The sequence below is a fragment of the Rouxiella sp. S1S-2 genome (assembly GCF_009208105.1).
Classification (GTDB): domain Bacteria; phylum Pseudomonadota; class Gammaproteobacteria; order Enterobacterales; family Enterobacteriaceae; genus Rouxiella.
This window is the reverse complement of sequence record NZ_WFKL01000001.1, coordinates 4204132-4261802: the sequence shown is the minus strand read 5'-3', so window position 1 is coordinate 4261802 and position 57671 is coordinate 4204132. Positions and strand designations below refer to the sequence as shown.

The following is a 57671-nucleotide window of genomic DNA, read 5'->3' as shown; positions in this document are numbered from 1 at the left end:
GTTTGAACATCAACCTGAAACCGTCGACCAGTAATACCGTTGAGCTGGGCAGTAAAACGCGCATTGGCTATGGCCTGCTGACGGCGGCTATTTTCCAGACTGACACCGATAATGACTTGGCGGTTGCGACCAGCGGCAGCGGACGTAGCAGTTACGCCAACGTCGGCAAAACGCGCCGTCGCGGTCTTGAGTTGTCATTCGACCAGCAGTTTGCCTCTGACTGGCGTTTGCGCATGGCCTGGACGCTGCTTGATGCCACCTATCGAGACAACGTGAATACCTCGGTCAGCAACATTCCCGCAGGCAACAAGCTGCCGGGCATTGCGCGTAACTCGGCCTATGCTTCATTGGGTTGGGCGCCGCCTGAGGGCTTCCACGCCGGAGCCGAGCTGCGTTACATGAGCGATATTCAGGCCAACGATGCCAACACGGCGCAGGCTCCGGCCTACACCCTCACCAGCCTCAATGCCGGTTACCGACTTAACTGGCGCAGCAACTGGTCACTGGACCTGTTTACCCGCGTCGACAACCTGTTTAACCGCCACTACGTCGGCTCGGTTATCGTGAATGAAACCAATAGCCGTTATTTTGAACCGGCACCTGGAAGAAATTGGGGCGGCGGCGCAACGCTTACCTATACTTTCGAATAATTGCTGAAGAAAACTACATTGGCTCCCGCCAGGGAACAGGACAGGGCCTTTACAGAACCTAGAGCAAGCTGGCTCTTAACGCCGATTTAACCGGGTGTTAAAGAGGGCTTGCCCGAGGAAGGACATTCCGCACTACGCCGAATGTTTTTAAGATCTCCTTTCACGGCGAGATCGAAGACAATGAAAATCTTGTAAGGTTAATAATATGCAAACTAAAGCTCCGTTATCGCGCATAGTCGTCATAATCACCGCTTTGTTCGCCGCGTTAAGCGGATTATATTTATTGGTCGGCGGAATATGGCTGACGGCAATAGGGGGCTCCCTCTATTACATTATCGCCGGTGTTGTTTATCTGGCAACGGCATGGTTGCTCCTGCGCCGCCGTGCTTCAGTTTTGCTGCTTTATGCCGTGTTCCTTTTGGCAACCACTATTTGGGGCCTGTGGGAAGTGGGGTCCGACTTCTGGGCACTGACGCCGCGTTTAGACGTGACGTTCTTCCTGGGTTTGTGGATCCTGCTGCCCATCGTTTACAACACCATGAGCAAAAAAAATGCCTTCGCACGCGGTGCGCTGGCAACCTCTCTGGTGTTCACCGTGGTGGTACTGGTTTACTCAGTATTTAACGATCCGCAGGAAATCAACGGCACCATCCCAGCGGCAGACAATGCGCCGGTGCAGTCTACTTCGGGCGTTGCCGATGCAGACTGGCCTGCCTATGGACGCACCCAGGCGGGCACCCGTTACTCCCCGCTGAGCCAGATCAACGATAAAAACGTCGGTCAATTGAAAGAGGCCTGGACCTTCCAGACGGGCGACGTGAAAACGGCGCACGATCCGGGTGAATTCACCGATGAAGTTACGCCAATTAAAATTCGCGATACGCTTTATCTGTGTACGCCGCACCAGAAGCTGTTTGCTCTGGATGCCGCAACCGGTAAGCAGAAGTGGGTCTTTGATCCCCAGCTGAAAACCGACCCAACCTTCCAGCACGTGACCTGTCGTGGTGTGTCTTACCATGAAGCGCCAGACGTTGCCCAAGGCAATGCTTCAGGTTCAGCCGCGCCAGCCATCTGTGCTCGCCGCGTTCTGCTGCCGGTGAACGACGGCCGTATGTTTGCTCTTGATGCTGAAACAGGCGCGCGCTGCCCTGATTTTGGTAACAACGGCGAACTGAATCTGCAGAGCAACATGCCTTACGCTTCTGCGGGTCGTTATGAGCCAACTTCACCGCCGATTGTCACTGATAAAGTGATCGTGGTTGCCGGTGCGGTTACCGATAACTACTCAACCAAAGAGCCTTCAGGCGTTATCCGTGGTTTCGACGTGAACACCGGTAAACTGCTGTGGGCCTTTGATCCAGGCGCTGCTGATCCGAACAAGATCCCTGGTCCGGGCGAAAACTATACGCCTAACTCACCTAACTCTTGGGCACCTGCTGCCTACGATGCGAAGCTGGACCTGGTTTATCTGCCAATCGGTGTGGAAACCCCTGATATCTGGGGCGGTAACCGTACTCCAGACATGGAGCGTTACGCGAGCAGCCTGCTGGCGCTGAATGCTTCTACCGGTAAACTGGCCTGGGTTTATCAGACTGTGCACCACGACCTGTGGGATATGGACGTACCGGCTCAGCCCACTCTGGCAGACATTACTGACAAGAACGGTAACAAAGTTCCGGTTATCTATGTTCCTACCAAAGTGGGTAACATCTTTGTTCTGGACCGTCGTGACGGCAAGCTGGTTGTGCCTGCAACGGAAAGACCTGTTCCACAGGGTGCAGCCAAAGGCGACCACACGTCTCCTACTCAGCCGTTCTCTGACCTGACTTTCCGTCCAGAAGCCAAACTGACCGGCAAAGACATGTGGGGCGCAACTATCTACGACCAACTGATGTGTCGTGTGATGTTCCACCGCCTGCGTTATGAAGGCACGTTCACCCCGCCTTCAGAGCAGGGTACGCTGGTGTTCCCGGGTAACCTGGGGATGTTCGAGTGGGGCGGTATCTCCGTTGATACCGATCGTCAGCTGGCTATCGCTAACCCGATCGCGCTGCCGTTCACCTCTAAACTGATCCCACGTGGACCGGGTAACCCAATTGAGCCGCCTGCAGGCTCTACCGGTGGCAGCGGTACCGAGTCTGGTATTCAGACCCAGTACGGCGTGCCTTACGGCGTAGAACTGAATGCGTTCCTGTCTCCGCTGGGCTTCCCATGTAAGCAACCTTCATGGGGTTACATCTCTGGTGTTGACCTGAAAACTAACGATATCGTTTGGAAAAAACGTATCGGTACCGTGCGTGACAGCTCACCTGTGCCATTGCCGTTTAAAATGGGTATGCCAATGCTCGGTGCGCCAACCTCAACGGCGGGTAACGTATTCTTCATCGCAGCAACCGCAGACAACTACCTGCGCGCGTTCAACATGAGCAACGGCGACCAACTGTGGCAGGCACGTCTGCCAGCGGGCGGTCAGGCTACTCCGATGACTTATGAAGTGAACGGCAAGCAGTATGTGGTGATTGCAGCCGGTGGTCATGGTTCATTCGGCACCAAGCTGGGTGACTACATTATCGCCTACGCACTGCCGGACGATGCTAAAAAATAATTAACTTAATGGCGGCGGAAGCTGTCAGCGGTTAACTCGATATCAAGGGCCACTCAGCAATGGGTGGCCCTTTTTTTTCCCTTTTATGAAATTTACTTAGTTGAAACGTTAGAGTTTTATATTGGCCGGCTCGGTAATGTGTTTACCCTTTCAAACACCAACAGGTGTTCGCCTTCAGGACACTTTCACCGAGATCGATTAATGAATAATCAGCCCGTTTCACAACATTATCTTGTATCGCCCGCGTTAATCACGGCGGTTAAGGTGATAACCCTTCCACAAAATATTGTCGTTGTTCCGACCGTGCTTATGGTGGTGAACAATTCTGCTCAGCCCGCGTCAACAAGCGGGGAAAGTGGCTTCAGTACCGCCGTAAACCTCCCTGGCAATAATACGTTTAATCGTGCGGAATTTTTTTCCAGGGCGGAATGTATATCAAGACAACAGATCGAGGCGGCAAAATTAGCCACACCAAGACTCCCCCTTCAGACCGGGAGTGAGTATGTGACTGCGCTGGTAAATGCACCGGGAGGAGACAGACTTAGTGCAAAACAGTTGGCGGATGCGGCGGATGTTTCACGCAATACGGTGGGCCACATCATAGGAATTAGAGGCGAAACGATAGGGACGACGTCCTTACGAGAGATTAAACGTGATGAAGGGGAAACCGATTTAAAGTACGGAAGAAGATTAAAATTACTTAGGCCTAACTACTCTAATGATGATTATGTCGCGGTATCGGGTGCGGCTAGAACGACGTTATTAGACTACCCCGAATTTCAGCCAGAAACACCTAAGGTAGCATCGTTAAGAACCAAACCAGAGGCTGAGCAACGTGAACATGAGTCAGTCAAGGACTGGGGGTTACGTTTAATGACTGAGTATAAACTGGCTCCAGCCGAATGTGCCCGTTACTGCGATCAAAAAGTCGGAATTTTCCGGTCATTGAGTCTCAAACGCACTGCTGGGCAGGCCAGTGACCCAAAAAAAGCGGTAAAGGCGCAACAGGCGGCTCATGTGTTCACTAAGCCTGAGATTCCCCTTCTACCTGCGCCCGTTCTCATCAATATTGCCACTGCACCCAATTTGACAATGGCCATGAAAGTGCCAAATAATTTTCCAGCTGCGGACGTACCGCAGGCGACAATTGATCTTTCTGATATTGAATATGCCAATTTCACACCGATAGGTTCACCGGCGCCAGTGCAGAGTCCTCTCTCGCCACCGCCGCTTGCCTCCTCATCCCATGAGCGTGCATATCTATTGCAAGAAGCTAACCAAATCAATTCGCTGCTTAACGCTGCTGATTTCCCGCCGACACGCTTCATTACCGTCCGAGGTAATGACGCAACCATTAATACTTACCGAAGAGTAAATATGCCGATTTCGTCAAGTGCTAATCCTCACAACGAAATCCGACTGATGCGGACTAATCCGCCTACGGGCAGTGCGACACAAGCATATTATGAGCTGTGTGACGGTGCCTACCGTGTTCCTAATCGTCACGATGCAGAGTCGTTGTATCGCGCATTGGCGCAGTACGAAGTATTGCAAGTCTCTGCGATGCCTATCGCCCAATTAGATCCTGATACCGTCACGCCGGGTGAAAATAACAGTAAGAATGAAGAAGAAAATAACAGAGAGCATGAAGCTGCCCAGCTGGGAGCAGATGCCAGAATGAGTGTTGTCGAGACAATAAGGCGTTATCAGGAAATGGCGGGAAATGCGTTAATGGCTCAGCCAGCCATGACGACCCACATTACGCGTGTCGATGACTCACCGGAAGGCATCGCGTCGTTATCGAGTTCGATAAGTTCGCTCTCAGTGGAAGAGAGGGCACCCGCGGCGAAAAAGGCCAAGTTACGGCAGATGATATGGAAAGCAGAACCAGAAAAATTACCGGGTTTATTAATCGAACTAGAAAAGGTTACGGCGAAAAGTCCTGCGGAGATTTTAAATTGGATCAGCAGTGAACAGTTAATGGAGCATGCGGTTCTCGCAGTCTTAAGCGGAAAGGCTCATCATACGGGATCAAGGGTGATGCGAGATACGGCGAAGGCGCTATTCAATATTCTAGCAACCCATTCTGAATTACAACATCAAGTTTACAATACGCTATTTCCAAATAATCATGAGCTTGGCCTTCGCTTTGTTAATACAATACCTTTGGTTATCCACTCGACGACGGGCGTAGTTATCACCCAATTGCTTAAAAAATTATGCGAAAATTCTGAAGTCAGGAGAGAGATAAAAGAGTTTTTCAAAGAAAAATATGTCGCTGACAGAGCGATGAGCGAAGAATATTCGCTTGATAGTAATTTTTACGGACGCCTTGGAATAATGTCCCGTGAAATGGCCCCAGCAAATAATAGTCTGGAGGGACGTAAAAGGAAAAATAAAGAAGACAGTCATGAAGGGGGTGTTCAACAAGCAGATAATTGGAAGTCAAATCTGTCAATATCACTACAAACTTTGCGCGAAAGTGGATTATCTAGGCGCACATCATTCTGGCGCACACTAACACACAAAAAACTTTTAAATAAGCCAACGGCAGAAGAGCAAGAACGCCAGCGCAATAACCTTGCCAGGATTATGTATGAGCATGTGCTGCCGATGTCTGAGGATAGGATACAAAGGTTACTGCAACTAGATTTAGAGAAATATTCTCGCTGGGAAACGAATACCAACGCATTTCGTGCCTCAGGACGAAAACTTCATGATGAACAACAGACGGTTAGGGCGCAAAAACGGCTGGAGTCGCTTGCCGCGACGGCGCTAGCTTCGGCTTCTTTGGCTATTCATGGGCAGAGACGCGCGGCTGCACGTAATGCCGAAAAATACCTGGAACAGGATGCTCTAAAAAATAGGCAGTGGCAGGAAGACCGGACAGTCCGCGATGTTGCCAACGAGACTCTGCGCCTGCGGTCGCCTAATTTTCTTGCGGCGGCGGCAGGTGCGGCAATCAATGCGTCCATGGGCGAGCTGCAGAGGATGGTCAGGCCTTCGGCAGCCAATATTCATTCGTTAATTCGTGAAGGCTACCCTCTGCAAGAAAATGAAAAAATGAAATCGAAAGTCAGTAGCCCTCAAAGTATGGCTTTGAATAAAGAAGCCACAATAGACCTGCCTAATACACCATTAACACATCCCGGCAGCGTGAGTTCGCAGATTGAAGGTCATATTAATGAAATAGTGGATAGGAAAGCATTTCTTACGGAGGAAAGTATTCCTTCCATTCATTTAAGCGACTTTGATTCTGATATCGATAATTCCCTATGGACGCCTGACAGCGAAGCAACAGAGTTATATGACCAGGCAGATCTTATGTCAGCTGATACCATAATTTATTCGCTGGATGATTCAATGAAAAGTAGAGAATCGATAAACGAATTTAATCTCGGATTAAATGAAATCTTAGACAGAACGATGGGCCCGTTGGACAGATTTAATCATGCTCTCGATGCACTATTGCCAGCCGTAGAAGTCGATCAGCAAGAAGTCGATGCTCTTTTAACGAGATATATCGAAGAGGATGATTTGAATTTGCGGATTTCTTTACCAAACACGCCTTTACATGAACCCGGAGTAGATGAACTTTCCCTCGAAAATATAGAGCTTCAGACTATTGAAAAATGAATATAGTAGAGGAGGGCAATCAATAACCCCATTCCCATCAAGCGACTCGACCTGCTGACCCGTCGCCGCAGCATGAACAAACCGCCTTGTTGGCGGACTAAGCTCGACGTTTACGGCGTTTAATTAAGGGACATATTTTTGTCCTTTCTTTTGTCCGTTTCATTAATGGCAGACACTGACTGTTTCAAGCAGTGTTTACCGATTGAACCTTCGTTAATGGGGTGTCTACTTTTTTTTTCGCCCTTTTTCATCATGAAAAATTATTCAAATGATTGAAAACTAGCAGTGATTTATTAGCCGAACACGTAGTCTCTCTTCTCCTTCTATTGGTAAGTAACGCGTTATTGCAACGCCTCTTCATAGAGAGTGACACCCGATGTCTGATAAAATCACACCGTCGTCAACTCCCCCCTTTATTCCTCTTCCTGATACTCGCGCTATGTCGCAGCCGGTCAGTCCGTGGATTTCCAGTCTGCAAGGCGTGGCTAATCCAGCCTCTTTTATCCCGTTACCTCAGGTAAGACCTTATAAATTGCGTGGTAATGAAGCTAAAAATAAAGAGATGTTTGCAGCGAAGGATAAAACGCCAAGGGAAAAGCACGAAACCTCACTTCAGTATGCCTACAGGCTGGGAATTGCCGCACCCCACTTAACGCATGCTCAATTGGCCGATGCGGCAGGGGTGACGCCGATTACGCTGCATCACTCACCTCTATTTCGAAAGCCTAATGAAGCTATCGATAAAATGCGTTCCGAAACGCACTGTCAACCGGACGAAACGCCTTTAGAGTACGGGATCCGTCTAAAGAAAGAATATCCAAACTACATTCTTAGAGACTATGCGACGGTGGCTGGGGTTAGCGCCAACACACTGGGGACGCGACCCCTATTTCAAAAAGTTACCGAAGGGGTAATACGCGCGCAAACTGAGTCTCCAAGATTACCGGGTGAAACTCAAATTGAGTGGGGGTTACGGCTGAAAGAATTACATGGCTTAAACGCCAGTGAGTGCTCTGCTGCAACCGGCGCTTTATTGAATAATTTTAGAAGAACCAAAGTGTTTGATGCACAGCAGCTCATTGATACATCAGCGTGTGACGCACAGGGGGTCACTGCCCCAGCAAACCTGCTCGACCTCGCCGGGATTGAATATCGCGATACCACGCCGAGTGCCTCACCGGCGCCTTCTACCTCATGCTGCTTACCCGAACCTGGAGTCGCACAACATGACTCCACCAGTGATATTTACAATCTTCCGCTCTCGCCAATGCCCTTATTTGGTCTTGAGGACATTAAAAATATGGCAGAGTTGATGCTGCGAGAAGCCGGTAGTTTCAATAATCAGCTGGGCGATCAGGTGGTACAGCTGTTGCTGAATTCGCGGAGGTTGCCCGCTGATATTGTCATCTCCGTTGTTCAAGAGGGTGAACAGCAACCGCTTTATTTTCGTGGAGTTACCGATATTCCATTTAATCGAGCGCCGTCAATGGATGAGGCTACTATTGCGCTGGTTAGGTCGGGGAAAGAAGACTGCGGCCATTATAATTTGTTTCAGCACGGTGTGAAGATGCCCAATCAACCCGATGGAGACTGCCTGTACCGTGCGATAGCCCAGGGGCTGGGACGTGAAGATACAGCAGCGGCCATCGCAGAATTAAGAGGCCATGCCGCTCAGGAATTCATCAATAACCACCATCAATATCTTCAAGCCGTGGACCTCGACACTTTTGAAATGGAGTATTTACAACTGCTTCATCAAAATAAGGTAGTTAACATTAGTCCTTCACAATACTCAACTTCTACATTCGAGGTGAACAATGTATCAATAGCCAGCTCCGCCAGTACAATTTCATTCGACGATCCAGTGATCGGTTCTAATAAAAGAAAACAAAAATCCACCGTAAGGCCGGGGCAATCAGAAAAATTACCCGATCTGCTAAGCCGTTTTATTCAAACAAGGAACGTTTATCCTGAAACTCTATTAAATTGGATCAGCGATGAACAGATAATAAGCTGGGCTGCGATGGGGATTGAAAGTGCCGAAGGAGAAAAAGTCGGGGCTTATGTTATTCATGAAGTGACCAGTACGTTGTTAAACCTATTGAATCGGCACAGAGTATCGGTTGATGACGTTGCTGCGGCTTTTTTACCGACAACCCGTGATTTACAACTGTCTCTAGTCAATACCTTGCCACTGATCATGAATCAACGGTCGGGGTTAAGGGTCGCTCAGCTAATAAGACTGTTGAGCAGTAATGTAGCCACCAGGCAAAAAATTCATAGTGTCATGCGAGAGAAATATACTTCGGACAGCCCGCTAACGCTGGAATTTATAAAAAACCAATCATTCTATGCACGCATAAAAAATATGTCACAAAGGCTTACAGCAGTGCAAGCCTCCAGGGCTTTCAAAGAAGGTCAGCAGAAAGGAATAAAAGCATTGTTGGATAGCGCAAAGGAAACGTTTGACCAATCGGTTAAAGAACTCCATGACGCGGGTCTGATAACAGAGCCATCACTACTCCAAAAGTTTTTCTCTTTTGAGAAAAGTCAATTAAAACACCCGACTCTCGAGAGAAAACACAGTCTGGACTCTTTATTGCCGGAAAATAACATCTTTAATGCTGCATTAGTCGATGATTTACAACAACGGGATCGGCAAAATTTCGAACGCTTTCAGAATAGGACGTTGGCGTTACGGGAGCAGACGCGTCAAATCAGAACTCAACAGGATGCCAAAGCCTCGCAGAGTTTACGACTGTCGTCATTAGTGACTGATGCCGCCATGGTGACCGCCGCGGCGCGAGGCGCTTACTCTGCCACAGCGCGTAATGCGGAAAAAGAGCAGCAGTGGGAGGCTGATAAAGAGATGCAGTGGCAGGAGTCTCGTGCTGTCCGGGACGAGCGCAGTGAACAGCTGCGTCATCAGGTGCTGGATACTGTTCAGGTTGATGCGCTAATGCCTACCTACGGCAACAATCATGAATGGGCAACCTTGCCTTTGGCACCCACTTTACCCGTTCCCCCGGAACAAGATCTTACGCTGGAAATCATGCGAAGTGCACGTTTTCCGTCGATACCCAGCGGATTACCTGAACGGGATCTTGTACTGCCCGACGTTCCAGACGTTGAACCGAATGAAAGGCACGGTATAGCAACGGCGATGCTTGACCCTATTTATTACCGTAAACCCAATCAATGATCTTCAATATCACTCACGGCAGTCTACAGTTAGATTATGACTGGCTAACCAAGAACTGCTGAAAAATGAACTTATTGCATCCGCTCAAACACTACTATCGTACTCGCCCCAGGTTGCTGGTTGCACTTTTGCTTGCCGTCATCAGCTTTTTCTTTTTACCGGCCAATCAGCCGCTCACCCAGCGGCTGCTGATTAGCTGGAACGTTCTGGCGTGGCTGTACCTGCTTTTTTTGTGGGTGTTGATGTTGAAAACGCCGGCCAAGGGAATCGCTCGCATTGCTCGCGCGCAAGACGAAAGTGCGGCCACGGTGCTGGCGCTGGTTTGCATAACCTGTCTGGTGAGCATTTTAGCGATATTGTTTGAATTGGGGGCAGTAAAAAATCTCAGCGGGGCTGACAAGGTGCAGCATATTGCCCTGACCGCCGCAACGCTGGTGGTATCGTGGTCTCTGTTGCCAACCGCCTTTACCATGCACTATGCGCACATGCATTATTTAAATAATGATGACGAGAATAAAGTCCTGCTGTTCCCCGATAAAATTCCGCTGCCCGGATATTGGGATTTTGCCTATTACTCCTTCACGATTGCCGTGGCGGCGCAAACGGCGGATGTCGGTACCGGTAATACCTCAGTGAGGAAAATCTCTCTGTTGCAGGCGGTATTATCCTTTATTTTTAATCTGGCTATTTTGGGGCTTTCGATTAACGTTGGGGCGGGCCTGATGAGTTAGTTTTTTTGCTCTGAAAAAATATCGACATCGAGATTCGACTTGAAATTCATTGCTTAAAGAAGGTATTTCTATTCTTCTTTATTTTTTGCAGTTTATTTCAGAGCAGGGTACTCATGAATAAATGGATTAAAAATACTACCGCAATCTTGTGTTTGGGTTTCGCTACGCAGGCAATGGCAAAAAATTGTACCGAGGTGCGTGCGGGTATTGATATGGGGTCTGGCACCACCAAAATTCTGGTCAGCGAAGTCAACGTTTGCACCAAAACACTGGGTAAAGTGCTGTTCGCTCAGGAAAAGCCGATTGGTTTTAATGAAGACTTGGCCAAGTCTGCCAACAATCAGCTTAGCCCGGAAATTCAACAGCAGGGCGTGACCACCCTTAAGGCGCTGGTCGGACAGGCACAGAAATTTCATCCGGTGCGTATTACCGGCGTAGCGACCGCTGTTTTCAGAACGGCAGCCAACGGGCCGCAGGTTATTAAGCAGTTTAACCATCAGGCGCACGTATCGCTGCGCGTTATTTCGCAAAAGCAGGAGGCTGAGCAAGGTTTTCTGTCGGCCAAGGCCGCGCTGAACGACCCCACAGTGAAAGACACTGATCTGCTGGTGTGGGACATTGGCGGCGGTTCAATGCAGATGACCACCTATAACCGGATAAACGGCATCAAAACGCCTGAAATTTATCAGGGTAAATTGGCGTCGGTCAGTCTGAAAGACATGGTTATTGAAGTGATGATGAACAAAGACCTCAAACAGGTCAGTTCACCTAATCCGGTTGGGCCACTGGCGGGAGAAATTTTACGTTGGGTGAAATTTTATGCCCGAACGCACGTAAATCCGCAAATTATGCAAGCGGCCGGCAGCAAAAAAGTGGTGGGTATTGGAGGAGTGCACGGTTATTCCATTAAAGATCAGCTACATCCGATCAACAACCAGTACAGTGCTGCCGATCTTGAACGCGTCGCTCTGGTGAAAACTACCCAGTCTGATGCTCAGTTATCCGGTGATTATCGCGCAACGGATGTGACAAATCTGCTGTTAGTCGAAGGTTTTATGCAGGCGTTGAATATTTCGGACGTCACCATAGTGAAGGCCAGCCTGATTCAAGGTATCTTGCTGCAATAAAGACAACTCAGGACGGTAAACGTTTTACCGTCCGATTTCCCCGGTTTTCGCCGAGGCATTAACAACAGGCACAACATTAGTGATAACAAGATATTGCGCAATGAAGATTTTTTTGTTGTGCCTGATGGTTTGCGTAAGCAGCGGCTGTAGTACTTTATCCAAAATGAAAACTGACCCTACTCGCGAACAGGGCCTACGGCTGGCGAGAACCGGTGATATTGGCGCCGAGGTCAACCGTCTTGCACTGCCTCTCATTTTACAGAAACAAACTCCGGGACTGGTGGTCGGCGTATTGCTTCCCGACGGTCAAACCCGCGTTTACAGCTACGGCGTAACTGGTGAGCCCGACGGCGGCAAGGTTAACGGCTCAACACTGTTTGCCGTTGCCTCGGTCAGCAAGGGTTTTTTGGCCGAGATAACCACGCTGATGGTGCAAAAGGGCGTTTTCCAATGGAATGAAACGCTTGAGACGCTGCTGCCGCCGAATACCCCGCTGAGTCCTGATGCCCGTAAAATTACTCTACTGCAGTTGGTGACGCATACTTCTGGTCTGCCGAGGCAAATGATGACCACTGAGATGCTCGGCGGCGTAGTGCAGTACCTTTTTACCGGGGACAACTTCTATCAGGCGCTCGACCGGCACAGTCTGGTCGACTACCTGGCCGACTTCTCTGCGCCACAGGACATCTCCCCGCGCTATTCCAATATTGGCTATGGGTTGCTTGACTACATCCTTGAGTTGCGCACCGAGAAAAAGGTTGAAACACTTCTGGCAGAACACATCACTGGCCCTTTAAAGCTGACGCACACCGGCTATCAGGCTCAGATGCTACCGGGCTATGTGCAGCGCGCGCTTGGGCATGCCGGTGACCAGCCGAAATTTATCCGCCGTGGCAGTCAGGTTCCCGACTGGCATTTTTCATCGCTGATGATTGGCGCCGCCGGACTTTATACCAACGCAGACGATCTGCTGACCTATGCAAGAGCTCATCTTTATCCCACCGGTGACCGCGCCCTTGATAATGCCCTACGTGACTCCCTGCGCGTGCGCTATGCCCGCAGCAGCGAGGCGGCGGCCAATGGCTGGATTGTTGATGAAATAGGCAAACAGACCATTACCTATCAGGTTGGGTTTATCGGCGGTTTCTCCAGTTATATCGGGCTGGACACGCGGCACAAAACGGCGGTAGTGGTGTTGCAAAACAGCTTTAACTGGACCAACAACATCGGTCATAAAGTTTTGCAACGAATGGGCGAGGCGATAGACAGCAAAAATGACTATGATAAAAATAGCGATGATGTAACGCATAAGGGTTTGAATCATGAGGCGTTACATTTTCATTAATTGCGGAACCTCAGTATTGCCGCCCCATTTTTGCCATAAACGTACGCAGGAGCAGTTTTATGTCATCAGGCACCACGCATCTCCAGAATACTCCCGACGATTTTATCTGGCTTGAAGAGATAAAAGGCGAAACTGCCGTTGATTGGGCTATTCAGCAAAGTAAGCAAACTCGTCGAGAATTTGCCGAAAGCGAACGTTTTGAAGCCATTCGCGACGACGTCTTTGATTGCCTAAATGCGTCAACGCAAATCCCCGGCGTGCGCAAGTGCGGCAACCTTTTTTATAACTTTTGGCAGGATGAGAAAAATCCTCGCGGTCTGCTGCGTCGTACCACCTTCGAGTCTTACCGCCGCGATGCCCCGGAGTGGGAAACCGTACTCGACATCGACGCATTGGGCGAAGCAGAAGGCCAGTCATGGGTCTATTACGGCATTCAGGTTTTAGCGCCGGACTATCAGCACGCCCTGCTGCACCTCTCTCCCGACGGCGGAGACGCTTCGGCTATTCGCGAGTTTGATCTCACCGCGCTGACTTTTGTTGAAGACGGATTTAACCTTCCTGCTGCCAAAAGCCGCGTTTCATGGATTGACCGCGACCGGCTGTTTGTTGCGACAGATTTCGGCCAAGATTCGATGACCACATCGGGTTACCCGCGCATCGCCAAAATTTGGCAGCGCGGCACGCCGCTTGAGCAGGCAGAGACGCAGTTTGTGGTGGAGCCAAACGACATGTCGGTGATGGTATTCCATGACGATACGCAGGGCTTTGAGCGAAAATTTGTGGGTAGAGTCATCGATTTCTATCATCGCGAAGTGTTTTTACTCGATGAGGAACAGGGACTGCTGGCGATTGACGTGCCGCAGGACGCCAAGTTCAGCACCTGGCGTGACTGGTTGCTGGTTTCCCCGGCAAGCGACTGGCAGGTTAACGGTGAAACGTATCCTTCAGGTAGCCTGTTGGTCACTGATTTTTCAGACTTTATGGCCGGTGGGCGCCAATTCAAATCGCTGTTTACGCCGGGTGCAACGACCACGCTCGACAACTATTCAATGACGCGTGATTACCTGATCCTGAGTGTTATGGACAACGTGGTGAATCGGCTTGAAGTGCTAAAGCCCGAAGGGGGACTGTGGACCCGCGAGGGGCTGGGGGATGCGCCAGACTTGAGTAAGATCAGTGCATCGGGTATCGACGACGAGACCAATGAATTCTTTATGACGGTGACGGGTTTTCTGCAACCCACCTCGCTGTATTACGGTGTATTGGGTGAGGAAAACGGTCGCACGGCAGAAATTATCAAACAGGCTCCGGCATATTTTGACGCCTCGGCCTATCAGGTTACGCAGAATTTTGTCACCTCCGACGACGGTACACAGGTGCCTTACTTCGTTATTTTGGCGAAAGATATTCCACTCGACGGCACTAATCCAACCATTCTCTACGGCTACGGCGGCTTTGAGATCTCTCTCGACCCCTATTATCTGGGGGTAACCGGTCCTGCGTGGCTCGAACGTGGCGGCGTATTTGTCATCGCCAACATTCGCGGCGGGGGTGAATATGGACCACGCTGGCATCAATCGGCACTGAAGGAAAAACGCCTGCGTGCCTATGAGGATTTCTCTTCGGTTGCCAAAGACCTGATTGCCCGAAAAATCACCTCACCAGCGCACCTCGCGGCCCAGGGCGGCAGCAACGGTGGCCTGCTGGTAGGCAATATGCTCACCCGTTATCCTGAACTTTTTGGTGCCATTATCTGTGAAGTTCCGCTACTCGACATGCAGCGCTACACGCAAATTTCTGCTGGCGCCTCGTGGATAGCCGAATACGGGGACCCGCAAAAACCTGAGGAGTGGGCCTATATTCAGGCGTTTTCGCCTTATCATAATATCGACCCGTTAAAAATTTATCCGCCGGTGTTGTTTAGTACCGCGACCAGCGATGACCGCGTTGGTCCTGGGCATGCGCGTAAAATGGCCGCCAAAATGCAGCAGTTGGGCATCGAAAACGTCTATTTTTATGAGAACACCGAAGGTGGTCACAGTGCAGCGGCAGACAAAGCCCAAAACGCCTTTAAACGTGCATTGGTCAGTGAGTTTTTGTGGCGATACCTTGCTGACAAGTAACGGGCTTTAAAATAATGCCCGGTGCGCAAGCTCGGGCATTTCATCCGCCACGTTTCCGCTTTAAATCCTTTCATTAATATTTTGAAATAGTTAAATCACTTTCCCTTAGGTAAAAGCGTTGCCCGCTAATCCGTTAACTGTTTATTATTCCGGCATCATTTGATAATGGTTCTTATAATCATTTCTATTTTACAATCAATTGTTCGGGTACAACCATGTTGAAAAATACTGCGCGCGTGCTGTCCGTAGCGGGCCTGATGGCCGCCTCTTTTGCGAGTTTTGCTACCACTTATCCACTGACCGTAACCGATATTTCAGGCCAAAAAATCACTCTCAATAAAGAGCCTGAGCGTATTATCGTTCAGGACGGCCGCGATATTTTATCGCTGGCGGTGCTGGATAAAAGCAACCCATTCAAGCGCGTCGTCGCCTGGAACAACCTGCTTAAAAATACCGATGCCGGTACCTGGGATATGCTGAAGAGCAAATGGCCAGCCTCGGCGAAAATTCTTGATATGGGCTTTAGCGATCAGGGTCAGGTGGATCTGGAAACGGTAATTTCAAAAAATCCCGACTTAATGATTGCCCAACTGAGGGCTAAAAAATCGCTGCAGCAGGGCGGCGTTATCGACAAGCTGAATGCGTTGCACATTCCGATAGTGTTCGTAGATTACGACATCAATCCTGCAACAGACACTGCCCCTAGCATCGAACTACTGGGTAAAGTATTGAACCAGGAGAAAAATGCCGCTGCCTACACAAAATTCTACAATGAACACTATCAGCGTATTCAAGACGCGATTGCTTCAATAAAGAATCGTCCAAATGTATTTATTGAACCGCTGGCTGGCCGTTCTGACTCATGCTGCTTTACTCACGGAGAAACGGGCTGGGGTAAACTGATTGAGGCCGTAGGGGCGAAAAATATCGGTTCCGCACTGCTGCCAGGCGCAACCGGTGAAGTGGCGCTGGAAAAAGTGATTGCAATGAAACCAGACGTCTACCTGTTTACCGGTTCTATTCATCCGGGCAAAGGCCAGACAACAATGATGCCGTTTGGTTATGGCGCATCGCAGGCTGAGGTAGATAAAGAAGCGAAGGTGCTTATCTCGCGCACGGGTGTTGCTCAGGTGCCCGCGGTGGCCGACAAAAATGTTTATGCTGTCTACCATCAGTTTTATAACCACCCTTACAACATCGTGGGGATGGAATATCTGGCAAAATTCATTTATCCGCAGCAGTTTAAAGAATTGGACCCGGCGCATACCTACCACGAAATTATTCGTAACTTCACACAGTTACCGGATCAGAATTTCATTTTCAGCTGGCAGCCTAAGAAGTAGTCGTACAGAACTTTACGCAGATCACATCTGTTGACACTCAGTTAATACATAGAAGAAACTATTTGTATTAGTGTGAGTGTCAGACTCGGCCATGCTTTCGCATGGCCAGTAATAAACAGTGAAAGGTGATCCCATGCAATCCGAAGAACAGCGTTTAATTGAAGGTCTTTTCAGCCGTTTGCAACAGGCAGAGTCCAATACCGCACCGCGTGACGCTGAGGCTGAACGCCTAATCCAGTCTTTTGTGAGCAAGCAACCGGGTGCGCCTTACTACATGGCTCAGGCCATGATCATTCAAGAAGCCGCGCTTAAGCGTATGAATGCACAGGTTCAGGAGCTGCAGCAGCAGGTTGCTCAACTGCAGAGTCAGGCGCAAAACAATAAACCGCAAAGTACAGGTTTCCTGGCCGGTCTGTTTGGTGGTGGCGGCAGTCAGCCACAGAACACTCCGTCTTCCTCAGGCAGTGGCCCAATTCCCGGCACTCAAAATAATGCCTGGGGCAACAATGCCGCGCCTTCACAGCCCGCCTATCAACAAGCTGCTCCAGCGGCATCAGCGCCAATCGGCTCAGGATTTATTGGTGGCGCGCTTAAAACTGCCGCAGGCGTTGCGGGCGGTGTGATGCTGGCCGACATGCTGACCGGCATGTTCCACCAAAGTCAGCCTTCTGAGATTGTTAACATCGTTGAAGACAATCAGGTGACTAATAATAACTTTGATTCAGCCACTGACCCGCTGCTGAGTGGTAACAACAGTTGGGACAATCCGGCGTTTAACGACAACAACAGCAATTTTAACAACGATAACAACGTCGGCAACGACAATGACAACACCTATTCTGGCTTCCTGGATAACTCGGACGACAGCTTCTTTGGCGGTAGTAATGACGACGACGACGACTCATTCTTCTAAGTCCAGGCGATAGGGGCTCCAAAAAAGCCCCTTTTTGCAGAACGAACGTTTGACGAAAAGCGAAGAGTGAGAGCTTTATCGCTTATTGCAATCGGAATTGTGGACAAAACGTGAATCTGTTGCTGTACTGTCATTGACACACGTTTTGTGTCTTACATTCACGTTAAGGTAAGTTTGATGTCTAAGATTAAAGGTAGCGTTAAGTGGTTCAATGAATCAAAAGGTTTTGGTTTCATTACCCCTGAAGATGGCAGCAAAGATGTTTTCGTTCATTTCTCTGCTATTTCAAGCAACGGTTTCAAAACTCTTGCTGAAGGCCAACGTGTAGAGTTCGAAATCACCAATGGTGCCAAAGGCCCGTCGGCTGCTAACGTTATCGCTATCTAACTTTAGCCGAATTCTGAAAAACCCGCTGATGCGGGTTTTTTTTTGTCTGTTATCAAGTATTGTCGTTAAATAGTGGCGGTCTTTTTAGCAAACGTTGGACGCGCCACAAATACGAAAATGAGAATGGCGATGGCGAAGCAGCCGCAAATGGTCAGCGCCATGGACAGCGCCGACGTGCCGCCAATGCCGGTAAGCGGCACGCTGGTAGCGCCAAGCGCGAACATGCAAACGCCAAGCAACGCCGAAGCACTTCCAGCATTTCGACCCTGACTCTGCATCGCCAATGAACCGGCATTGGGGCCGATAATTCCGATGTTAATAATAGAGAAGAACAGCGGGACCAGCAGTGTCACCAGCGGTGCCTGCATTGCACCGGCAATCACCAGAATGACAGATGCAATAGCGGCAATGATCAGCCCGACTTTTACCATCATCAGTTCACCCCAAACCGCCGCCAAACGTGTGGAAACCTGCGCAGCAATTACCAGTCCCATCCCATTAATCGCAAAGCACAGGCTGAAGGTGACGGGACTGAGGTGATAAATCTGCTGCAATACAAACGGTGACGCGCCGATATAGGCAAACATGCCGGCCATGATAAAGCCCTGCGTCAGGCAAAGCCCCATAAATTGGCGTTCGCGCAGTAGCATGCCGAGCGACTTGATCATTGCACCTGCGCCGCCCTGCGAGCGCCGTTCTACCGGCAGCGTTTCGTGCAGCTTGGTTGCAGAGAATATAAACAGCAGGATAGAAATCGTGGCCAATGCGCCAAAAATTCCGCGCCAGCTCAGGAATGTCAGCAGTCCGCCGCCGAGTACCGGAGCAATAATCGGTGCAAGCCCGTTTACCAGCATGAGCAGTGCGAAGAACTTGGTCAGGTCGTGGCCACTATAAAGATCGCGTGCGACGGCGCGAGACAGTACGGCACCTCCGGCACCGGCGATGCCCTGCAGCAGGCGAGCGATAATTAACTGGTCGATGTCGGGGGCCAGTGCGCACCAGACCGAAGCCGCCAGTAGCAGCACCAGCGAAAGCAACAGCGGACGCATTCGACCGAAGCGGTCACTCAACGGACCAAAAATAAGCTGCCCTGCGCCCAAGCCCAGTAGGCCAGCCGTCAGACTTAGCTGGCTGGTGGCGGTGTTAGTATTCAGTTCGCTTGCCAGGTCCGGCAAGGCAGGGAGATAGAGGTCGGTGCAAAGAGGTCCAAGCGCTGCCAGTGAACCTAAAACCAAGGCATAGCCGAGGCGTTTTTTAACTAAATGATCGCTCATTAATTTTCCGCATTGTGGGGAGGCGTACAATCGCTAAAGATGTGAGTAAATACCTGATGATAAACGGCTTTGAGTATTTCTGAGTCTGCGTGCTTATGCGTCAGACGACGAAAAGCCGTCCCTTCACACAGCACGGCCAGCATCTCGAGACGCGCCTTAAGCTGCTCTTCGGGCATGTTGGGGTAATAGGGCGTTAACATCGCTTTGGCTTCGTTAAATAACTTGGACTCAGCGTCACGCAGTATTTTTGCGACCACCGGATTACGCGTAGCCTCGGCCGTCACTTCAAGCATCAACGCGTGGTCGATTTCGTTTTGCTCCGGGCTGAGTTCGGGGCATTGAATTTGGCTGTGATCGACGTTTTGAGCCCCAATAACCCGGTGAGCCAGGTTACTTGCCATTTGCTTCATGTTAGGCGCGTCGCCGGTCATTATCTGGATTTTTTTGAAGACGATGCGTCGCACAATTTCTTCAATGATGGCGTCTTTGTTGACGAAATAACGGTAGATTTGGCCCACGCTAAGCTGCGACATTTTGGCAATTTCAGCCATTCCCGCGCCGTGAAATCCGTGCTTGCGAAAACAAAGTCGTGAGGCGGCAACAATCTGGTCCCTGCGGGCACAAGCGCGCTGGTCTTTTGTTTGGTGTGCGGGATGCATAAAGGCACCTGACAAGTGGATAACGTGTTCTTGTCTCAAATCAACAGGTTAAATCACACAGTGCCGGATGATGAGAGTATGTGAACGTTCGTTCTCAATTATAGGGAATCTGGAGGGGAAAATAAATAATTGTATTATAAATGTGGCAAAAAGAGCTTTGGTCGCTTGACCTACGCTCTTTTTAAAGGGATGGGCAGAGAAAAATTACAGTAAATAGCTGTGCAGAAAGCTCAGCACTACTGCCAGACAAAGAACGGATACGGCCATTTCGCTGGCAGTTTTTGGAAGTGAAAACATAGTAAGCCTCATATTATCTGGACAGCGAAGTGCAATAAATCGTGCTGTAATAAACTGAGGGTAGTATCCCCGCCGAAAGTTAAGAAAACATTAAATTGTCAATAATTCGGCGGGTTAAAATTTAATGGCCGGTGTACCAGCTTACGAGCATAAAGCCCAACATGGTCAGCGCCAGCGAGCCAAAAAGGTTGAGGGCGATATTGAGCAGTGCGGCACCAAAACGGCCGTCCTGCAGCATATAAACCACCTCAAGCGAGAATGTTGAAAAGGTGGTCATGCCGCCGCAAAAGCCGGTGGTGAGTAGCATTTTCCAAACCGGATCCCACTGGGTCATACGGTTAAACATCGCAATCACCAGGCCGATAATAAACGCACCGGCAAGGTTGACGGCCAGCGTGCCCAGTGGCACAACGGAAGACGATGGATTGAGTTTAAGGCTGACATACCAGCGTACCACGCTGCCCACGCCACCGCCGATGAGAACTGCCAGGAAAGTGTTAAACATAAATGCCTTTCAAAAAAAGAGTCAATGTTAAGAAAGGTTCCGGCGTCATGCTACGAACCTCTCAATGAGATTTCGTAGACATCATCAGCCGGTAAGGGCGGTTTGGGAGGAATGTCATCTCCACTAGCTTTGGTTTTCGTTAATAGACAAGACTGAAGCCTGACAAGTTTACCGAAATAAATCGTCAATTTGTAGTCAAACTCGTGGGCAACGGCCCAAGCGGTGAGGATTTTATATGTTAATTCGTGATGCACAAGCTGGCGATGCTGAGGCTATCGTGGCACTGCTGGCCGATTTGGATTATCCGGCAGGCGTGGAGTTTATTGAAAGCCAGATTAGCCTCATGCGGGGCAACCCCGACAGCGTGCTGTGGGTTTCAGAAATTAACCGACAGGTGTGCGGTTTTATTTCGCTGCACTTCATTCCACAGCTGCCGCTTGAGGGCGATTTCTGCCGCATCAGTTACTTGTGCGTTAGCGGCGAGCATCGCGGCGCGGGTATTGGGCAACGCTTGCTTGAGAGGGCCGAGAGTCTGGCGGCTGAAAGAGGCTGCGACCGCATGGAAGTTCACAGCCATTCTCGCCGGGTGCGCGCCCATCAGTTTTATGCGCGTGCCGATTATGAGGAGTCGCCCAAGTATCTGATTAAACGCCTGCGCTGAAAACGGCTATCCCATCGCCAGCAGGATGGCATCGGCGATAATTTCAACCTGATCCAGCCTCATCATGCTGGTGCTGGCGCGTATAAACTGGCCGGGCCCAATGCGGCTGCGCTCACCGGGCAACACGGCAATGCCGCGCGCCGCCAGCGTCACCAGCGCAAACTGCTCTGAGGGTACCGGAATTAAAATTGACAACCCTTCACGCGTCGGCAGATGAATGCCGCGCACCGCCAGTGCATCAATGAGCGCCTGCCGGCGCTGCGCATAAACCCTTTTCGCCTCCACAATACCTTCTTGTGTAATCGGGTCGTTAATCAGCCAGGCCAGCGTATGCTGCAAAATTCGGCTAGACCATCCGGCACCAAAGTTGCGGAACGATTTGATTTGTTTGATTAAGTCGTTTGAGCTTGAGATAACGGCCATGCGCAGGTCAGGACCGTAGGCTTTAGAATACGAGCGTACATGCACCGTGCGTTTAGGCAAAAAGGTGCCCATGCTTAGCGGTTCGGTACGGGCAAGTTCCCCGATGCCGTCATCTTCAATAATCAGCGCCTGGCTACTCTGTAAAATTTCCGCCATTTCTGCCATACGCTGTGGGCTGATGATATGACCAGTATGTGAATGAGTGCGGGGCTGATAAATAAACGCCGCAGGATTTTTCACCAGCGCGGCCTGCAGTGATTCCGGCGTTGGCCCAAACTCGTCACATTTTACCGCAATCACCTGAGCGCCAATGTTGTCGAGCATATCGAGCAGGCGAGTGGCCGTGGGGTCTTCAATCGCCACTACCGAACCTTGCATGATGAGCGTTTGCAGTGTGAGATTCATGGCATCGAAACCACCGTCGGCGGCCATGAACGCGTCTGCGGCATAGGGCCAGCTTGGTTTTACTGCCTCGACTAAAACTTGCGAAATAGCTTCACGCTGATAGCTGTTGAGATTTTCTGTTTCAACACTGCTTAACAAGGCCTGGTTGAGTCGGGGCAGCAGTTCCGGATCGGGCGCGGCCAGGGTCATATCGGCAATAATGTGGTCGCCAAAATTGCCAATTTTTTCGAATCTTGCAGGGCGGGGGGAAAGTGTATCTCCGCAGACCCAAACCCCGTTGCGGCCTCGACCGGCAATAACTTTCTGGCGTCTTAGCTGACCCCAGGCAGCCGATACTGTGGCAGGGCTTACACCAAGCGCCTGAGCCAATTCGCGAACGGCCGGTAGGTGGGTGCCAATTTCAATCACGCCCGAGCGGATCATGGCGGCAGTTTCAATCGCTATGCCGCGCATCGATCGGTCCTGCAAATGGCCGGCAAACCATTCAGCATCCAGCGCTTTGTCATTCACACTTACACCCATCAAATCACCTTTTGTTCAGTAACAAAGATTCTATTGTACATATTAATTTATGCTATTAGTATCAAACTTAGTCAACGGAGGCGATAAAATAATCACATCGTGATAAATGTGATCACTCTCCGCTCGGGCATGTTGGGTTTGTGTGTTCTTTTGTAAAAAGCAATTTTGCAGACATTAAGGGGAAAGACGTGGCAATTACTATCAGGCTGGCCGTTCGTGACTGGGATTATTTTACGCCGTTGGCGCTGGGCGACATTAAGCCTGAGGGATTCAATCTCGAAATTGACCGCGTGGGTACGCTGGTTGGAGATCTGGCAACGACGGAACAGTACGACGCCGCTGAAATCTCTTTCAGTCGCTATGCTCAGGGCCGCGCCAAGGGTGAAGATGACGTGCTGGCCGTGCCGCATTTCCTGATGCGCGGTTTTCGTCAGCGTTGCATTATCACCCGTGAAGACAGTCCGTTGACTAAAATTTCAGAGCTGGCGGGTAAGCGTATTGGCTTAACGGGTTGGCAAGATTCGGGTAATACCTGGACGCGTACTGTGCTGGGTGTTGACGGCGTGGGTATTGACGACGCTTACTGGTACGCCGGTCGCCTGACTGAGGCGCATCCGATTGTTGACCGCCTGAACGGCTTTGGCCGCGAGGGGCGCATTGAGGCCTGCCCGGATGAGCGGCCAATGATGGAACTGTTGAAAGAAGGCTGGCTGGACGCGGTATTTACGCCGTTTATGCCTGAAGGATTCTTTAAACCAGGATCGGGCTTCCGCCAGCTGCAGCCTGATTTCCGACAGTCCGAGCTTGAGTATTTTAACCGCGTTGGCTATGTGCCGGGCATGCATATTTTGGCTATTAAGACCGACGTTGCCGCCGAGCATCCTTGGCTGGCCGACGCGTTGAGTGAAATTATTGATAAGTCTTACCACGTGTGGATGGATAAGCGTGTGAAGTATGCCGATACCACGCCTTGGTTGCTGGACGATATTCGCCGTACCGTGGTGGATTTGCCGGTGAGCTGGAACGACAACGGTTTCGAGCATAACAAAAAAATGATCGACGATTTTGCCAATGAACTTTATGTTCAAAATATTACTGCAGTGCGCCTGACGCCTGCCGACTTATTCCCCGCTTACGCCAAATAACGGCGGATGATTAAGCGTGAGTGAGTGCTCCTTCACTGCATCACCTTTTACGCCCATAGGGCGTGAGGAATAGAAATGAAAGTTGCAATGGGTCAATTTGCCGTTTCGCGCGAGTGGGAAACCAACGTTGAAACGTGCCTGACGCTGATGGCGAAATCGCTGGCTGCCGGTGCCGACCTGCTGGTGTTGCCTGAGGGTATTTTAGCGCGTGATATTACCGATCCTGATCTGGTATTAAAGGCTGCGCAGCCGCTGGACGGCCCGTTTGTTTCTAAACTGATCGCCGCCAGCAAGGGCAATCAGTTGACCACCATGATGAGTATTCACACGCCAGCACCGGACGGTCGTGCATGGAACGTGTTGATTTCTATCCGTAATGGCGAAATTATTTCTCAATACCGCAAGCTGCATCTCTATGATGCTTTTGCCAATAAAGAATCTAAAAACGTGACTGCGGGTACTGAAGTTCCACCTTTGGTTGAGGTGGCAGGCTACAAAGTGGGCCTGATGACCTGTTATGACGTGCGCTTCCCGGAACTGGCTCGTCGCTTGGTATTAGACGGCGCAGAAGTGCTGGTTCTGCCAGCGGCCTGGGTTAAAGGACCGCTGAAAGAGATGCATTGGGAAGTGCTGGTCACTGCCCGCGCGCTGGAAAACACCAGCTATATCGTGGCGGTGGGCGAATGTGGTGAGCGCAATATTGGTAACAGCATGGTAGTCGATCCTCTTGGCGTGGCAATTGCCCGCGCTGCTGAAGCCCCGGCGCTGGTGTTTGCCGAGCTTGACCGTGAACGCTTGGCCTATGCCCGCAAAGCATTGCCAGTACTCGAGAATCGCTGTTTTGGCATTCCACAGCTGAAAGAAGTTTGAATCCAGTAAAACGCCTGCTTGATTGCGTCAACCTAACGTTATCGGCAGACAGGCAGTAAAAGCGCGAACCAACACCAGGGAGCGCGGTACCAAATCCGTTTTTTCAGCGCCGGAAATCACGGTAAAAAATCTAAGGCGTCCAGGATAATCGCACCACGGAAGGTGCCAAAAATAAGAAATTCACAACATTCACAACACCTATTCCATACAGAGGATTTTGAGATGATGGCAAAACAATTTCGACGTGCCGCTGTTCTGACTACTGCGTTACTTTCAATGAATACCTTTGCAGCTGAAACTGTTTCTATTCCTGACGTTAAAATGGACCCGGCTTTGCACGCCAAATTACCTGCTGAAATTCAAAAATCAGGCGTACTGACCTCGGTAAATAACGGATCTTTTCCTCCGTACGAAATTGTTACCGGCACGAATTCGTTAGACGGCGCGAGCGCTGACCTGGCGCATTCCATGGGCCAATTGCTGGGCGTGAAAATTGAACACGCCTCTGTGAGCGGGCTGTCAGGAATTTTAACCGGTATCTCCTCTGGACGTTATCAGATGGGTATTGGCCCAATCGGTGACTACCCTGAGCGTCAGGCTAAAAATGATTTTGTCGATTTCGTAAAAGAATACGTGGCCTTTGCCGTGCCAAACGGTAACCCGAAAAATATTCAGTCATTGGCCGACACCTGCGGCCTGCGTATCGCTGTGATGGCAGCGGGATCTGCCGAGAAGGTTATTAAGCAGCAGTCGGAAGACTGTGTGAAAGCAGGTAAAGAGGCTGTTACCGTACAGTCATTTACCGACCAGCCAACCTCGATTTTGGCCGTGCGCTCCAAGCGTTCAGATGCCTTCTTCTCTTCTCAGGCACCGCTGTCCTACTTTATCAAAGAGTCTAATGGCCAGCTGACCTTGGCGGGCGCGGGTAAATCAAACGGTTTTAACGATATATTCCAGGGAACTGTCGTGCCAAAAGATTCCGAGATTGGCAAAGTGGTGCTGGCGGCCTATCAGGAGTTGTTCACCAACGGAACCTATGCCGCAATCATGAAAAAATGGGGTCTTGAGGGCAACATGCTGCAGGCACCGGGCATCAATCTGGGAAAACCCACTAAATGACCGATAAAACGACCTCGGACCCACGACGTAACGTTGAGTTTGCTCATGCGCCGCGAAACTACGGTCGTTGGGTCGCCTGGATAGTGGTCCTGATTCTTGCCGCCGATGTGGTTATCAGCGTGGCCCTTAATCCGAACTTTGAATGGCATGTTGTCGCACAGTGGTTTACCGAAGCGTCGGTGATAAAAGGTCTGGGCGTCACGCTCGGCCTTACTGTGGTGTCGATGGTGCTGGGTACGCTGCTGGGCCTGCTGCTGGCGGTGGGGCGCTTGTCACAAAGCCTGCTGCTGCGTCGTCTTTCAGGCCTGTATGTGTGGTTTTTCCGCGGCACGCCGCTGTTGGTGCAGCTGTTGTTCTGGTACAACATGTCTACGCTGTTCCCGCACGTTGCATTGGGACTGCCGTTTGTTGGGCCGACGTTTGCCAGCTGGAACACCAATGACCTGATTACGCCATTGACGGCGGCGATTGCTGGTTTGGCGCTGAATGAAGCGGCATACATGGCCGAAATTATTCGCGCCGGACTGCTGTCGGTTGATAACGGACAGGCGGAAACAGCCCAGGCATTTGGTATGAGCCGAGGCCGCGCGCTGCGCCGCATCATTATTCCACAGGCTATGCGCTCAATCATTCCGCCCACCGGTAACCAGTTGATTAGCATGATTAAAGCAACCTCGCTGGTCAGCGTTATCGCGATGGGTGACCTGCTGTATTCGGTGCAAACCATTTACAACCGCACCTTTGAAGTGGTGCCGATGCTGATGGTGGCGGTGATTTGGTATCTGCTGATCACCTCCGTGCTTAACGTTGGGCAGTCATTCATCGAGCGTTTTTATTCTAAAGGCACACGCCGCACTGTGGCTGCCAAGCGCCGTCCTGCAGCCGCAGCGGGTAAAGTGGTGGCCGCGCAGCCTAATCTGGCTCAGAAGGGGGAGCTATGAGTTCGACGCTGTCCGATGCGCAAGCCCTGCTTGTGACCGCGCGTAATGTGCATAAAAGTTACGGCGACAATGAAGTTTTGAAAGGCATCGACCTGGATGTGAAACCGAGTGAAGTGGTGGTTATTCTAGGCCCTTCTGGCTCGGGGAAATCGACCTTTCTGCGCTGTATCAACCATTTGGAAGATATCGATCGCGGAACCATTATGGTCGGTGGTGAGCAGATAGGTTATGAGCTGCACGGCGACCAGCTGCGCAAGCTGTCCGAGCGAGGTATTGCCCGTCAACGTCGTGATATCGGCATGGTTTTTCAGCAGTTCAATCTCTATCCGCACATGACCGTGTTGCAAAACATTGTTGAAGCGCCGATTGGCGTGCATAAACAAAGCCGCCACGAGGCCGAGGCCTATGCCCGTCAACTGCTGGAAAAGGTTGGACTGAGTGATAAGGCCGATGCGTATCCGCGACACCTTTCTGGCGGACAGCAGCAGCGTGTGGCGATCGCCCGTGCCTTGGCGATTAAACCCAAACTGATGCTGTTTGATGAACCGACTTCGGCGCTGGACCCAGAATTGGTGGGCGAAGTGTTGGCGACCATGCGCAGCCTCGCGGAGCAGGGGTTGACCATGATTGTGGTGACGCATGAAATTGGTTTTGCACGAGAAGCCGCCGACCGCGTGGTGTTTATGGATGGGGGCCACGTTATCGAGCAGGGACCGCCGGAAGAGGTGCTGGTAAATCCGCAGCATCCGCGTTTCCAGGCGTTTCTAAGCCGCTTTATCTAAGCAGTTGAAAACAGGAAGTGCGGGGGAGTTGAGCTGCAATTTTGATCTCTACCCTCCACCTTTTTTGTTGTAAAGCTGTTGAGTTTTAGTTAAAGGTAGCACGCAAGGTTTGTTTCCCTTACGGTAGCGGGCGTATAATCGCCGCACTTTTCATGCCCTATAGCGCTTTGTAAGAAAAATAATATAACAAAGAAATGCTTTAACGTACGACCATGCAGGCTCATAATGAGTTAATGGTTACAATACGTACAGGGATGGAATTCAGGTCGCCTGCGCGACAATTTTATTCTCCAGCTGTTAAATTCAGCAATCAGTGTAAAGAAGGTATTTATGGAAGGTTTGAGTATTACTAAACTGTTAGTTGTCGGCGTGCTGATTGTGCTGCTTTTCGGTACCAGCAAACTTCGCTCCCTCGGCGGTGACCTTGGCGCAGCGCTGCGTGGCTTCAAAAAAGCCATGAATGACGATCCGGCTCCGGTCGCTAAAGCTGACGCACAGGCTGAACAGCGTGTTGAGCATAAGGACTAATCTCACCCTTCGGCTGCGGCCACGGTGATGATGGTATAAAAAAAGCTGCTTATATAAGCAGCTTTTTTTCTGTCTAACGAGTCAGAATTAGGACCGAATTACTTAACCTCGATACCCTTGGCCTGAAGATCAGCATGGTAAGACGAGCGAACGAAAGGACCGCAGGCTGCGTGGGTGAAGCCCATCGCCAGCGCTTCTTCTTTCATCTGTTCGAACTCTTCAGGGCTGACGTAGCGCTGCACCGGTAAATGGTGGCGGCTCGGCTGCAAATATTGGCCCAGTGTCAACATGGTCACGCCGTGACGACGCAGGTCGCGCATCACTTCAATGATCTCTTCGTTGGTTTCACCGAGGCCTACCATCAGACCCGATTTGGTCGGAATTTCAGGGTGCGCTTCTTTAAAACGCTCAAGCAGTTTCAACGACCACTCATAGTTTGCACCCGGGCGAACCTGACGATAAACGCGTGGCACGTTTTCCAGATTGTGGTTAAACACGTCTGGCGGCGCGGCGTTGAGGATCTCAAGAGCGCGATCCATACGACCACGGAAGTCGGGAACCAGCGTTTCAATCTTGATGGTCGGGTTTTTCTCGCGAATGGCGGTAATGCAGTCAGCAAAGTGCTGAGCACCCCCGTCGCGCAGGTCATCGCGGTCAACCGAGGTTATCACTACATAACGCAGACCCATATCGGCAATCGTCTGGGCCAGCTTAAGCGGCTCATTGGTGTCAGGGGCTACCGGACGGCCGTGAGCAACGTCGCAGAACGGACAACGACGGGTGCAGATGGCTCCGAGGATCATGAAGGTAGCCGTACCGTGGTTGAAACATTCTGAAAGGTTAGGGCAAGCCGCTTCTTCGCACACCGAGTGCAGGCCATTTTTGCGTAATGCCGCTTTAATGCCCTGAATACGACTGGAGTCGGCCGGAAGTTTGATTTTCATCCAGGCCGGTTTACGAAGCATTTCCTGCCGGTCTGTGACCACGGTTTTCACCGGGATTAACGCCATCTTATCAGCATCGCGATACTTGACGCCGCGTTCCATTTGGATCGGTTTACTCATAATCTTGCAGGTTCCAGTATTGTCTCTCGCGGGCGAGATTTTTCAAGACATTCAATGAACTAGCTGCTTCATTAAAAAATAATAGAAAATATACAGAAATTATATCATTGAAGCGGCATCGCTTAAAGTAACGACAACTTGCTTTGTTAAAAAGATGTAAATGTTATTATTTTGCGGGCAATGTGTCTGCAGCGCGTTGAGGATAATCTTCAAGCTGCCACGGAAGATAGTCAACTTGTTGATAACCAAGTTGTTTGTTAAACGCCTTAACCAGAGCAGGCATCACTTGATCCACCGTGATCCCCGGTTTTTCGAGGCTGGCTTGAGTCATTTGCAGTCCGGCATAACCGCACGGATTGATACGCTGGAACGGCTCTAAATCCATATCAATATTCAGCGCCAGCCCGTGCAGCGAACAGCCTCGGCGAATACGCAGGCCGAGAGAGCATATTTTTTTGCCGTCAACGTAAACACCTGGCGCATCGGCTCTCGGGTAAGCTTCAATGTTAAAAAATGCCAGCGTATCGACGACAGTTTGTTCTATAGCGGTAACTAACTGACGTACGCCCATTTTTCTGCGCTTGATATCAACCATGACATACATCACCTGCTGACCTGGGCCGTGATAAGTCACCTGACCGCCGCGATCGCTTTGGATCACCGGAATATCACCGGGAAACAGCACGTGCTCGGCCTTGCCGGCCTGACCCTGAGTAAATACTTTCGGGTGCTGTACCAGCCAGATTTCATCTTGGGTTTCGGCAGTGCGCAAATCGGTGAAGACGTGCATGGCACGCGAGACGGGTTCGTAAGGTTGCAGGCCAAGCTGGCGCAGGGTGATGCGGTCTTGCAGTTTTTCTCGTTGCACGGCGATTATCGTCTTTCTGAGAATAGAGCAATAAAATGAAATCAGCGTAACACACCGAGGGCGTTACGCCGATATTTACTGTTTTTACAGGACCATACGCACAATTTCAATATTACCCAGCTCTGCGTACAGGGTTTCGACCTGATCGATATGCGTTGCTGTAATGGTAATAGAAACTGAATGGTAGTTGCCCTTGCTGCTTGGTTTTACCTGCGGGTTGTAATCGCCAGGCGCGTGACGCTGCACGACTTCCACAACCTGGTCAACCAACTCGGGCTGCGCCAGACCCATCACCTTGTAAGTGAATGAGCAGGGGAATTCGAGTAGTTCGTTAAGTTTGGTTTTCATGTGCACTCCCGCGTAGTGTTGTTACTGCTAATTTGCTTAGGTTCTATAAATTATAACTCCCGCCGGAGCGGGAGTAGAATTATATACTAATCATGTGGGGTCAAAGCGCACATTTTCAACCCCAATCGCGAGCTTTTAGCCAAACCAATGATGGAACATCAGTTTAATATAATCCACGATGCGGCTAACGAAACCGCCTTCTTTAACTTCTTTTAAAACGACCAGAGGACGTTGGTCGATGGTTTTGCCGTCCAGTTGGAAGTTAATGGTGCCCACTACCTGATTTTTCTGCAGTGGTGCATGGAGTTCAGTATTGTTCAACACGTAGCTGGCTTTCAAATCTTTCATGCGGCCGCGTGGAATGGTCAGGTAGGCATCTTTGTCAACGCCAAGCTGAACGCTGTTGCTGTCGCCAAACCACACCGGTTCTGACGCAAACTCTTTACCCGCTTTTAGCGGCGCAACAGTCTCAAAGAAGCGGAAGCCCCAGGTCAGCAGTTTTTTACTTTCAACTTCACGGCCTTTATAGGTATGGCCGCCCATCACGGCAGAGATCAAGCGCATCTGGCCTTCGGTCGCTGAGGCAACCAGATTATAACCCGCTGATTCGGTATGGCCGGTTTTGATGCCGTCAACCTGCAGGCTTGAATCCCACAGCAGGCCGTTACGGTTCATCTGGCGAATGTTGTTGAAGGTGAACTCTTTCTCTTTGTAGGTCGCATACTCTTCCGGTACATCGCGGATCAGTGCTTGACCAATCAGCGCCATGTCGCGTGCCGAGCTGTATTGACCTGCCGCATCGAGGCCGTGAACGGTGCCAAAATGGGTATTTTTTAGACCGAGGGCATTCACGTAGTTGTTCATCAGGCCAACAAAGGCGTCCTGACTGCCGGCGACGTAGTCAGCCATAGCCACGCAGGCATCGTTGCCTGATTGCAGAATAATACCGCGGTTCAGTTCGGATACTGGCACGCGATCGCCAGGCTTAAGGAACATCAGCGACGAGCCCTTGAACACTGGATTGCCGGTTGCCCACGCGTCTTTACCCACGGTAACGATGTCGGAAGGCGTAATTTTTCCTGATTTAATCGACTGACCAATGACGTAGCTGGTCATCATTTTTGTCAAGCTGGCAGGATCGCGGCGCGCGTCGGCGTTCATTTCGGCAAGGACTTTGCCAGAGTTGTAATCAATCAGAACGTAGGCTTCGGCATCGATTTGCGGAACGCCAGGGATCATAGTCTTAAGGTTTACATCGTCGGCGAAGGCGGCAGACGCTGTACTTAGAGAAATGACGGTGCCAAGTGCAATGCCCTTGACTAAACGAGAAGGAGTAGCAAGTTTCATGATTGAGACAACAACATCCGTAAAGGTAAATTAAAAACGTGCCACACTATATCAGAACAGACACAGTCAGACATCTGTGAATACGATGGCTTGCGAGCATTTACTGAATTTTACAAGCTGTTACCCACTGCATCCTGGCACTTCAGCTTCGTTGGCTGCGTAAGTTAATCCGAATGACTTATCCGGTGTAAGTTCATTGAATTAACTTACTGCCTGCCTCACTGCAGCACCTATGACTTTGCGGGCTTTTCGTCGTTTTTGTCGCTATTGCCTATGATTTCACGGGTCTTTAATTCGTTGCCTTGGTTACATCGCTGAAGCTGATACCACGAACGACTGCTGCTGCGCTTCGCTCGACAGGCGCTGTTGCAGCTGAGCCGCCTGCTGACGGCTGCTAAATGGCCCCAGCTGTACGCGATAATTACTGCCGTTAGGCTGTACTTTGCCCGGCACGGCGAAGCGTTTGCTCAGGCTTTTTTGCCACAGTTCGGCATTTTGTGCATTCGCCAACGCGCCGACCTGTACCATATAGCCGCCGCTGGATACCGGAGCAGACTGGCGTGTGGAGGGACGCGCCACGACGGGCGCCGCAACAACCGGTGCTGCTGCGGCAATTGCGGTGTGTGAGCTATTGCTGCTGGACATTGAGGTGTCGTCTTGTGCGCTGACCGGTGCTGGGGTGCTGCTTTCAAGCACGCCTGAAGGCAAAGGTTTAGGCGCCTGCAGGAAACCGCTGCCAGTGGAGGCCGAAGTCCCCGCTGCGCTGCCGTCGGCATTGGCATCATCGCCCTGAGTGTTCAATGTGCTGTTATCGACAGGTTTTACTGCAGCCCCAATAGCTGGCGGTGCGGCCAGAACCGGCGTGCCAATATCGCTTGCGCCAAGGGTTGGACGTGAAGGCAGAGCATAAGTCTGCTTCGCTACCGTGGTGCCTACCGTACCTGGGCCTGAGAGGGTACCGTCCGGCGCGACATTAATAATATCGAGTTTAACGCGGGTGCTGTTGGTCAGGTTCAGTCTGTCGAACGCTGATTTTGACAGGTCGATAATTTTGTCTGACGTGAACGGACCGCGGTCGTTAATGCGCACAACCAGCATGCGGCCATTCGCCAGGTTAGTGACGCGCACATAGCTTGGGATTGGCAGAGTAGGGTGAGCCGCGGTCATCGCCGAGGAGTCAAACTCTTCACCGCTGGCGGTCACATTGCTGCCCGTTTCACTGCCGTACCAGGTGGCAGTACCGGTCTGCGTGAAGCGTGAAGCATCTTTGATTATCTTGTAGCTGTTGCCATTCGCGCTGTAGTCGTTATTAGCATTGGCGTTCAAGGGTTCATATACAGGATCGGCGCCGCCAATCTCGACTACCGGCCCGTTATAGGCAGGCTCTGGAGCAGCCTGCTGCGGTTGATTGTCTGGAGAACTACAGGCACTCAATAACAGCCCGGCGATGATCGCCCCAATCCACTGCTTACGCATTGCTCACCTCTATAAATTTTTTGATAACATTTTTCGATGAGTATGTATCGACATGACGATACCAAACCCAGCCATCAGCACGATTAACGCTGAACCACCATAACTGACCAGAGGCAAAGGTACCCCCACAACCGGCACTATACCACTCACCATGCCTATGTTAACAAAGACATAAACAAAGAATATCAACATTAACCCTCCCGACATGACGCGTCCGAAGGTAGTTTGTGCCTTGGCAGCAATCACCAGGCCGCGGGTAATCAGGCATAAGTAAAGACCCAATAGCACCAATACGCCAACCAGACCTAGCTCTTCGGCCAATACGGCGAAGATAAAGTCGGTATGACGTTCGGGCAGAAACTCGAGCTGTGACTGGGTGCCGTGCAACCAGCCTTTGCCCGAAAAGCCGCCGGAGCCGATGGCAATTTTTGACTGAATAATGTGATAACCCGCACCAAGTGGGTCGCTTTCCGGATTAAGCAGCATCATCACGCGATCGCGCTGATAGTCATGCATCAGGAAGAACCAGAGTATTGGAATAAATGCCGCCACCAGTATGGCGGCGCAGGCGATAAGCTTCCAGCTCATACCCGACAGGAACAGCACGAAAATGCCCGAAGCGGCGATCAAAATCGAGGTGCCAAGGTCAGGCTGTGCGGCGACCAGCAGCGTAGGCAAGAAGATGAGGATTAAGGCAATCGCGGTGTTTTTCAGCGACGGCGGGCAAATATCGCGGTTAATAAAGCGCGCCACCATCAATGGAACGGCAATTTTAGCTAACTCCGAGGGTTGGAAGCGGATTATGCCAAGGTCCAGCCAGCGCTGTGCGCCTTTACTGACCTGGCCGAAAGCGTCAACCAGCACCAGCAGAAATACACAGAATATATACAGATAGGGCGCCCAGCTTTCATAAACGCGCGGCGGGATCTGCGCCATCACTAGCATGATTACCAGACCGCCCGCTATCTGACCGAGTTTGCGCTCCATCATGCCGATATCCTGCCCGCTGGCGCTCCAGATAACGAAAGCGCTGTAAACCAGCAAAGCCAGCACGATAAGCAGGAGCGTGATGTCGATGTGCATTTTCTGCCACAGCGATCCTTTTTGTTGGCTTTCAGTCATTCTACGTTAATCACCTTCGATGCCGGGCGGAGCAGGTGCTTCGTCCGGTAATTTAGTCGTATTATCGCCCAGGAGTATATGGTCGAGTATCTGCCTTGTAATAGTGCCCACCGCAGGACCAATACCGCCGTTTTCCAACACCACGTTTACCGCTACGGTAGGGTTGTCATAAGGGGCAAAGGCGTTCATCAGCTTGTGGTCACGCAGATGCTCTGCGATTTTGTGTGCGTTATAGGTTTCGTTGGCCTTTAGGCCATAAACCTGCGCCGTACCGGATTTCGCCGCCGCTTTGTAGGGCGCATCCATGAAATATTTACGTGCCGTGCCGTTTGAACGGTTGGCAACGCCAAACATGCCGTCTTTGGCCAGTTCCCAATATCCTGAGTGCACGTCGCCAATCTGTGTCACTTCCTGCTGCTGATAAGGGACTTTGGTCAGACCTTGCTGCGTGCTGAGCAACAGGTGCGGCGTTTTCACATTGCCGTCGTTAATCAGCGTGGTCAGTGCCTTCATATTCTGAATCGGGGTAGCCGTCCAGTAACCCTGGCCGATGCCCACAGGAATGGTGTCACCCTGATACCACGGCTTTTTAAAGCGTTTAAACTTCCAGTCACGCGTTGGCATGTTGCCGTTGCGCTCTTCCGACAGGTCGATGCCGGTATATTGGCCAAAGCCAAACTTGCTCATCCAGTCAGATAAGCGATCGATACCCATGTCGTACGCCACCTGATAGAAGAAGGTATCGGCGGACTCTTCGAGAGCCTTGGTGACATTCAATCTGCCGTGACCCCAGTGTTTCCAGTCGCGGTAGCGCTTGTCAGATCCCGGAAGCTGCCACCAACCCGGGTCAAACAGCGAGGTGTTTTTGTTGATAACGCCCGCCGTCAGTGAAGACACGGCAATATACGGCTTAACCGTCGAGGCCGGCGGATACACGCCCTGCGTCGCACGGTTGATAAGCGGTCGGTCAGGGTCGTTGAGTAAGGTGTTGTATGCCTTACTCGAAATTCCGTCTACAAACAGGTTTGGATCATAACTTGGGTTTGAAACCAGCGCGCGAATGCTGCCGTCTCGCGGGTCGGTCACCACCACGGCGGCGCGGCTGCCGCTGAGCAACTCTTCAATATAGACCTGTAGCGGCAGGTCGAGGGTTAACGTGATGTCTTTACCCGCCTGCGGAGGCTCTTCGTGTAATTGGCGAATCACTCTGCCTCGGTTGTTAACTTCAACCTCGGCATAGCCGGTTTTTCCGTGCAGCGTATTCTCGTAGTAGCGTTCTATGCCGAGCTTGCCGATATCGTGGGTGGCGGCGTAGTTAGCAAGAATACCGTCTTTGTCGAGCCTTTCAACGTCGCGATCGTTAATTTTTGAAACATAACCTATCACGTGTGTCAGCGCTGAACCGTAGGGATAGTAGCGACGCTGATAGCCTTTAACTTCTACGCCGGGAAAGTTGAACTGGTTAACTGCAAAGCGCGCGACCTGCACCTCGGTCAGTCCGACTTTTACCGGGATAGAGGTAAAGCGTCGCGCGCGCTTGCGTTCTTTATAAAAGTTTTCAATATCTTCAGGCGTGAGTTCGGCAATCGGCGTCAGCGCGGCCAACGTCGCTTTTACGTCGTCGACCTTCTCCGGCATCATTTCTAACTGATAAATGGTGCGGTTTAGCGCCAGCGGGGTACCGTTGCGGTCGTAGATGATCCCACGGCTTGGGGCAATGGGAACCAGTTTGATGCGGTTATCATTCGATCGGGTCTGAAAATCCTGAAAACGCACCACCTGGATAGTGTAGAGATTGTAAACCAATATGCTGCTAAGTAGCAGAATGCCAAAAAGCGCCACCAGTGCACGGCGCACAAACAGGGCTGATTCAGCCGTATAGTCGCGAAAAGGGTTACGATCTATTTTCATCCCACTACTTAATTCACTGTGCTGCTGATATTGACCAACCGATTACTCGCGGTGGTACGGATGATTAGTGGTGATACTCCAGGCACGATAAAGGCTTTCAGCCACCAGAACCCGAACCAGTGGGTGTGGCAGCGTCAGCGGAGAGAGCGACCAGCTCTGAACCGCGGCCTCTTTACATGCTGGTGCCAGCCCTTCAGGACCGCCAATCAGCAAACTGACATCTCTGCCATCTTGCTTCCAGCGCTCGAGCTGTTGGGCCAACTGCGGTGTCTCCCAGGGGGTTCCCGGAATATCCAGCGTAACGATACGATTGCCTTTTCCAATCACCGACAGCATCTGTTCGCCTTCTTTTTCAAGAATACGTTTGATATCCGCGTTCTTCCCGCGTTTACCGGCGGGCACTTCAATCAATTCAAACGGCATGTCTTTTGGGAAACGGCGAAGATAATCCGTGAAGCCAGTCTGCACCCAATCGGGCATTTTCGTGCCCACGGCGACAAGTTGCAGCTTCACAAATTAACCCCAAAGCTTCTCAAGTTCGTACAGCAAACGGCTCTCTTCCTGCATGACGTGAACGATCACTTCACCCAGGTCAACGACAACCCAGTCAGCTTCGTTAATGCCTTTGATACCGTGAGCGTCAAGACCGGCGGCTTTGGCTTCTTCTACCAAATGGCCAGCGATGGAAACAACGTGTCGGCTTGATGTACCGGTACAGATAACCATGCAGTCAGTGATGCTTGATTTGCCAGCAACATTAATAGAGATAATGTCTTGTGCTTTGAGGTCATCAATTTTGTCGATGACGAATTCTTGGAGCGCTTTACCTTGCAAAGATTCCCCCTGGGGATTGAGTAGTTCTAGAACCGAAAATTAAGCGGCGGAGTATAACACGCGTTGCTTATACGCGTTATTTATTCACGACGTAAAGTGTTCGCGATACAGCCCCTGTGATTCGATATAGCGCTCAACCGAGAAGGGAAGTAAATCTGAGCAATCGCGGCCCTCATGGCGACGCTGGCGGATTTCTGTCGCAGAAATATCCAGCAGCGGGGTATTGGCTTGATAAATACAGCCTTGAGGACGTTGCCTGAGCTGACCGGCATCTTCTGTTATGTGCGCATCGTACCAACGCTGCAACGCGGGAGTGTCAAGCTCGCGGGCATATCCCGGACGGGCTAAAACCACCAGATGACAGACGTCGAGCAGTGATTCCCAGCGGTACCATTTGTAAAGCGTTAGTAATGAATCCTGGCCAATGATAAACGCCAAAGGCTGTTCAGTGCCACGTTCTTTACGTAACGTTTCAAGAGTCTCGATGGTGTAGGAAGGTGTATCGCGTTGAAGTTCACGTGAATCCACTGAAAACAATGGGTTACCCTCAACGGCCAGCTGTGCCATTTTTAGGCGCTGAGCTGAACTTGCCTCAGGCTGAGGGCGATGAGGCGGCACATTATTGGGCAGCAGAATCACTTTTTCGAGCTGGATCTCACAGGCCAACTGTTCAACCGGACGCAAATGACCGTAATGAATCGGGTCAAAGGTGCCGCCGAACAGCGCCATCAGTTCATTTTCACCGGTATTACCTAAGGTCATTACAACGTTCCTGAATCAATAAAGCTCGGGGGAAGCGGTTTTCCACACAGCAGCATGGAAAGGCTTTCCAGTTCGGGCCATACCGATTGACCATAGTCCTGTTTGAGGCGAATTTCCATTTGTGTCAGCAACTGCACCGCCTGATTAAGCTGCCGAAGGGATAAGCGCTGCAGTGCTTGGGTCACCAGCGTGCGGCGGTTCTGCCACACTTTGTACTGATCGAACAGGTTGCGTAGCGGCTGGTTGTCCATTTTACGGCGCAGATTGACCAGCATCATCAACTCCCGCTGTAGGGTACGCAGCAAGATGACCGGCTCGCTGTCTTCCTGCTGCAGTTGGCGCAAAATATGCCACGATCTTTTGCTTTTGCCCGCAAGTAGCGCATCAATCCAGTGATACGGCGTAAAGTGCGCAGCATCGTTTACCGCTTCTTCAACGCGCGGCAGCGTCAGTTTTCCGTCGGGATAGAGCAGGGCAAGCCTTTCGAGCGACTGGGCCAGCGCCAGCAGATTCCCCTCATAACAATAGCAGAGCAACTGATTAGCAGGGTCATCGAGCTGGAGCGACAGCGCCTTGGCACGTTTGGCAACCCAGCGTGGTAGCTGTGCCTGCTCCGGCGTCTGGCAGGTAACAAATACCGTGCGCTCGCTTACGGCCTTAAACCAGGCGCTGTTTTCCTGCCCCTTGGTTAGCTTGCCCGCACGCAGGATAAGTAAAATATCATCATGCAGCAGGCTGACCAGCGTTTTGAGCTGTTCGGCCATCGGTGCAGAAGGGCCATTTTCTGGAAAATGCAGCGTCAGGGTTTGGCGTGTGGCAAAAAGGCTGAGCGCCTGACAGCTGCTGAATATTGTGTCCCACTCGGTGTGGGCATCAAGAATAAAACTGAAGTGTTCGCTAAACTCGGCGGCATTGGCGGCGTGACGCACGGCGTCCTGGCTTTCTTGCAGCAAAAGCGGGTCGTTACCACATAATAAATAACAAGCGCGCAGCCCCTCTCGGAGCTGCGCGGCAAGTTGTTCAGGATAAATACGGATCATTTCGTGACGGTACTGGCCGCAGGGGCTTTTCCAACGCTGATGATTTCAGGCGTGCCGTTCACTTCATCTTTTTTCGTCAGCTCTGAGGCGTGAACCGTCAGGAGTTTACGAATAAGCTGCTGTGCGGCCTGTTCACGCATCTCTTTGTCGATAATGTCCTGCTCGGCGTCTTTAGCTAACGCTGCCAGTGGGTTATCGAAGAAAGAGCGGAACACTGTCACGCTAATCGGATAGATATCTTTACCCGGCATCAGCACCTGCGCCCTGACCGTCATCTCTTTCTGGTACTCGGCAGCCTTGCCGTCCTGGAAGATAGAGGCAGTTGACTGACCCGCTGTTGCGCCAATTATACGCAGCTCGGGCAGGCTTTTCTTGGCGGAAACCGTAGGTTCAACAACGGTAACATCGCTAAGTTTAAGCTGATCGCGAATTTCACGCGTTAGCGGACCGTACGGGTCGTAGCTAAAGAGCGTGATGGTTTTCAGCTCTTCAGGAACGTTAGTCGTGCCGCGCAAATGGAAGCCGCAGCCCGAGGTCACCAGCACGACAGCGCTCAGCAACAGCATCAAAAAACGATGACGCCCGAAATAATTGTGTTCCAAAAGTTTTTCTCGCAAAAAAAGCCTCCTTGACTTAACCCACTACCAGGTTAAGCAGTTTGCCTGGCACGTAGATTACCTTGCGCACTGTAACCCCATCCAGATATTTTGCGACCAGATACTCTTGTGCCGCTAATTCGCGAACCTGCTCTTCCGTCGCGTCTGCTGCAACGGTTATCTTGGCACGTACTTTACCATTTACCTGTACGACTACCAGCTTAGAGTCTTCAACCATCGCTTTTTCGTCCGCTACCGGCCAAGGCGCAGTATCCACATCACCTTCGCCACCCAGCGTTTGCCACAGGCTAAAGCACACGTGCGGTGTGAACGGATAAAGCATGCGAACCACGGCCAGCAGGGCTTCCTGCAGAAGAGCGCGATCCTGCTCGGTGTCCTGAGGTGCACGGCCCATCTTGTTCATCAGTTCCATAATAGCCGCAATGGCGGTATTGAAGGTCTGACGGCGGCCGACATCGTCGGTCACTTTGGCGATAGTTTTGTGCAGGTCGCGACGCAGGTCTTTCTGCTCGGTGGTCAGTGTTGCCACGTCGAGTGCCGCTGCAGCACCTTTTTGCGAATGCTCAAAGGCCAGTTTCCAGACACGTTTCAGGAAGCGGTTAGCGCCTTCAACGCCTGATTCCTGCCATTCCAGCGTCATTTCTGCCGGTGAGGCGAACATCATGAACAGACGCACGGTGTCGGCACCGTATTTCTGAACCATCACCTGCGGGTCGATACCGTTATTTTTTGACTTGGACATTTTGCTCATGCCCGCGTACACCAGCTCGCGACCTTCTGGATCGGTAGCTTTAACGATACGGCCTTTCTCGTCACGCTCAAGCGTAGCATCGACGGGAGAAACCCAGACGCGTGCGCCGCCGTCGTTGAGGTAGTAGAAGGCATCAGCTAATACCATGCCCTGACACAGTAGACGTTTTGCCGGTTCGTCTGAGGTAACCAGACCCGCATCACGCATCAGTTTGTGGAAGAAGCGGAAGTACATCAGGTGCATGATGGCGTGTTCGATACCGCCAACGTATTGGTCTACCGGCAGCCAGTAATTGGCCGCAGCCGGGTCCAGCATGCCTTGGTCGTAGTCTGGGCAGGTGTAGCGTGCGTAGTACCAAGACGACTCCATAAAGGTGTCGAAGGTGTCGGTTTCGCGCAGTCCCGGCATGCCGTTCACGGTGGTTTTTGCCCACTCGGGATCAGCTTTGATTGGGCTGGTGATACCGTCCATTACCACGTCTTCCGGCAGGATAACCGGCAGTTGATCTTCTGGGGTAGGAATAACGGTGCCGTCTTCCAGCGTGATCATCGGGATTGGCGCACCCCAGTAACGCTGGCGTGATACACCCCAGTCGCGCAGGCGGTAGTTCACTTTACGCTCACCCACGCCCAGGCTAACCAGCCTGTCGGCAATAGCGTTAAAGCCCTGCTCGTGGTCAAGACCGTCGAACTCGCCTGAGTTACACAGCACGCCTTTTTCGGTCATTACGGCTGTTTTAACGTCCGGCACGCTGCCGTCGGCGTTAAGGATAACCGCGTCGATAGGCAGGTCGTATTTGGTCGCAAACTCCCAGTCACGGGCGTCATGGCCAGGAACGGCCATCACTGCGCCCGTACCGTATTCCATCAGAACAAAGTTGGCGACCCAGATTGGAATGTTTTTACCGGTCAGCGGATGCACGGCGAACAGGCCTGTCGGCATGCCTTTTTTCTCCATGGTCGCCATTTCGGCTTCGGCAACCTTGGTATTGCGGCATTCGTCGATAAAGTCGGCCAGTGCAGGCTGTGAGGCGGCCGCCTGCAGTGACAGAGGGTGCCCCGCTGCAACCGCCGCGTAGGTCGCACCCATAAAGGTGTCTGGACGCGTGGTGTAAACGGTCAGTTTCTCTTCGCTATTCTGAACGTCGAAAGTGATCTCGACGCCTTCTGAACGGCCAATCCAGTTACGCTGCATGGTCTTGACCTGTTCAGGCCAGCTTTCAAGCGTATCCAGGTCGTTCAGCAACTGGTCGGCATAGGCGGTGATTTTAATAAACCACTGTGGGATCTCTTTACGTTCCACCTTGGTATCACAACGCCAGCAGCAGCCGTCGATAACCTGCTCATTCGCGAGAACGGTCAGGTCGTGCGGGCACCAGTTAACGGCTGAGGTTTTCTTATAAACTAAGCCTTTTTCGTACAGCTTGGTAAAGAACCACTGCTCCCAGCGATAGTACTCAGGCTGACAGGTCGCAAGTTCGCGGTCCCAGTCATAGCCAAAGCCCAGCAGTTTAAGCTGGTTCTTCATATATTCGATGTTTTCGTAAGTCCACGGAGCCGGCGCGGTGTTGTTTTTAACAGCCGCACCTTCAGCTGGCAAACCAAATGCGTCCCAGCCGATAGGCTGTAGAACGTTTTTACCGAGCATGCGCTGATAGCGGGAAATCACGTCACCAATGGTGTAGTTACGAACGTGACCCATGTGCAGACGGCCTGATGGATAAGGCAACATGGAGAGGCAGTAATACTTCTCTTTTCCAGGCTGTTCGGTAACTTTGAAGGTTTGCTTCTCTTGCCAGTGAAGTTGAACCTGTGACTCTATATCTTCTGGACGGTATTGCTCTTGCATGGCGGCCGATGGTCCTGTGAGTGAAAAACAGCTACATCCGTAGCCCTATTTCGTTAATCAAATATCAAATGATGCGTTAATAACAAAAGTTTCAAACAGATCCGCATAGCATAGCTGATAAGCGGCAAGGGCAACAACACCCAGCGCTGTGCCAGAGGCTTTTTATCCTGATCTGCTGAGGATTATTTTTCGGACAAAGCGGAAACTGTGGTCTGCGTCCGCCGCTTTCAGGGATTAGTGACTAAAATAAAGTGAAGAGCTGCAAAGTGAAAGCGTTGTTTTAGGTGTGAAAATCGCACGAAAGGAGAAGTTATGAATAATGAACAGCAGGACTATCGCCAACTGATGGCGTCATTGACGGAGCGCCTGCGCGGCGGTGAACGCGATATTGACCTGTTAGTGCGCGATGCACGGGAAAGCCTGAAAAGCGAAGGCAATCTGACACCGACCGAAATTGACCGCCTGACACTGTCGGCAAGACGTGACCTGCAGGAGTTTGCCCGTATCTACGGTGAGTATGCGCCAGCACACCGAGCAGCAGCAAAGCCGCCGGAAACGGACAGTGGCGATGAAGACAGCGTATTTATGCGAGTGATAAAAGAGAGCCTGTGGCGCGAGTTGGCTGATATTACTGACAAAACGCAGTTGGAGTGGAAAGAGGTGTTTAAAGACGTAAACCATCACGGCGTCTATCACAGCGGTGAAGTCGTGGGACTCGGCGATTTAATCTGCGAGAAGTGCCATTTTCAGCTGTCGGTTTACACGCCTGAAATTCTGACGAAATGTCCAGAGTGTGGTAATGACGAGTTTACCCGCCGAGCGTTTGAACCCTAAATCTCTTTCTTTCCTGGCGCTACAGCACGTGCTGTAGCGCCAATGATAGGGGCGATTGGGAATTAATGTAAAATTTTGGCTAGGAAGTCGCGTGCGCGGTCAGATTCTGGATTATTAAAGAAGTCGTCTTTATTACGATCCTCAACAATTTTTCCTTCATCCATAAAGATAACGCGGTTTGCCACTTTGCGGGCAAAGCCCATCTCGTGAGTCACCACCATCATGGTCATGCCTTCGTTCGCAAGCTCGACCATAACGTCGAGCACTTCGTTAATCATTTCCGGGTCAAGCGCCGAGGTCGGCTCATCAAACAGCATGGCGATAGGATCCATGCACAGCGCACGGGCGATAGCCACGCGCTGCTGCTGTCCGCCAGAAAGCTGACCGGGGAACTTGTTGGCGTGCGCAGAAAGGCCAACGCGCTCGAGAAGTTTGAGGCCTTTTTCTCTGGCCGCGGCTTTATCACGCTTCAACACTTTAACCTGCGCCAGGGTCAGGTTTTCAACGATCGACAGGTGGGGGAACAGCTCAAAATGCTGGAACACCATGCCGACTTTTGCACGCAGTTGGGCAAGGTTGGTTTTTTTATCATTAACCGGCGTACCGTTCACCAGAATCTCGCCTTTCTGGATAGGCTCCAGCCCGTTAACGGTTTTGATAAGCGTTGATTTGCCTGAACCAGAAGGACCGCAGACCACCACCACTTCACCTTTCTTAACTTCAGTACTGCAATCGGTCAGCACCTGGAAGTGACCGTACCACTTAGAGACATTTTTCAGCGAAATCATGAAAGGGTCCTTTTCTTCAAATAGCTCACCAGCAAAGAGGCAGAGATGCTGATAACAAAGTAAACAAATCCGGCAAACAGGATCATTTCGACCTGCGTTCCGTCACGCTCGCCGATATTGGTTGCCGTGCGGAAGAAGTCCGCCAGGCTCAACACGTACACCAGCGAAGTATCCTGGAATAATACGATGGCCTGAGTCAGCAGCAGCGGCACCATGGCGCGAAACGCCTGAGGCAAAATAATCAGCTGCATCGACTGCCAGTGGGTCATACCGAGTGCCAGCGCGGCGGAAGACTGTCCGCGAGCAATACTTTGAATACCGGCGCGGATGATCTCGGAATAATAAGCCGCTTCGAACAGCGCAAAGGCCACCATCGCGGATATCAGACGAATATCGGTTTTTGGCGACAGGCCGAGCACTTTTTGCAGGAAACTTGGCACCACCAGATAAAACCACAGCAGGACCATAACCAGCGGCACGGCGCGGAACAGGTTAACGTAAATGCGCGCAAACCAGCTGATAGGCTTGAAGCTCGACAGGCGCATTACCGCCAGCAGCGTTCCCCACAGGATGCCAAAGACGATAGCAATAGCGGTAATTTCGAGAGTAATCACCATGCCGTTAAGCAGGTAGGGCAGGCTGGGGACTACTGAACTCCAGTCAAATTGATACATAAATTATTTGCTCCCCATTGTGCCCGGCAGGCGAATCTTGCGTTCAACCTGTTGCATGATAAGCATAATGACCGCGTTGATGAGGACGTAAGCCAGCGTGATGGCGGCAAAAGACTCGTAGGCATGGGCGGAATAGTCGAGCAGTTTGCCCGCCTGTGCCGCCATGTCGACCAAGCCGATGGTGGAGGCAATCGCCGAGTTTTTTACCAGGTTAAGCATCTCTGAAGTCAACGGCGGCACAATGACGCGATAGGCGTTGGGCAGCAGGACGTAGCGATAGGTTTGCGGCAGGGTCAGACCCATGGCCAAACCGGCAGCCTGCTGGCCGCTTGGCAGAGATTGAATCGCGGCGCGCACCTGCTCGCAAACGCGGGCAGCGGTGAACAAGCCGAGGCAAACCATGGAAGAGACAAAGAATTGAACGTTTGGATCCAAATCCTGTTTAAACCACATGCCGATATTTTCGGGCAGCAGCTCAGGTACCACTAAATACCAGATAAAGAACTGCACAATCAGCGGTACGTTACGGAAAAGCTCAACGTAACAGGTGCCAAGAGTGGAGAGAAAACGGTTCGGCACCGTGCGTAAAATACCGAACACCGAGCCTATGAAAAATGCAATTACCCAGGCGCAGAGTGAAAGTGCAATCGTGACCTGAAAACCAGACCAGATCCAGCCGAGATACGTGGTATTACCGAACGGGGCCTGTTCGAGAAAAATGCCCCAATTCCAGCCTGAAGACATAAAAAACTCCGATTATGGTGTTGCCTTGCCGAGTGATGACGTTACAGATGAGTGTTTCACTTTTTAAAAGAATTGCGGGGTGGGGAACGACCACCCCGCATTCTCCCTGCTGTTTCGCAGGTTCCTGTCCCTGTCTGTACTCTAGGACATCATCACTTCCCCTTTGCCTAGCCGCAGAGCCGATGGCACAGGGGATACTTCAGTGTTGAGTTACAGCGCTTTGTCATTAGGCGCTTTGAACAAAGCTTTCATGTCGTCGGACAGTTCAAAGTTCATGTTCAGATTTTTTGGAGGAATAGGTTTTTTGAACCAGGTTTCGAACCATTTGGTCGCTTCGCCTGAGGTTTCGGCAGTAGAGATGGTGTCATCAACCAATTTCTTGAACTCAGGATCGTCTTTACGCAGCATACAGCCGTAGGCTTCCTTCGACTGTGGCGTACCCAAAATGACCCAGTCATCAGGTTTTTTGGCTTTAGCACGTTCGCCGGCCAGCAGGGCATCATCCATCATAAAGGCCGCGGCGCGACCGGTTTCCAGCGTGCGGAATGAATCACCGTGGTCTTTGGTGCTGATGATTTTCATGTCCAATTTTTTGTCGTCGTTCAGCTTGTGCAGCAGAACTTCAGACGTCGTTCCTGAAGTGACAACCACGGTTTTGCCTTTCAGGTCTTCGAAATCTTTAATCGGCGAGCCTTTCTTAACCAGCAGGCGAGTACCGATCACGAAGATAGTGTCTGAAAAGGCCGCCTGTTGCTGACGCTCAACGTTATTGGTGGTTGAACCACACTCAAAATCGTAAGTGCCGTTTTGCAGCAGCGGGATGCGGTTCTGCGAAGTAATCGGCAGCATTTTTACCTGTAAATTAGGCGCGTTCAGCTTTTTCTTAACGGCATCAACGATGGCATTTGAAAAATCCTGTGAGTAACCCACCACTTTTTGCTCATTGTTGTAATAAGAGAATGGCACGGAAGATTCGCGGTGGCCGACAACGATCACGCCATTATCTTTAATTTTTTTCAGCGTACCAGTCAGTTCTTCGGCATGGGCTAGGCTACTTGCGGCGACACTTGCCAGCAGTACCGACAACACCAGTTTGCGCATTTGCATGGTCCAACTCCTTTGCTTAGTGATGGATCCTCCGTGAAGGATCAAATATGAATCCGGTAATAAATCTTTCGTAAACCCGCTCGCCGCTTAGTTCACAGCGATCTCTGCAATGAGAAGATAGCGTAATGTGAACAATGTGAAATCATTATGTTTCTTTTTTGAGACTAAGCGCGCACCAAATCCAAGCAACCAGCGGCTGTTGCACTGTAATGGTGACCGTTTATTCATCAAAATGTGTCAAAACGATGCAGCGAGCCAATATACGTTTATAAATAAGATATCTTTCAACAAGATGTAGCAATATACATGCCAGTTGAGCACATTAGCCGAATTTATCGTAAGCCGGTGGTGTTAAGCAGAGTGAATAAAAATCCTGAAAAGGCGAGGGAACTGGAGCCTGAATTTTGGCAAAGGATGATGCCGCACTTAAAACAGGCAAGGGCACCGTTAAGTGCCCTTGATAAGGAGTTTGTATAGCGTATAGGGACTAGTTTTTGCGGCGACCCAATGTAAAGGCGGCAATGGCAAACAGCAGGGTAAGGATCCACACCGGCCATACGCCCAGTCTTGCATACGGCGTGATGCCCTGTGTTGGCGTAACCTTAACATCCAGTACTTGGCGGGTGAACTGCGGTATGACGGCAATCACATTACCTTCTGCGTCAATGGCACCGGTGACCCCATTGTTAGTACTGCGCAACAACGGACGACCCAGTTCAACGGCCCGCATACGTGCCATCTGGAAGTGCTGCCACGGACCAATTGAATGACCAAACCAGGCGTCGTTCGAGACAGTGAGCAGTAAATTGGTATCAGGACGGAAGTTCTCCCGCACCTGTTCACCTTCCACAATTTCATAGCAAATTGCAGTAGTGAAGTTCAACCCGGCTACGTGCAGCGGCGGCTGAATATAATTACCGCGGCTGAAAGAGGACATCGGCAAATCAAAGAAGGGCGCAAGTGGACGCAGTAATTCTTCCATTGGCACAAACTCACCGAAAGGCACGAGGTGATATTTGGTGTAACGGTTTGGATCCGGATAGCGATACTGCTCGGGGCCGCCCAGAGCAATCACGCTGTTGTATGTTTTAGCACCGGCTGGAGTGCGCTGGTAGTCAACAATGCCGGTTATCAGCTGGCTGTTATGCGAGCGAGTCAGGTCATCCATCATAGTCAGGAACTGCTGCTGGTCTGACTCGATATCCGGAATAGCCGACTCAGGCCAAATTATGATTTTTGCCTTGCCGAGATAGGGACGCGATTCGTCGAGATAGGCCTGCAGCGTTGAGATAAGCGCTTTCGGATCCCACTTCATTGACTGCGGAATATTTCCTTGCACCATCGCAATGTCGACGGTTTTGTCAGTCTGAGGTGTAAACCAGTGGATCTTCTGCAGCGGCCAGGGCAATAGTAGCATAGCTGCCGCAATGACTGCCGGTACAGCCTTGCGCTGATGCAGGGCATAAACCAGCAACCCGCTGAGCGACATCATCACAAAGGTGATGGTTTCAACACCGCCAAGCGGCGCCAGACCTTTTAGCGGACCATTGATCTGGCTATAACCGAACTGCAACCACGGGAAGCCGGTAAGCACCCAACCACGTAAAAACTCAGTAACCTGCCACAGGGCGGGCGCGGCGAGTGCCAGGCGCCACCAGGTGGTTTTTGGCCACAGCTTGGCCAGCAGGCCGGCAAATAGCAGGGTGTAGAGCGACAGATAGACCGCAAGCAGCGCGACCAAAAACAGGTTTACGGCTTCCGGCATACCGCCAAAGGTCGCGATACTCACATAAACCCAGTTAACGCCGCTGCCAAACAGCCCCAAACCCCAGCAGAATCCCAGCAACGCAGACTGGCCTGGGCGTCGGTCAAGCGTGACCAGCAACAGGCCAAACAACGAAATAATGGCCGCGGGCCAAAAATCATAGGGGGAGAAAGAGAGTGTGCCACAGGCACCAAACAGTATCGCCAGCAGGCCTCTCACCCGCTGACGTTGATACATACCCATCATATTTCACACCACAGATGCGTTGGCTTCACTCTCTTACCCCAGTTACTTACCTGGGTAAGCTCCTGAGGATGCGTTCCTTTACCGCCTTCCTGTGACACGAAATCTATTGGGTATAAGAATCTTGTTGCCATGAATAAATTATTCTTCCAGTTTCGGTTGCGGCGCATCGTCCGGGATTTTTACGTGAACCTGAATGATACGGCGGCTATCGGCCATGGCAACTTTGAATGAGTAACCGTCAATGTCGATAGTTTCGCCGCGGGCCGGGAGGTGCCCGAATGACTGCATAACCAAACCGCCGATAGTATCGACTTCGTCATCGCTGAAGTTGGTGTTGAACACTTCATTGAAATCTTCGATAGGCGCGAGTGCGCGAACGGTATAGGTGTGTCGGCTGAGCTGGCGGATGTCGAGGTCTTCTTCGTCATCGTATTCGTCTTCAATTTCACCCACGATCAGCTCAAGAATGTCTTCAATGGTTACCAGACCGGAAACACCACCAAATTCGTCAACCACAATGGCCATATGATAGCGCTGGGAGCGGAACTCTTTCAGCATGCGGTCAACGCGCTTGCTTTCAGGCACTACCACAGCGGTTCTTAGCACTTTATCAATGCTGAACGGCTCTGATTCCGTGCGCATAAATGGCAGTAAATCTTTTGCCATTAAAATGCCTTCAATATGGTCCTTATCCTCGCTGATGATTGGAAAACGCGAGTGAGCCGATTCGATAATGACGTCGAGGCACTCTTCGATGGGCTGATTGCGTTTTAGAGTAATCATTTGTGAACGAGGGATCATGATGTCGCGCACGCGCTGCTCGGCGATATCCATCACGCCTTCCAGCATGTCACGGGTATCGGGGTCGATCAGATCGTTTTGTTCGGAATCACGGATCAGCTCAACCAAATCGCCACGGTTTTTGGGTTCACCGTGAAATAACTGGCTGAGAATAAGGGAAAAGAAGCCCTTCTTGGGACTGGGGCTGTCGCTGTTTTGTGGGTGGTCATCGCTCATGGCGTTGGGGTGGTATTCTCATAGTAAGGAAAAGTTAGTCATTGACGTTACGGCATCGCGGCAGCGTCAATGACAAGGGTCGAGATGCACTACTGTGTTTCTAACTCATTTAGTTACGTTCGTCGAGCAAGAGCACGCGTCAAATAACTATTCATCAAGTAAAAGATAAGGGTCCGGATGACCAAGAGATTGCATGATTTCAATCTCGATGGCTTCCATCTCTTCAGCTTCTTCATCAACGATATGGTCATACCCTAGCAGATGCAGGCTACCGTGGACAACCATATGGGCCCAATGCGCATTAAGCGCCTTGTTTTGCTCACGTGCTTCGAGCTCAACCACCTGCCGACAGATAACCAGGTCACCGAGCAGAGGAAGTTCCATGCCCGGAGGGGCTTCAAACGGAAAAGAGAGCACGTTGGTGGACTTGTCTTTACCGCGATAAGTCATGTTCAACTCTTGGCTTTCCGCTTCGTCGACAATGCGGATAGTCACTTCCGACTCTTCCTGAAATTGCGGAAGAACGGCTTCCAGCCACTGCTGGAAGTCGCTTTCTGCCGGTAAGCCTTCACTGCTCTCACTGGCAATCTGTAAATCTAAAATAACCTGATGACTCATGTATTGCTCTGTTCCGGGGTGGGTTGGGCAGTATACTGCTGTGATTCGTGCTTGCGCTGTTTGGCAACCTCGTCGCGGCGTTTCTGGTCTTCTTCTTCCCAGGCCTCATAGGCGACAACGATGCGCGCAACGACCGGATGACGAACAACGTCTTCGCTGTGGAAGAAATTAAAGCTCAGCTCTTCAACGCCAGAGAGTACTTCAATTGCGTGCCGCAGGCCCGACTTTTGGTGACGCGGCAGGTCGATTTGTGTCACGTCGCCAGTAATCACCGCCTTGGAATTAAAGCCGATACGTGTCAGGAACATTTTCATCTGTTCAATTGAGGTGTTCTGGCTTTCGTCCAAAATGATAAACGCATCGTTGAGCGTACGGCCGCGCATGTAGGCCAACGGCGCAACTTCGATCACGTTACGCTCAATCAGCTTCTCGACTTTTTCAAAGCCAAGCATTTCAAACAGTGCGTCGTACAGCGGACGCAGGTATGGGTCGACTTTCTGGCTCAGGTCACCGGGCAGGAAACCGAGTTTTTCACCGGCCTCGACCGCGGGGCGGGTCAGCATAATACGACGCACTTCCTGGCGCTCCAGCGCATCGACCGCTGCCGCAACGGCCAGGTAGGTTTTACCTGTACCAGCAGGGCCAATACCAAAGGTAATATCGTGGTCCAGAATATTAGCGATATACTGCGCCTGATTCGGCGTGCGCGGTTTAATCATGCCGCGCTTGGTTTTGATAATCACCGCTTTGCCATAATCGGGCACGCTCTCGGCAGTTTGCTCCAGTACGCGGCTCTCTTTAATCGCCAGATGAATCTTCTCGGGATTAATGTCCTGCGTTTCGCCGCGCAAAGGGGCAGTGTCGACGTACAGGTCGCGTAGAATGTCTACCGCGGCTTCTACTACCAGGTTCTTACCTACCAGTTTAAAGGCGTTATCACGACGATTGATCTCTATGCCCAACCGACGTTCCAGTTGTTTGATGTTGTCATCAAACGGGCCGCACAGACTCAGCAAGCGCTGATTGTCTTCCGGCTCCAGCAAAATCTCTTGTGTTACAACGTTCAAACTATTCCTCTGGGCCGCTCTGGACCTGTTGAAGGTGTGTCTCGACAGTTTCTCTCTGACTTCTGCTCTATAAAGTAATAATACATGCGCTTGGCAAAATATTCCCAGTGCCTCACGTGCTGTACTAAAGAATATGCGGCCTATCTCGTAAAAATAAAGGGCGCATCAGCGCCCTTATGCACTAGAGGGTAAAAATTAGGGCTGATAGATGCTAACGCCGGTCTCGTTTTCTTTGCGAGTGCGGGTGATGATTGCCTGAGGTGATTCATGCATGCGCAACGCCATTTGATCTTCGGTGCGCACCACAATTCCGCGCAGGGAGTTGGTCATCACGTCAACGATTTCTAGATCAACGAATTTTCCAATCATGTCTGGCATCCCTTCGAAATTCACCACGCGATTATTCTCGGTGCGGCCGGTCAGCTCCATGATGTCTTTGCGCGAAGTTCCTTCAACCAGAACGCGCTGCACGGTGCCAATCATGGCGCGGCTGATACGCATCGCCTGCTGGGTGATTCGTTCTTGCAGTTGGTAAAGACGCTGCTTTTTCTCCTCGTCACTGACATCGTCCACCATGTCTGCCGCCGGTGTGCCGGGGCGGGCGGAATAGATGAAGCTGTAGCTGACGTCCATGTTGACATCGCTTATCAGTTTCATGGTCTGCTGGTGGTCCTCATCGGTCTCGCCAGGAAAACCGACAATAAAGTCGGAGCTGAAGGTGATACCGGGACGCGCCTTAAGAATTTTTCGCAGAGTCGATTTGTATTCCAAAACGGTATGCGCACGTTTCATCATAGTCAACACGCGGTCTGAGCCGCACTGCACGGGAAGATGCAGGAAACTCACCAGCTCTGGGGTATCTTTGTAAACTTCGATGATGTCGTCGGTGAACTCAATTGGGTGGCTGGTGGTGAAGCGAATCCGGTCGATGCCGTCAATGCTGGCCACTAAACGCAGCAGTTCGGCAAAGCTGCAAATCTCGCCGTCAAAGCCGGGGCCGCGATAGGCGTTAACGTTCTGCCCCAACAGATTGACTTCACGCACGCCCTGCGCGGCAAGCTGAGCGACTTCAAACAGCACGTCATCGCTCGGGCGGCTGACCTCCTCGCCGCGCGTATAGGGCACGACGCAGAAGCTGCAGTATTTGTTACAGCCTTCCATGATTGAGACAAACGCGGTGGGGCCATCGGCGCGCGGCTCCGGCAAACGATCGAATTTTTCGATTTCAGGAAAGCTGATGTCAACGATGGGGCTTTTACTGCCGCGCACGTGATTAATCATTTCCGGCAGTCGGTGCAGCGTTTGTGGTCCAAAAACGATGTCAACGTAGTGGGCGCGCTGACGGATCAGTTTGCCTTCCTGCGAGGCCACGCAGCCACCAACGCCGATGATCAAGTCAGGATTGGCTTTTTTGAGTATTTTCCAGCGACCCAACTGGTGAAATACCTTCTCTTGGGCCTTCTCCCGGATGGAACAGGTGTTGAGCAGCAGCACATCAGCCTCTTCGGCATTATCTGTCAGTTCAAAACCGTGCGTGCTGTTAAGTAAGTCTGCCATTTTAGATGAATCATACTCATTCATCTGACAGCCCCAGGTTTTTATATGCAGTTTTTTCTTCATCGGCATGCCATTACTTAAAAAGCGTTAAACAAAACATCCCTATAATTAAATTGGGGGATGCAGCCCAGGAGCCTATTGGTCAATCTTTTAGTTAACGTCGTGGTGGCGAATAGACTCTGCAGTACAGCCGGTGCATGAGTATGCGGGGGACCGGGCGGTGTAGCTTAGGGGAGACAGTGTAATCCCACATTAACTGAGTGGCTAGTGCGCTAAATCAGGTTGCGCCCTGATAACGGGTGAAAAATCCGGTACACTTCGCAAAATGCGCGTTTTGTATGAATCAACATTTAACGAAAAACAACGAAGAGCGAGATGGATACTGTCGAAACTATGAGCATCGAAAATAATACGGCACAGAACCCCTTTGAAGTCATCGTGGTCGGCGGTGGGATGGTCGGCGCAGCAACGGCAGTGGGATTTGCTCAGCAGGGGCTACGGGTGGCCGTTATTGAAGATAAGGCACCGCAGCTATTCGATAATGCCGACCCGATTGATCTGCGGATCTCTGCCATTGGTTGTGCCTCGGTTCGCCTGTTGCAGAGGCTCGGTGCTTGGTCTCAGATTGAACACATGCGTTATACGCCCTATCGCCGTCTAGAAACTTGGGAACAGCCTGGATCCGAGGTGCTGTTTGATGCGCACTCTCTGGGTTTATCCGAGCTGGGTTTTATGCTGGAAAACCGCGTTCTGCAGCTCGCGCTATGGCAGCAAATGCAGCAGTTTGAGAATCTGACGCTGTTTTGTCCCGACAAGCTCAAAAAACTGCAGCAGAATACCGATGAGAGTTGGTCGCTGGAGTTGGTGAGCGGCGAGCTGCTTAATGCGCGTCTTGTGGTGGCCGCCGACGGTGCAAATTCTCTGGTGCGTCAGCAGGCAGGCATCGGCATCGACGGTTGGCAGTACCGCCAGAATTGCATGTTGATTAACGTTGAGACTCAGTCACAGGATTTGGACGTGACTTGGCAACAGTTTTTCCCATCGGGACCGCGTGCTTTCCTGCCACTGTGGGGAAATCATGCCTCGCTAGTCTGGTATGACAGCCCGCAGCGTATCCGCCACCTGCAGTCGCTAAACATGCAGCAACTGACTCGAGAGGTTACCGCGGCCTTCCCAGCTCGTCTGGGGGCGATTAAGGCGCTTTCGTCGGGGTCTTTCCCACTGGTGCGCCGTCACGCCCAGCGCTATGTGTCATCGGGGCTGGTTCTGGTGGGCGATGCGGCTCACACCATTAATCCACTGGCCGGGCAGGGGGTCAATCTGGGCTATCGTGACGTAGAAGCGCTGCTTGACGTAGTGGCTGTAGCCAATGAAAAAGGTGAAGCCTGGTGGAGTGAGCGCGTACTGCAGCGCTATCAGCGTCGCCGCAGGGTTGATAATTTAATGATGCAAAGCGGCATGGACTTGTTTTATACCGCGTTTAGCAACAGCCTGCCGCCGGTTCGCCTGTTACGTAACCTGGCACTGATGGCGGCGCAGCGCGCGGGCAAATTAAAATCGAAGGCGCTGGAGTATGCACTGGGCCTGTAGGGGCCGACTTGTTAAGGCAGAGGAGTTGAATGCACAAGGGCAGTGGCTTCACTGCCTTTTTTATCGGCTAAAAATTCATTGATGATGAAACGCTAAAAAGCAAAAAGCCCGCCGAAGCGAGCTTTTCTAAATTTGGCTGGGGTGCCAGGATTCGAACCTGGGTATGCTGGTATCAGAAACCAGAGCCTTACCGCTTGGCGACACCCCAATGGTGTTTACTGCTTTATTCGTACTGCAAACGCTTTACTCATCACCACGAAGACTAAAATGGTGGCTACGACGGGATTCGAACCTGTGACCCCATCATTATGAGTGATGTGCTCTAACCAACTGAGCTACGTAGCCAATTTTAACTATCTACATCGTTAATGCAAGCTGTTTTTTACTGTTGTTATTCATTATAACTAATAAATTTCAAACAGTTAACAAGTTAAAAGTGGCTGGGGTACCTGGATTCGAACCAGGGTATGCTGGTATCAAAAACCAGTGCCTTACCGCTTGGCGATACCCCATCTTTTTACTTTTAAATTGTTTTTTTATTTTCACCGTGTTGTCCGAATAACAAGACCGTGAAAAAAATTGGCTGGGGTACCAGGATTCGAACCTGGGAATGCTGGTATCAAAAACCAGTGCCTTACCGCTTGGCGATACCCCATCCGTGCAAACCGAGTGAAATGGTGCGGGAGGCGAGACTTGAACTCGCACACCTTGCGGCGCTAGAACCTAAATCTAGTGCGTCTACCAATTTCGCCACTCCCGCAAACATGAAAGAATTGGTGGCTACGACGGGATTCGAACCTGTGACCCCATCATTATGAGTGATGTGCTCTAACCAACTGAGCTACGTAGCCGTATTCTTTCTGCTCAACCTTCATCGGCGTTGCGGGGCGCATTATGCGTATATGGCCGTTTTGCGTCAACAAGTTTTTTGCCAAAAAAGTCCTGACGGGGTCCATTTGTGTAGGTTATGACCACTCCGGCGATAAATTCAACAAAAGATAGTATTTTCAATTAATTTAAACATAAAAAAACGGGCCTCTTGAGGCCCGTTAGATTGATAACTTGTTGCTTATTTATAGGCAGATGCGTGAACGCCTACGGCACGACCTGATGGATCATTCATGTTTTTAAATGACTCGTCCCACTCGACCGCTTTCGGTGAAGAACAGGCCACAGTTGGGCCACCCGGTACGCATTCTGCCGCGCTTGGGATTGGGAACAGTTCTTCGAATACTGTGCGATACAAATACCCCTCTTTTGAGGTTGGGGTGTTGTAGGGGAAACGGAAATGCGCAGTTTCGAGCTGTTGGTCGGTTACCTGCTGCGCGGCCACTTCTTTTAAGGTATCAATCCAGCTATAGCCTACACCGTCAGAGAACTGCTCTTTCTGGCGCCACGCCACGCTTTTCGGCAGGTAGGACTCAAAACATTCGCGCAGAATGTGTTTTTCCATTTTGCCGTTGCCGCACATTTTGTCTTTTGGGTTGATGCGCATCGCCACGTCGAGGAATTTTTTATCCAGGAACGGTACGCGTGCCTCCACGCCCCATGCTGACATTGCCTTGTTGGCACGCGCACAGTCATACATGTGCAGCGCCAGCAGTTTACGTACGGTTTCTTCGTGGAACTCTAGCTCGTTAGGCGCTTTATGGAAGTAAAGATAGCCGCCAAACACTTCGTCGGCACCCTCGCCAGACAACACCATTTTAATGCCCATCGCCTTGATTTTACGCGACATCAGGTACATTGGCGTTGACGCGCGAATGGTGGTCACGTCATAGGTTTCGATGTGATAAATCACGTCGCGGATTGCGTCGAGGCCTTCCTGCACGGTGAAATGAATTTCATGGTGCACGGTGCCTAAATGGTTCGCTACTTCTTGCGCAGCACGCAGGTCGGGTGAACCTTCCAGGCCCACGGCGAAGGAGTGCAGCTGTGGCCACCAGGCTTCGCTTTGATCTTTGTCTTCAATACGACGACCGGCAAATTTCTTGGTCACGGCGGAGATAATTGAAGAGTCCAGGCCGCCTGACAGCAGTACGCCGTAAGGCACGTCGGACATCAGGTGGCTTTTAACGGCTTCTTCCAGCGCTTCTTTCAGCTCGACTTTGTCAGTGACGTTGTCTTTAACGTTGTCAAATTCGAACCAGTCTCGCTGGTAGTATTCAACGATTTCACCGTCTTTGCTCCACAGGTAGCTGCCAGCCGGGAACTCTTTAATGCTGCGGCAAACCGGCACCAGTGATTTCATTTCTGACGCCACGTACATGTTGCCGTGTTCGTCGTGCCCCACATAAAGCGGGATAATGCCCAGATGGTCACGGCCAATCAGGTAGGCATCTTTTTCGGTGTCATAAAGGATAAAGGCAAACATTCCCTGCAGTTCGTCGAGAAACGCTGGGCCTTTTTCCTGATACAGCGCGAGGATGACTTCGCAGTCGGATTCGGTCTGGAATGCGTAGCTTTCACCGAGGGCTGCACGCAGCGCCTGATGGTTGTAAATTTCGCCGTTAACTGCCAGAACGTGAGTTTGTGCTTCGTTGTACAGAGGCTGCGCGCCGTTGTTGACATCAACAATCGACAGACGCTCGTGACAAAGAATCGCTTTGTCGCTGGCATAAACGCCAGACCAGTCTGGACCACGGTGGCGCATCAAGCGTGACAGCTCAAGCGCCTTTTTGCGCAGCTCGACGGAATCGGTTTTAATGTCGAGCACACCAAATATAGAACACATATAACTCTCCCTAACGGCTTTTCTCAGGCGGTGATGTTGTTGTGCATTACCAGGTTTATTGGGCAGCGTTGCCGAATCCTTAAATGAGTGCGGACTTCGCTGCGTCTCTGATAATGAAAATGCGTAAAAGCGGCAACCTTTGCAAGCAATTTAGCGTTTGTATGAAAAATAGTTGGTTGACCCTCTGCGTTTCTTAGCGGATTGTCATTTTTATAGTCTTTTAATTGTCGAATCGGCAAAAAATGGCAGCCTGACGCAAGGTGCGCTAAAAAAGTGCAGTGAAAATTATCGCTTATGAAAAACGCCCGCTTTGAGGGCGGGCGTGTTTTTTAAACTCAGTGATAGGGATCAGATAATGTCGATATCAGCGACCGATGGATAAATATAGCTCGGGCGGAACGGCATATTTTCAACGTCATTGAGCGTTGAAACGCCGGTTAACACCAAAATAGTTTCAAGCCCGGCCTGGAATCCGGCCAGAATATCGGTGCGCAGGTTGTCACCGACGATCACCGTATCTTCAGAATGAGCCTGCATTTTATTGAGCGCCGAGCGGATTATCCACGGGCTCGGCTTGCCGACCACGAACGGCTTTCGGCCGGTAATTTTTTCAATCGGTGCACAAAGCGCGCCACAGGCGGGCACAAAACCGTGGCCATGATAGTCAGGGTTGGTAGCAATAAAACGTGCGCCATTGGCCACAAAGTAGGCTGCTTTATGCATCATGTCCCAGTTATATGACCGCGTTT

48 protein-coding genes, 6 tRNA genes and 1 riboswitch (2 of these 55 only partly in view) are annotated in these 57671 nt (G+C 51.1%); of the genes, 20 read left to right on the top strand and 34 right to left on the bottom strand.

Features of this window, described 5'->3' with window-relative positions; translation table 11 throughout:
- From pqqU to cspE, 11 genes are all read left to right on the top strand, one after another.
- Positions 1-650, top strand: the final stretch of a protein-coding gene (pqqU, locus tag GA565_RS19515; protein ID WP_370518068.1) for a TonB-dependent receptor PqqU. 1531 nt of this gene lie to the left of the window's left edge; 650 of the gene's 2181 nt are visible here — the last part of the coding sequence; its start codon lies beyond the left edge, outside the window; its stop codon occupies positions 648-650.
- Positions 651-855: 205 nt separating this feature from the next.
- Complete coding sequence (locus tag GA565_RS19510; RefSeq protein WP_152200210.1) at positions 856-3255, top strand: glucose/quinate/shikimate family membrane-bound PQQ-dependent dehydrogenase; 2400 nt, start codon at positions 856-858, stop codon at positions 3253-3255.
- A gap of 201 nt (positions 3256-3456) precedes the next feature.
- The gene (locus GA565_RS19505; protein ID WP_152200209.1) at positions 3457-6891 is read left to right on the top strand and encodes a hypothetical protein; all 3435 of its coding nucleotides are present in this window, start codon (positions 3457-3459) and stop codon (positions 6889-6891) included.
- Positions 6892-7267: 376 nt separating this feature from the next.
- Complete coding sequence (locus tag GA565_RS19500) at positions 7268-10093, top strand: OTU domain-containing protein (protein WP_152200207.1); 2826 nt, start codon at positions 7268-7270, stop codon at positions 10091-10093.
- Positions 10094-10158: 65 nt separating this feature from the next.
- A complete protein-coding gene (locus GA565_RS19495) occupies positions 10159-10824 on the top strand; it encodes a DUF1345 domain-containing protein (protein ID WP_152200205.1) in 666 nt (221 codons plus the stop codon).
- A 113-nt stretch (positions 10825-10937) separates the two neighbouring features.
- Positions 10938-11951: a Ppx/GppA phosphatase family protein gene (locus tag GA565_RS19490; RefSeq protein ID WP_152200203.1), complete on the top strand. Its 1014-nt coding sequence runs from the start codon at positions 10938-10940 to the stop codon at positions 11949-11951.
- 100 nt (positions 11952-12051) lie between these two features.
- Complete coding sequence (locus tag GA565_RS19485) at positions 12052-13296, top strand: serine hydrolase (protein ID WP_226950996.1); 1245 nt, start codon at positions 12052-12054, stop codon at positions 13294-13296.
- A 59-nt stretch (positions 13297-13355) separates the two neighbouring features.
- Entirely contained in the window at positions 13356-15419 is a 2064-nt protein-coding gene (locus tag GA565_RS19480) for a prolyl oligopeptidase family protein (protein WP_152200201.1), read from the top strand.
- Positions 15420-15634: 215 nt separating this feature from the next.
- Complete coding sequence (locus tag GA565_RS19475) at positions 15635-16762, top strand: ABC transporter substrate-binding protein (RefSeq protein WP_152200199.1); 1128 nt, start codon at positions 15635-15637, stop codon at positions 16760-16762.
- Positions 16763-16895: 133 nt separating this feature from the next.
- Complete coding sequence (locus GA565_RS19470) at positions 16896-17675, top strand: DUF2076 domain-containing protein (protein WP_152200197.1); 780 nt, start codon at positions 16896-16898, stop codon at positions 17673-17675.
- A gap of 177 nt (positions 17676-17852) precedes the next feature.
- Positions 17853-18062: a transcription antiterminator/RNA stability regulator CspE gene (cspE, locus tag GA565_RS19465; RefSeq protein WP_009636912.1), complete on the top strand. Its 210-nt coding sequence runs from the start codon at positions 17853-17855 to the stop codon at positions 18060-18062.
- A gap of 65 nt (positions 18063-18127) precedes the next feature.
- Here the strand turns inward: cspE and GA565_RS19460 are convergent, their stop codons facing one another.
- From GA565_RS19460 to crcB, 3 genes are all read right to left on the bottom strand, one after another.
- Positions 18128-19336: a multidrug effflux MFS transporter gene (locus GA565_RS19460; RefSeq protein ID WP_152200195.1), complete on the bottom strand. Its 1209-nt coding sequence runs from the start codon at positions 19334-19336 to the stop codon at positions 18128-18130.
- Positions 19336-19995 carry a TetR/AcrR family transcriptional regulator gene (locus tag GA565_RS19455; protein ID WP_152200194.1) on the bottom strand — a complete coding sequence of 220 codons (660 nt, stop codon included), beginning with the start codon at positions 19993-19995 and terminating at the stop codon, positions 19336-19338. The genes GA565_RS19460 and GA565_RS19455 overlap by 1 nt, the downstream gene beginning before the upstream one ends.
- Positions 19996-20413: 418 nt before the next feature.
- A complete protein-coding gene (gene crcB / locus GA565_RS19450; RefSeq protein ID WP_152200192.1) occupies positions 20414-20797 on the bottom strand; it encodes a fluoride efflux transporter CrcB in 384 nt (127 codons plus the stop codon).
- Positions 20798-20865: 68 nt separating this feature from the next.
- A riboswitch (Fluoride riboswitch) is annotated at positions 20866-20928 on the bottom strand.
- A gap of 104 nt (positions 20929-21032) precedes the next feature.
- On the opposite strand from crcB, the gene GA565_RS19445 reads away from it, so the two are divergent.
- Positions 21033-21458, top strand: a complete 426-nt coding sequence (locus GA565_RS19445) for a GNAT family N-acetyltransferase (RefSeq protein WP_152200190.1) — start codon at positions 21033-21035, stop codon at positions 21456-21458.
- Between the two features lie 6 nt (positions 21459-21464).
- Here the strand turns inward: GA565_RS19445 and GA565_RS19440 are convergent, their stop codons facing one another.
- Entirely contained in the window at positions 21465-22808 is a 1344-nt protein-coding gene (locus GA565_RS19440) for an aminotransferase class I/II-fold pyridoxal phosphate-dependent enzyme (protein WP_152200188.1), read from the bottom strand.
- A 188-nt stretch (positions 22809-22996) separates the two neighbouring features.
- Between GA565_RS19440 and GA565_RS19435 the strand changes: the two genes are divergently transcribed.
- The 6 genes from GA565_RS19435 (at position 22997) to tatA (ending at position 28193) form a co-directional block, all read left to right on the top strand.
- Positions 22997-23953, top strand: a complete 957-nt coding sequence (locus GA565_RS19435; RefSeq protein WP_152200187.1) for a nitrate ABC transporter substrate-binding protein — start codon at positions 22997-22999, stop codon at positions 23951-23953.
- A gap of 75 nt (positions 23954-24028) precedes the next feature.
- Complete coding sequence (locus tag GA565_RS19430) at positions 24029-24823, top strand: deaminated glutathione amidase (RefSeq protein WP_152200185.1); 795 nt, start codon at positions 24029-24031, stop codon at positions 24821-24823.
- 222 nt (positions 24824-25045) lie between these two features.
- On the top strand, positions 25046-25942 hold the full coding sequence (locus tag GA565_RS19425; protein WP_152200183.1) for an ABC transporter substrate-binding protein: 897 nt from the start codon (positions 25046-25048) through the stop codon (positions 25940-25942).
- Positions 25939-26883, top strand: a complete 945-nt coding sequence (locus tag GA565_RS19420; protein ID WP_152200181.1) for an amino acid ABC transporter permease — start codon at positions 25939-25941, stop codon at positions 26881-26883. The genes GA565_RS19425 and GA565_RS19420 overlap by 4 nt, the downstream gene beginning before the upstream one ends.
- A complete protein-coding gene (locus GA565_RS19415) occupies positions 26880-27665 on the top strand; it encodes an amino acid ABC transporter ATP-binding protein (RefSeq protein ID WP_152200179.1) in 786 nt (261 codons plus the stop codon). The genes GA565_RS19420 and GA565_RS19415 overlap by 4 nt, the downstream gene beginning before the upstream one ends.
- Before the next feature lie 330 nt (positions 27666-27995).
- Positions 27996-28193, top strand: a complete 198-nt coding sequence (tatA, locus tag GA565_RS19410) for a Sec-independent protein translocase subunit TatA (RefSeq protein WP_017491379.1) — start codon at positions 27996-27998, stop codon at positions 28191-28193.
- Between the two features lie 98 nt (positions 28194-28291).
- On the opposite strand, the gene lipA is transcribed toward tatA, so the two are convergent.
- From lipA to leuS, 13 genes are all read right to left on the bottom strand, one after another.
- Complete coding sequence (gene lipA / locus GA565_RS19405; RefSeq protein ID WP_055777134.1) at positions 28292-29257, bottom strand: lipoyl synthase; 966 nt, start codon at positions 29255-29257, stop codon at positions 28292-28294.
- 166 nt (positions 29258-29423) lie between these two features.
- Complete coding sequence (gene lipB, locus GA565_RS19400) at positions 29424-30125, bottom strand: lipoyl(octanoyl) transferase LipB (RefSeq protein WP_193311937.1); 702 nt, start codon at positions 30123-30125, stop codon at positions 29424-29426.
- An 84-nt stretch (positions 30126-30209) separates the two neighbouring features.
- Positions 30210-30473 (bottom strand): DUF493 family protein YbeD, encoded by a 264-nt coding sequence (gene ybeD / locus GA565_RS19395; RefSeq protein WP_055777140.1) that lies wholly within the window; start codon positions 30471-30473, stop codon positions 30210-30212.
- Positions 30474-30608: 135 nt separating this feature from the next.
- Positions 30609-31820 (bottom strand): D-alanyl-D-alanine carboxypeptidase DacA, encoded by a 1212-nt coding sequence (gene dacA, locus GA565_RS19390; protein WP_152200178.1) that lies wholly within the window; start codon positions 31818-31820, stop codon positions 30609-30611.
- A gap of 306 nt (positions 31821-32126) precedes the next feature.
- Positions 32127-33296: an endolytic peptidoglycan transglycosylase RlpA gene (gene rlpA / locus GA565_RS19385; protein WP_152200176.1), complete on the bottom strand. Its 1170-nt coding sequence runs from the start codon at positions 33294-33296 to the stop codon at positions 32127-32129.
- A gap of 9 nt (positions 33297-33305) precedes the next feature.
- Complete coding sequence (mrdB, locus tag GA565_RS19380) at positions 33306-34418, bottom strand: peptidoglycan glycosyltransferase MrdB (RefSeq protein ID WP_055777157.1); 1113 nt, start codon at positions 34416-34418, stop codon at positions 33306-33308.
- Positions 34419-34424: 6 nt separating this feature from the next.
- Entirely contained in the window at positions 34425-36329 is a 1905-nt protein-coding gene (gene mrdA, locus GA565_RS19375) for a peptidoglycan DD-transpeptidase MrdA (protein ID WP_152200175.1), read from the bottom strand.
- Positions 36330-36371: 42 nt separating this feature from the next.
- Positions 36372-36842 carry a 23S rRNA (pseudouridine(1915)-N(3))-methyltransferase RlmH gene (gene rlmH / locus GA565_RS19370; protein ID WP_055777163.1) on the bottom strand — a complete coding sequence of 157 codons (471 nt, stop codon included), beginning with the start codon at positions 36840-36842 and terminating at the stop codon, positions 36372-36374.
- A 3-nt stretch (positions 36843-36845) separates the two neighbouring features.
- Positions 36846-37163 carry a ribosome silencing factor gene (gene rsfS / locus GA565_RS19365; protein WP_055777166.1) on the bottom strand — a complete coding sequence of 106 codons (318 nt, stop codon included), beginning with the start codon at positions 37161-37163 and terminating at the stop codon, positions 36846-36848.
- Between the two features lie 84 nt (positions 37164-37247).
- Positions 37248-37925: a nicotinate-nucleotide adenylyltransferase gene (gene nadD, locus GA565_RS19360; RefSeq protein WP_084983030.1), complete on the bottom strand. Its 678-nt coding sequence runs from the start codon at positions 37923-37925 to the stop codon at positions 37248-37250.
- Positions 37925-38965: a DNA polymerase III subunit delta gene (holA, locus tag GA565_RS19355; RefSeq protein ID WP_152200173.1), complete on the bottom strand. Its 1041-nt coding sequence runs from the start codon at positions 38963-38965 to the stop codon at positions 37925-37927. The genes nadD and holA overlap by 1 nt, the downstream gene beginning before the upstream one ends.
- Positions 38962-39531 carry an LPS assembly lipoprotein LptE gene (gene lptE / locus GA565_RS19350; RefSeq protein WP_055778217.1) on the bottom strand — a complete coding sequence of 190 codons (570 nt, stop codon included), beginning with the start codon at positions 39529-39531 and terminating at the stop codon, positions 38962-38964. The genes holA and lptE overlap by 4 nt, the downstream gene beginning before the upstream one ends.
- Positions 39532-39598: 67 nt before the next feature.
- Positions 39599-42181 (bottom strand): leucine--tRNA ligase, encoded by a 2583-nt coding sequence (leuS, locus tag GA565_RS19345; protein ID WP_152200171.1) that lies wholly within the window; start codon positions 42179-42181, stop codon positions 39599-39601.
- Positions 42182-42493: 312 nt separating this feature from the next.
- Between leuS and GA565_RS19340 the strand changes: the two genes are divergently transcribed.
- Positions 42494-43015, top strand: a complete 522-nt coding sequence (locus GA565_RS19340; protein WP_152200169.1) for a zinc ribbon-containing protein — start codon at positions 42494-42496, stop codon at positions 43013-43015.
- Positions 43016-43077: 62 nt separating this feature from the next.
- On the opposite strand, the gene GA565_RS19335 is transcribed toward GA565_RS19340, so the two are convergent.
- The 9 genes from GA565_RS19335 to miaB form a co-directional block, all read right to left on the bottom strand.
- Positions 43078-43803, bottom strand: a complete 726-nt coding sequence (locus GA565_RS19335) for an amino acid ABC transporter ATP-binding protein (protein ID WP_055777179.1) — start codon at positions 43801-43803, stop codon at positions 43078-43080.
- Positions 43800-44477 carry a glutamate/aspartate ABC transporter permease GltK gene (gene gltK, locus GA565_RS19330; RefSeq protein WP_055777182.1) on the bottom strand — a complete coding sequence of 226 codons (678 nt, stop codon included), beginning with the start codon at positions 44475-44477 and terminating at the stop codon, positions 43800-43802. Before gltK ends, GA565_RS19335 begins: the two co-directional genes overlap by 4 nt.
- A 3-nt stretch (positions 44478-44480) precedes the next feature.
- On the bottom strand, positions 44481-45221 hold the full coding sequence (locus GA565_RS19325) for an amino acid ABC transporter permease (RefSeq protein WP_055777184.1): 741 nt from the start codon (positions 45219-45221) through the stop codon (positions 44481-44483).
- A 210-nt stretch (positions 45222-45431) separates the two neighbouring features.
- Positions 45432-46328, bottom strand: coding sequence for an amino acid ABC transporter substrate-binding protein (locus GA565_RS19320; protein WP_152200167.1), 897 nt, complete (start codon positions 46326-46328; stop codon positions 45432-45434).
- 487 nt (positions 46329-46815) lie between these two features.
- Positions 46816-48339: an apolipoprotein N-acyltransferase gene (gene lnt / locus GA565_RS19315; RefSeq protein ID WP_152200165.1), complete on the bottom strand. Its 1524-nt coding sequence runs from the start codon at positions 48337-48339 to the stop codon at positions 46816-46818.
- A gap of 138 nt (positions 48340-48477) precedes the next feature.
- Positions 48478-49356: a CNNM family magnesium/cobalt transport protein CorC gene (corC, locus tag GA565_RS19310; protein WP_152200164.1), complete on the bottom strand. Its 879-nt coding sequence runs from the start codon at positions 49354-49356 to the stop codon at positions 48478-48480.
- Between the two features lie 147 nt (positions 49357-49503).
- On the bottom strand, positions 49504-49974 hold the full coding sequence (gene ybeY, locus GA565_RS19305) for an rRNA maturation RNase YbeY (RefSeq protein ID WP_152200162.1): 471 nt from the start codon (positions 49972-49974) through the stop codon (positions 49504-49506).
- On the bottom strand, positions 49971-51041 hold the full coding sequence (locus GA565_RS19300; RefSeq protein ID WP_152200160.1) for a PhoH family protein: 1071 nt from the start codon (positions 51039-51041) through the stop codon (positions 49971-49973). Before GA565_RS19300 ends, ybeY begins: the two co-directional genes overlap by 4 nt.
- A 195-nt stretch (positions 51042-51236) precedes the next feature.
- Positions 51237-52661 (bottom strand): tRNA (N6-isopentenyl adenosine(37)-C2)-methylthiotransferase MiaB, encoded by a 1425-nt coding sequence (gene miaB / locus GA565_RS19295; RefSeq protein WP_152200159.1) that lies wholly within the window; start codon positions 52659-52661, stop codon positions 51237-51239.
- 312 nt (positions 52662-52973) lie between these two features.
- On the opposite strand from miaB, the gene ubiF reads away from it, so the two are divergent.
- Positions 52974-54188 carry a 3-demethoxyubiquinol 3-hydroxylase gene (gene ubiF, locus GA565_RS19290; protein ID WP_152200157.1) on the top strand — a complete coding sequence of 405 codons (1215 nt, stop codon included), beginning with the start codon at positions 52974-52976 and terminating at the stop codon, positions 54186-54188.
- A 133-nt stretch (positions 54189-54321) separates the two neighbouring features.
- Here ubiF and GA565_RS19285 read toward each other — a convergent pair.
- The 8 genes from GA565_RS19285 to GA565_RS19250 form a co-directional block, all read right to left on the bottom strand.
- Positions 54322-54396, bottom strand: a tRNA-Gln gene (locus GA565_RS19285).
- 60 nt (positions 54397-54456) lie between these two features.
- A tRNA-Met gene (locus GA565_RS19280) sits at positions 54457-54533 on the bottom strand.
- A gap of 92 nt (positions 54534-54625) precedes the next feature.
- A tRNA-Gln gene (locus tag GA565_RS19275) sits at positions 54626-54700 on the bottom strand.
- A 68-nt stretch (positions 54701-54768) separates the two neighbouring features.
- Positions 54769-54843, bottom strand: a tRNA-Gln gene (locus GA565_RS19270).
- Positions 54844-54863: 20 nt separating this feature from the next.
- Positions 54864-54948 (bottom strand) — tRNA-Leu (locus GA565_RS19265).
- A 14-nt stretch (positions 54949-54962) separates the two neighbouring features.
- Positions 54963-55039, bottom strand: a tRNA-Met gene (locus GA565_RS19260).
- A 218-nt stretch (positions 55040-55257) separates the two neighbouring features.
- A complete protein-coding gene (asnB, locus tag GA565_RS19255) occupies positions 55258-56922 on the bottom strand; it encodes an asparagine synthase B (RefSeq protein WP_152200155.1) in 1665 nt (554 codons plus the stop codon).
- Between the two features lie 348 nt (positions 56923-57270).
- On the bottom strand, positions 57271-57671 hold the 3' portion of the coding sequence (locus GA565_RS19250; RefSeq protein WP_152200154.1) for an HAD-IIA family hydrolase. The gene runs 352 nt beyond the window's last position; 401 of the gene's 753 nt are visible here — the last part of the coding sequence; its start codon lies off the right edge, out of view — the gene reads right to left on this strand; the stop codon is at positions 57271-57273.

Coding starts and splice junctions, on each gene's coding strand:
- GA565_RS19510 (WP_152200210.1), top strand. CDS start 856: ATGCAAACTAAAGCTCCGTTATCGCGCATAGTCGTCATAATCACCGCT.
- GA565_RS19505 (WP_152200209.1), top strand. CDS start 3,457: ATGAATAATCAGCCCGTTTCACAACATTATCTTGTATCGCCCGCGTTA.
- GA565_RS19500 (WP_152200207.1), top strand. CDS start 7,268: ATGTCTGATAAAATCACACCGTCGTCAACTCCCCCCTTTATTCCTCTT.
- GA565_RS19495 (WP_152200205.1), top strand. CDS start 10,159: ATGAACTTATTGCATCCGCTCAAACACTACTATCGTACTCGCCCCAGG.
- GA565_RS19490 (WP_152200203.1), top strand. CDS start 10,938: ATGAATAAATGGATTAAAAATACTACCGCAATCTTGTGTTTGGGTTTC.
- GA565_RS19485 (WP_226950996.1), top strand. CDS start 12,052: ATGAAGATTTTTTTGTTGTGCCTGATGGTTTGCGTAAGCAGCGGCTGT.
- GA565_RS19480 (WP_152200201.1), top strand. CDS start 13,356: ATGTCATCAGGCACCACGCATCTCCAGAATACTCCCGACGATTTTATC.
- GA565_RS19475 (WP_152200199.1), top strand. CDS start 15,635: ATGTTGAAAAATACTGCGCGCGTGCTGTCCGTAGCGGGCCTGATGGCC.
- GA565_RS19470 (WP_152200197.1), top strand. CDS start 16,896: ATGCAATCCGAAGAACAGCGTTTAATTGAAGGTCTTTTCAGCCGTTTG.
- cspE (WP_009636912.1), top strand. CDS start 17,853: ATGTCTAAGATTAAAGGTAGCGTTAAGTGGTTCAATGAATCAAAAGGT.
- GA565_RS19460 (WP_152200195.1), bottom strand. CDS start 19,336: ATGAGCGATCATTTAGTTAAAAAACGCCTCGGCTATGCCTTGGTTTTA.
- GA565_RS19455 (WP_152200194.1), bottom strand. CDS start 19,995: ATGCATCCCGCACACCAAACAAAAGACCAGCGCGCTTGTGCCCGCAGG.
- crcB (WP_152200192.1), bottom strand. CDS start 20,797: ATGTTTAACACTTTCCTGGCAGTTCTCATCGGCGGTGGCGTGGGCAGC.
- GA565_RS19445 (WP_152200190.1), top strand. CDS start 21,033: ATGTTAATTCGTGATGCACAAGCTGGCGATGCTGAGGCTATCGTGGCA.
- GA565_RS19440 (WP_152200188.1), bottom strand. CDS start 22,808: ATGGGTGTAAGTGTGAATGACAAAGCGCTGGATGCTGAATGGTTTGCC.
- GA565_RS19430 (WP_152200185.1), top strand. CDS start 24,029: ATGAAAGTTGCAATGGGTCAATTTGCCGTTTCGCGCGAGTGGGAAACC.
- GA565_RS19425 (WP_152200183.1), top strand. CDS start 25,046: ATGATGGCAAAACAATTTCGACGTGCCGCTGTTCTGACTACTGCGTTA.
- GA565_RS19420 (WP_152200181.1), top strand. CDS start 25,939: ATGACCGATAAAACGACCTCGGACCCACGACGTAACGTTGAGTTTGCT.
- GA565_RS19415 (WP_152200179.1), top strand. CDS start 26,880: ATGAGTTCGACGCTGTCCGATGCGCAAGCCCTGCTTGTGACCGCGCGT.
- tatA (WP_017491379.1), top strand. CDS start 27,996: ATGGAAGGTTTGAGTATTACTAAACTGTTAGTTGTCGGCGTGCTGATT.
- lipA (WP_055777134.1), bottom strand. CDS start 29,257: ATGAGTAAACCGATCCAAATGGAACGCGGCGTCAAGTATCGCGATGCT.
- ybeD (WP_055777140.1), bottom strand. CDS start 30,473: ATGAAAACCAAACTTAACGAACTACTCGAATTCCCCTGCTCATTCACT.
- dacA (WP_152200178.1), bottom strand. CDS start 31,820: ATGAAACTTGCTACTCCTTCTCGTTTAGTCAAGGGCATTGCACTTGGC.
- rlpA (WP_152200176.1), bottom strand. CDS start 33,296: ATGCGTAAGCAGTGGATTGGGGCGATCATCGCCGGGCTGTTATTGAGT.
- mrdB (WP_055777157.1), bottom strand. CDS start 34,418: ATGACTGAAAGCCAACAAAAAGGATCGCTGTGGCAGAAAATGCACATC.
- mrdA (WP_152200175.1), bottom strand. CDS start 36,329: ATGAAAATAGATCGTAACCCTTTTCGCGACTATACGGCTGAATCAGCC.
- nadD (WP_084983030.1), bottom strand. CDS start 37,925: ATGACCTTAGGTAATACCGGTGAAAATGAACTGATGGCGCTGTTCGGC.
- holA (WP_152200173.1), bottom strand. CDS start 38,965: ATGATCCGTATTTATCCTGAACAACTTGCCGCGCAGCTCCGAGAGGGG.
- lptE (WP_055778217.1), bottom strand. CDS start 39,531: ATGCTGTTGCTGAGCGCTGTCGTGCTGGTGACCTCGGGCTGCGGCTTC.
- leuS (WP_152200171.1), bottom strand. CDS start 42,181: ATGCAAGAGCAATACCGTCCAGAAGATATAGAGTCACAGGTTCAACTT.
- GA565_RS19340 (WP_152200169.1), top strand. CDS start 42,494: ATGAATAATGAACAGCAGGACTATCGCCAACTGATGGCGTCATTGACG.
- GA565_RS19335 (WP_055777179.1), bottom strand. CDS start 43,803: ATGATTTCGCTGAAAAATGTCTCTAAGTGGTACGGTCACTTCCAGGTG.
- gltK (WP_055777182.1), bottom strand. CDS start 44,477: ATGTATCAATTTGACTGGAGTTCAGTAGTCCCCAGCCTGCCCTACCTG.
- GA565_RS19325 (WP_055777184.1), bottom strand. CDS start 45,221: ATGTCTTCAGGCTGGAATTGGGGCATTTTTCTCGAACAGGCCCCGTTC.
- GA565_RS19320 (WP_152200167.1), bottom strand. CDS start 46,328: ATGCAAATGCGCAAACTGGTGTTGTCGGTACTGCTGGCAAGTGTCGCC.
- lnt (WP_152200165.1), bottom strand. CDS start 48,339: ATGATGGGTATGTATCAACGTCAGCGGGTGAGAGGCCTGCTGGCGATA.
- corC (WP_152200164.1), bottom strand. CDS start 49,356: ATGAGCGATGACCACCCACAAAACAGCGACAGCCCCAGTCCCAAGAAG.
- ybeY (WP_152200162.1), bottom strand. CDS start 49,974: ATGAGTCATCAGGTTATTTTAGATTTACAGATTGCCAGTGAGAGCAGT.
- miaB (WP_152200159.1), bottom strand. CDS start 52,661: ATGAAGAAAAAACTGCATATAAAAACCTGGGGCTGTCAGATGAATGAG.
- ubiF (WP_152200157.1), top strand. CDS start 52,974: ATGGATACTGTCGAAACTATGAGCATCGAAAATAATACGGCACAGAAC.
- asnB (WP_152200155.1), bottom strand. CDS start 56,922: ATGTGTTCTATATTTGGTGTGCTCGACATTAAAACCGATTCCGTCGAG.